The organism is Pseudomonas koreensis, from assembly GCF_036668835.1.
Classification (GTDB): Bacteria; Pseudomonadota; Gammaproteobacteria; order Pseudomonadales; family Pseudomonadaceae; genus Aquipseudomonas; species Aquipseudomonas koreensis_I.
This window is the reverse complement of the sequence record NZ_JAZEVW010000003.1, coordinates 740,638-796,021: the sequence shown is the minus strand read 5'-3', so window position 1 is coordinate 796,021 and position 55,384 is coordinate 740,638. Positions and strand designations below refer to the sequence as shown.

51 protein-coding genes (1 of these 51 cut by a window edge) are annotated in these 55,384 nt (G+C 59.6%); 26 read left to right on the top strand and 25 right to left on the bottom strand.

Features of this window, described 5'->3' with window-relative positions; genetic code table 11:
- Positions 1-252: 252 nt before the first annotated feature.
- Entirely contained in the window at positions 253-1,452 is a 1,200-nt protein-coding gene (tyrS, locus tag V6F91_RS12815; RefSeq protein ID WP_332764878.1) for a tyrosine--tRNA ligase, read from the bottom strand.
- Positions 1,453-1,664: 212 nt separating this feature from the next.
- Here tyrS and V6F91_RS12810 point away from each other — a divergent pair, with 212 nt between their 5' ends.
- A complete protein-coding gene (locus V6F91_RS12810; RefSeq protein ID WP_332764911.1) occupies positions 1,665-3,092 on the top strand; it encodes a peptidoglycan DD-metalloendopeptidase family protein in 1,428 nt (475 codons plus the stop codon).
- Between the two features lie 3 nt (positions 3,093-3,095).
- On the top strand, positions 3,096-4,187 hold the full coding sequence (locus V6F91_RS12805) for an anhydro-N-acetylmuramic acid kinase (RefSeq protein WP_332764877.1): 1,092 nt from the start codon (positions 3,096-3,098) through the stop codon (positions 4,185-4,187).
- Positions 4,188-4,274: 87 nt separating this feature from the next.
- Here the strand turns inward: V6F91_RS12805 and erpA are convergent, their stop codons facing one another.
- The gene (gene erpA, locus V6F91_RS12800; protein ID WP_003176443.1) at positions 4,275-4,625 is read right to left on the bottom strand and encodes an iron-sulfur cluster insertion protein ErpA; all 351 of its coding nucleotides are present in this window, start codon (positions 4,623-4,625) and stop codon (positions 4,275-4,277) included.
- Positions 4,626-4,771: 146 nt separating this feature from the next.
- Positions 4,772-5,806, bottom strand: a complete 1,035-nt coding sequence (argC, locus tag V6F91_RS12795; protein ID WP_090286789.1) for an N-acetyl-gamma-glutamyl-phosphate reductase — start codon at positions 5,804-5,806, stop codon at positions 4,772-4,774.
- Positions 5,807-5,940: 134 nt separating this feature from the next.
- Here argC and hemJ point away from each other — a divergent pair, with 134 nt between their 5' ends.
- The 6 genes from hemJ to coq7 all read left to right on the top strand — a co-directional run bounded on the left by hemJ (position 5,941) and on the right by coq7 (position 10,488).
- On the top strand, positions 5,941-6,369 hold the full coding sequence (gene hemJ / locus V6F91_RS12790) for a protoporphyrinogen oxidase HemJ (RefSeq protein WP_332764875.1): 429 nt from the start codon (positions 5,941-5,943) through the stop codon (positions 6,367-6,369).
- A 32-nt stretch (positions 6,370-6,401) separates the two neighbouring features.
- On the top strand, positions 6,402-7,370 hold the full coding sequence (locus tag V6F91_RS12785) for a nitronate monooxygenase family protein (RefSeq protein WP_332764873.1): 969 nt from the start codon (positions 6,402-6,404) through the stop codon (positions 7,368-7,370).
- Positions 7,371-7,449: 79 nt separating this feature from the next.
- Positions 7,450-8,400, top strand: a complete 951-nt coding sequence (locus tag V6F91_RS12780; RefSeq protein WP_332764871.1) for a DUF805 domain-containing protein — start codon at positions 7,450-7,452, stop codon at positions 8,398-8,400.
- A gap of 61 nt (positions 8,401-8,461) precedes the next feature.
- Positions 8,462-9,250 carry an SDR family oxidoreductase gene (locus V6F91_RS12775; protein ID WP_332764869.1) on the top strand — a complete coding sequence of 263 codons (789 nt, stop codon included), beginning with the start codon at positions 8,462-8,464 and terminating at the stop codon, positions 9,248-9,250.
- 56 nt (positions 9,251-9,306) lie between these two features.
- Positions 9,307-9,645, top strand: a complete 339-nt coding sequence (locus tag V6F91_RS12770; RefSeq protein WP_017128660.1) for a histidine triad nucleotide-binding protein — start codon at positions 9,307-9,309, stop codon at positions 9,643-9,645.
- A gap of 195 nt (positions 9,646-9,840) precedes the next feature.
- Entirely contained in the window at positions 9,841-10,488 is a 648-nt protein-coding gene (gene coq7, locus V6F91_RS12765) for a 2-polyprenyl-3-methyl-6-methoxy-1,4-benzoquinone monooxygenase (protein WP_206414599.1), read from the top strand.
- Between the two features lie 119 nt (positions 10,489-10,607).
- On the opposite strand, the gene speD is transcribed toward coq7, so the two are convergent.
- Both speD and V6F91_RS12755 read right to left on the bottom strand, forming a co-directional pair.
- Complete coding sequence (speD, locus tag V6F91_RS12760; RefSeq protein ID WP_090286802.1) at positions 10,608-11,402, bottom strand: adenosylmethionine decarboxylase; 795 nt, start codon at positions 11,400-11,402, stop codon at positions 10,608-10,610.
- Between the two features lie 237 nt (positions 11,403-11,639).
- Positions 11,640-12,062: an OsmC family protein gene (locus V6F91_RS12755; RefSeq protein ID WP_003228794.1), complete on the bottom strand. Its 423-nt coding sequence runs from the start codon at positions 12,060-12,062 to the stop codon at positions 11,640-11,642.
- 248 nt (positions 12,063-12,310) lie between these two features.
- On the opposite strand from V6F91_RS12755, the gene crp reads away from it, so the two are divergent.
- Complete coding sequence (crp, locus tag V6F91_RS12750) at positions 12,311-12,955, top strand: cAMP-activated global transcriptional regulator CRP (protein WP_332764864.1); 645 nt, start codon at positions 12,311-12,313, stop codon at positions 12,953-12,955.
- A 10-nt stretch (positions 12,956-12,965) separates the two neighbouring features.
- Here the strand turns inward: crp and V6F91_RS12745 are convergent, their stop codons facing one another.
- From V6F91_RS12745 to V6F91_RS12730, 4 genes are all read right to left on the bottom strand, one after another.
- Positions 12,966-13,667 carry a lipoate--protein ligase family protein gene (locus tag V6F91_RS12745; RefSeq protein WP_332764862.1) on the bottom strand — a complete coding sequence of 234 codons (702 nt, stop codon included), beginning with the start codon at positions 13,665-13,667 and terminating at the stop codon, positions 12,966-12,968.
- A 134-nt stretch (positions 13,668-13,801) separates the two neighbouring features.
- The gene (trpC, locus tag V6F91_RS12740) at positions 13,802-14,641 is read right to left on the bottom strand and encodes an indole-3-glycerol phosphate synthase TrpC (protein ID WP_332764860.1); all 840 of its coding nucleotides are present in this window, start codon (positions 14,639-14,641) and stop codon (positions 13,802-13,804) included.
- Positions 14,638-15,687 carry an anthranilate phosphoribosyltransferase gene (gene trpD, locus V6F91_RS12735; RefSeq protein ID WP_090286810.1) on the bottom strand — a complete coding sequence of 350 codons (1,050 nt, stop codon included), beginning with the start codon at positions 15,685-15,687 and terminating at the stop codon, positions 14,638-14,640. Before trpD ends, trpC begins: the two co-directional genes overlap by 4 nt.
- 9 nt (positions 15,688-15,696) lie before the next feature.
- On the bottom strand, positions 15,697-16,290 hold the full coding sequence (locus V6F91_RS12730; RefSeq protein WP_332764857.1) for an aminodeoxychorismate/anthranilate synthase component II: 594 nt from the start codon (positions 16,288-16,290) through the stop codon (positions 15,697-15,699).
- Positions 16,291-16,699: 409 nt separating this feature from the next.
- On the opposite strand from V6F91_RS12730, the gene estP reads away from it, so the two are divergent.
- Complete coding sequence (gene estP / locus V6F91_RS12725; RefSeq protein WP_332764855.1) at positions 16,700-18,607, top strand: esterase EstP; 1,908 nt, start codon at positions 16,700-16,702, stop codon at positions 18,605-18,607.
- A 92-nt stretch (positions 18,608-18,699) separates the two neighbouring features.
- Here estP and trpE read toward each other — a convergent pair whose 3' ends face one another.
- The 10 genes from trpE to V6F91_RS12675 all read right to left on the bottom strand — a co-directional run bounded on the left by trpE (position 18,700) and on the right by V6F91_RS12675 (position 31,221).
- On the bottom strand, positions 18,700-20,181 hold the full coding sequence (trpE, locus tag V6F91_RS12720; RefSeq protein ID WP_332764853.1) for an anthranilate synthase component I: 1,482 nt from the start codon (positions 20,179-20,181) through the stop codon (positions 18,700-18,702).
- Positions 20,182-20,251: 70 nt separating this feature from the next.
- Entirely contained in the window at positions 20,252-21,070 is an 819-nt protein-coding gene (locus V6F91_RS12715; RefSeq protein ID WP_332764849.1) for a phosphoglycolate phosphatase, read from the bottom strand.
- On the bottom strand, positions 21,067-21,741 hold the full coding sequence (rpe, locus tag V6F91_RS12710) for a ribulose-phosphate 3-epimerase (protein WP_007918813.1): 675 nt from the start codon (positions 21,739-21,741) through the stop codon (positions 21,067-21,069). Before rpe ends, V6F91_RS12715 begins: the two co-directional genes overlap by 4 nt.
- Before the next feature lie 114 nt (positions 21,742-21,855).
- Entirely contained in the window at positions 21,856-23,004 is a 1,149-nt protein-coding gene (locus tag V6F91_RS12705; RefSeq protein ID WP_332764846.1) for an iron-containing alcohol dehydrogenase, read from the bottom strand.
- A 283-nt stretch (positions 23,005-23,287) separates the two neighbouring features.
- Positions 23,288-24,112, bottom strand: a complete 825-nt coding sequence (locus V6F91_RS12700) for an ABC transporter permease (RefSeq protein WP_093097808.1) — start codon at positions 24,110-24,112, stop codon at positions 23,288-23,290.
- A gap of 12 nt (positions 24,113-24,124) precedes the next feature.
- Positions 24,125-25,372: an ABC transporter permease gene (locus V6F91_RS12695; protein ID WP_332764843.1), complete on the bottom strand. Its 1,248-nt coding sequence runs from the start codon at positions 25,370-25,372 to the stop codon at positions 24,125-24,127.
- Between the two features lie 181 nt (positions 25,373-25,553).
- Positions 25,554-26,597, bottom strand: a complete 1,044-nt coding sequence (locus V6F91_RS12690; RefSeq protein ID WP_090286825.1) for an ABC transporter substrate-binding protein — start codon at positions 26,595-26,597, stop codon at positions 25,554-25,556.
- 48 nt (positions 26,598-26,645) lie between these two features.
- A complete protein-coding gene (locus V6F91_RS12685) occupies positions 26,646-27,770 on the bottom strand; it encodes an ABC transporter ATP-binding protein (protein ID WP_090286827.1) in 1,125 nt (374 codons plus the stop codon).
- Positions 27,771-28,109: 339 nt separating this feature from the next.
- Complete coding sequence (locus tag V6F91_RS12680; RefSeq protein WP_090286829.1) at positions 28,110-28,739, bottom strand: response regulator; 630 nt, start codon at positions 28,737-28,739, stop codon at positions 28,110-28,112.
- Between the two features lie 85 nt (positions 28,740-28,824).
- Positions 28,825-31,221, bottom strand: a complete 2,397-nt coding sequence (locus tag V6F91_RS12675) for a PAS domain-containing sensor histidine kinase (RefSeq protein ID WP_332764839.1) — start codon at positions 31,219-31,221, stop codon at positions 28,825-28,827.
- A gap of 73 nt (positions 31,222-31,294) precedes the next feature.
- On the opposite strand from V6F91_RS12675, the gene V6F91_RS12670 reads away from it, so the two are divergent.
- The gene (locus V6F91_RS12670; RefSeq protein WP_332764837.1) at positions 31,295-32,284 is read left to right on the top strand and encodes an alpha/beta hydrolase family protein; all 990 of its coding nucleotides are present in this window, start codon (positions 31,295-31,297) and stop codon (positions 32,282-32,284) included.
- A gap of 136 nt (positions 32,285-32,420) precedes the next feature.
- On the opposite strand, the gene V6F91_RS12665 is transcribed toward V6F91_RS12670, so the two are convergent.
- The 3 genes from V6F91_RS12665 to V6F91_RS12655 are packed head-to-tail and all read right to left on the bottom strand — an operon-like array spanning position 32,421 to position 34,877.
- The gene (locus V6F91_RS12665) at positions 32,421-33,188 is read right to left on the bottom strand and encodes a TerB family tellurite resistance protein (protein WP_332764835.1); all 768 of its coding nucleotides are present in this window, start codon (positions 33,186-33,188) and stop codon (positions 32,421-32,423) included.
- Position 33,189: 1 nt separating this feature from the next.
- Positions 33,190-33,861, bottom strand: coding sequence for an N-acetylmuramate alpha-1-phosphate uridylyltransferase MurU (murU, locus tag V6F91_RS12660; protein ID WP_332764833.1), 672 nt, complete (start codon positions 33,859-33,861; stop codon positions 33,190-33,192).
- Positions 33,858-34,877, bottom strand: coding sequence for an aminoglycoside phosphotransferase family protein (locus V6F91_RS12655; protein WP_332764831.1), 1,020 nt, complete (start codon positions 34,875-34,877; stop codon positions 33,858-33,860). Before V6F91_RS12655 ends, murU begins: the two co-directional genes overlap by 4 nt.
- A gap of 130 nt (positions 34,878-35,007) precedes the next feature.
- Between V6F91_RS12655 and V6F91_RS12650 the strand changes: the two genes are divergently transcribed.
- The 11 genes from V6F91_RS12650 (at position 35,008) to V6F91_RS12600 (ending at position 49,104) form a co-directional block, all read left to right on the top strand.
- On the top strand, positions 35,008-37,809 hold the full coding sequence (locus tag V6F91_RS12650; protein ID WP_332764829.1) for an LPS-assembly protein LptD: 2,802 nt from the start codon (positions 35,008-35,010) through the stop codon (positions 37,807-37,809).
- Positions 37,784-39,106 (top strand): peptidylprolyl isomerase SurA, encoded by a 1,323-nt coding sequence (gene surA, locus V6F91_RS12645; protein WP_332764827.1) that lies wholly within the window; start codon positions 37,784-37,786, stop codon positions 39,104-39,106. The genes V6F91_RS12650 and surA overlap by 26 nt, the downstream gene beginning before the upstream one ends.
- Positions 39,103-40,092: a 4-hydroxythreonine-4-phosphate dehydrogenase PdxA gene (gene pdxA / locus V6F91_RS12640; RefSeq protein WP_332764825.1), complete on the top strand. Its 990-nt coding sequence runs from the start codon at positions 39,103-39,105 to the stop codon at positions 40,090-40,092. The genes surA and pdxA overlap by 4 nt, the downstream gene beginning before the upstream one ends.
- Entirely contained in the window at positions 40,089-40,907 is an 819-nt protein-coding gene (gene rsmA / locus V6F91_RS12635; RefSeq protein ID WP_332764823.1) for a 16S rRNA (adenine(1518)-N(6)/adenine(1519)-N(6))-dimethyltransferase RsmA, read from the top strand. Before pdxA ends, rsmA begins: the two co-directional genes overlap by 4 nt.
- Before the next feature lie 113 nt (positions 40,908-41,020).
- Positions 41,021-41,401, top strand: coding sequence for a Co2+/Mg2+ efflux protein ApaG (gene apaG, locus V6F91_RS12630; RefSeq protein ID WP_332764821.1), 381 nt, complete (start codon positions 41,021-41,023; stop codon positions 41,399-41,401).
- Complete coding sequence (locus V6F91_RS12625) at positions 41,401-42,282, top strand: symmetrical bis(5'-nucleosyl)-tetraphosphatase (RefSeq protein WP_332764819.1); 882 nt, start codon at positions 41,401-41,403, stop codon at positions 42,280-42,282. Before apaG ends, V6F91_RS12625 begins: the two co-directional genes overlap by 1 nt.
- Positions 42,283-42,316: 34 nt before the next feature.
- Positions 42,317-42,646, top strand: a complete 330-nt coding sequence (gene glpE, locus V6F91_RS12620; RefSeq protein WP_332764817.1) for a thiosulfate sulfurtransferase GlpE — start codon at positions 42,317-42,319, stop codon at positions 42,644-42,646.
- 295 nt (positions 42,647-42,941) lie between these two features.
- Positions 42,942-44,864 (top strand): PrkA family serine protein kinase, encoded by a 1,923-nt coding sequence (locus tag V6F91_RS12615; protein WP_332764815.1) that lies wholly within the window; start codon positions 42,942-42,944, stop codon positions 44,862-44,864.
- A gap of 116 nt (positions 44,865-44,980) precedes the next feature.
- Positions 44,981-46,252, top strand: a complete 1,272-nt coding sequence (locus tag V6F91_RS12610) for a YeaH/YhbH family protein (protein WP_332764813.1) — start codon at positions 44,981-44,983, stop codon at positions 46,250-46,252.
- Positions 46,249-47,811 carry a SpoVR family protein gene (locus tag V6F91_RS12605; protein WP_332764811.1) on the top strand — a complete coding sequence of 521 codons (1,563 nt, stop codon included), beginning with the start codon at positions 46,249-46,251 and terminating at the stop codon, positions 47,809-47,811. The genes V6F91_RS12610 and V6F91_RS12605 overlap by 4 nt, the downstream gene beginning before the upstream one ends.
- A gap of 63 nt (positions 47,812-47,874) precedes the next feature.
- Positions 47,875-49,104 carry a multifunctional CCA addition/repair protein gene (locus V6F91_RS12600; RefSeq protein WP_332764809.1) on the top strand — a complete coding sequence of 410 codons (1,230 nt, stop codon included), beginning with the start codon at positions 47,875-47,877 and terminating at the stop codon, positions 49,102-49,104.
- A 95-nt stretch (positions 49,105-49,199) separates the two neighbouring features.
- On the opposite strand, the gene folK is transcribed toward V6F91_RS12600, so the two are convergent.
- Both folK and folB read right to left on the bottom strand, forming a co-directional pair.
- A complete protein-coding gene (gene folK / locus V6F91_RS12595) occupies positions 49,200-49,718 on the bottom strand; it encodes a 2-amino-4-hydroxy-6-hydroxymethyldihydropteridine diphosphokinase (protein WP_332764807.1) in 519 nt (172 codons plus the stop codon).
- Positions 49,709-50,065, bottom strand: coding sequence for a dihydroneopterin aldolase (gene folB / locus V6F91_RS12590; protein ID WP_332764805.1), 357 nt, complete (start codon positions 50,063-50,065; stop codon positions 49,709-49,711). The genes folK and folB overlap by 10 nt, the downstream gene beginning before the upstream one ends.
- 74 nt (positions 50,066-50,139) lie before the next feature.
- Here folB and plsY point away from each other — a divergent pair, with 74 nt between their 5' ends.
- Entirely contained in the window at positions 50,140-50,709 is a 570-nt protein-coding gene (gene plsY, locus V6F91_RS12585; protein WP_332764803.1) for a glycerol-3-phosphate 1-O-acyltransferase PlsY, read from the top strand.
- Positions 50,710-50,729: 20 nt separating this feature from the next.
- Here the strand turns inward: plsY and tsaD are convergent, their stop codons facing one another.
- Positions 50,730-51,755, bottom strand: a complete 1,026-nt coding sequence (gene tsaD / locus V6F91_RS12580; protein ID WP_332764801.1) for a tRNA (adenosine(37)-N6)-threonylcarbamoyltransferase complex transferase subunit TsaD — start codon at positions 51,753-51,755, stop codon at positions 50,730-50,732.
- A 199-nt stretch (positions 51,756-51,954) separates the two neighbouring features.
- On the opposite strand from tsaD, the gene rpsU reads away from it, so the two are divergent.
- From rpsU to rpoD, 3 genes are all read left to right on the top strand, one after another.
- On the top strand, positions 51,955-52,170 hold the full coding sequence (rpsU, locus tag V6F91_RS12575) for a 30S ribosomal protein S21 (RefSeq protein ID WP_002551877.1): 216 nt from the start codon (positions 51,955-51,957) through the stop codon (positions 52,168-52,170).
- A gap of 486 nt (positions 52,171-52,656) precedes the next feature.
- Positions 52,657-54,615, top strand: a complete 1,959-nt coding sequence (gene dnaG, locus V6F91_RS12570; protein WP_332764799.1) for a DNA primase — start codon at positions 52,657-52,659, stop codon at positions 54,613-54,615.
- Positions 54,616-54,682: 67 nt separating this feature from the next.
- Positions 54,683-55,384: the start of an RNA polymerase sigma factor RpoD gene (gene rpoD / locus V6F91_RS12565; RefSeq protein ID WP_332764797.1), read on the top strand. 1,146 nt of this gene lie beyond the right edge of the window; only the first 702 of its 1,848 coding nucleotides appear in the window; its start codon is at positions 54,683-54,685; its stop codon lies off the right edge, out of view.

The window sequence follows — 55,384 nt, the reverse complement described above, 5'->3', positions numbered from 1 at the left end:
TTCGAAGATTTCTTCAACAACTTCAACCACTTGCGCTTCCGATCTCTCGTCAGCGGGAGGCGAATTCTACAGCGTTACACGCTGCTGTCAACACCTCTTTTTCAACTTCCTTTCGGCTTCGATGAACCGAAGCCGCTTGCTGTCGAAACCTACTTAACTCATTGAATCTCAAGGAGTTTTCCGTTTCGACTGCGCCGGAAGTGGGGCGAATTATAGACATCTGAAATTCGCCGTCAACACTTATTTAAAAGATCACTCGGATTTCAGTGTGATCCGGGCAAACGCCTTTTTTCCGGCCTGGCAAACGTGGGTCGCACCCAGTACATATATAAAGGAGCGATCAACCACTTCACCATCAACGCGAACACCGCCAGACGCCAGCAGGTCGCGCGCAGCCGCCGAGTTCTTCACCAGCCCCGCCTTGTTAAGGACAGCCGCAATCGGCATATCCTCAGATGATGCCAATTCGATCTCCGGCAGATCATCCGGCAGCTCGCCATCTTTCATTCGGTTGCCTGCAGCACGGTGAGCGTTGGCCGCAGCCTCTTCGCCATGGAAACGCGCGACGATTTCTTCCGCCAGCTTGATCTTGACGTCACGCGGATTGGCGCCCGCCTCGACATCGGCTCGCAATGCATTGATTTCATCCATCGAACGGAAGCTGAGCAGCTCGAAGTAGCGCCACATCAGCGCATCTGGAATCGAAACCAGCTTGCTGTACATGACACCCGGCGCTTCCTGGATACCGACATAGTTGCCCAACGACTTGGACATCTTCTTCACGCCATCCAGCCCCTCGAGCAACGGCATGGTCAGAATGCATTGAGCCTCCTGACCATAACCACGCTGCAGCTCGCGCCCCATCAGCAGATTGAATTTCTGATCGGTACCGCCCAACTCGACATCCGCACGCAGAGCCACCGAGTCGTACCCCTGTACCAGCGGATAAAGGAACTCGTGAATTGCGATGGGCTGATTGGTGGTGTAGCGCTTGTCGAAGTCGTCGCGCTCGAGCATGCGTGCGACCGTGTACTGCGAAGTCAGACGAATGAAGTCCGCCGGCCCCATCTGATCCATCCAGGTGGAGTTGAACGCGACTTCGGTTTTCGCCGGATCGAGAATCTTGAACACCTGAGTCTTGTAAGTTTCGGCGTTTTCCAGAACCTGCTCGCGAGTCAATGGCGGGCGCGTAGCGCTCTTGCCACTAGGATCACCGATCATCCCGGTGAAATCACCGATAAGGAAGATCACCTGATGCCCCAGCTCCTGGAACTGGCGCAGCTTGTTAATAAGCACGGTGTGACCCAGATGCAGATCAGGCGCGGTCGGATCGAAACCAGCCTTGATACGCAGAGGCTGGCCGCGCTTGAGCTTCTCGATCAGCTCGGACTCGACCAGTAGTTCTTCCGCACCACGTTTTATCAGCGCTAGCTGCTCTTCAACCGACTTCATAACAGACCCGCAAGGCTCAGATTCAAAGGGAACCAACCATACAAGAACGCGCACCAATTACAAGTTTTGCCCGGCGCACGGACACCAATCTACAGACTCACGGTCTGCAGACTTGCTTCAGAGATGATTTGGTTATATTTTATACAGTTATTTCATCTTCATCATGTCATTCATCTTTTCCAATTCATCATTTTTCAAAGTCAAAATTACCTATGACCACAGAACCGTCTAAAGCGCCCCCGCTTTACCCGAAGACCCACCTGCTTGCCGCAAGTGGAATCGCCGCCCTTCTCAGCCTGGCGCTCCTGGTATTCCCTTCCAGTGACGTTGAAGCCAAAAAGACCACCCTGAGCCTTGAACTGGAAAGTCCCGCTGAACAACTGACACAAGATCAAGACGCTGCTGATGCGGCTCAAGCCACAAATGAACCCGTCGCATCGCCGTTTGCGCAAATCGAAAATACTGACGAAAGCACCGCAGAAACCGCGGATGCCGCCCCTGCCCCTGCACCTACAGTTGAAGAAAAAGCAAAAGCCCCAGGCCATCGCGAAGTCGTGGTAGCCAAGGGTGATACGCTGTCTACGCTATTTGAAAAAGTCGGTTTGCCAGGCGCCTCTGTGCATGAAGTATTGGCCAGCGACAAACAAGCCAAACAATTCACCCAGCTCAAGCGCGGCCAGAAGCTTGAATTCGAATTGAGCCCGGAAGGCCAACTGACCGGCCTGCACAGCAAGGTCAGCGACGTCGAAACCATCACCCTGACCCGTAATGACAAGGGCTACGCGTTCAATCGCGTTACCGCGAAACCGACCGTTCGCACCGCTTATGTTCACGGCGTGATCAACAGCTCGCTGTCACAATCCGCTGCCCGTGCAGGCCTGTCGCACAGCCTGACCATGGATATGGCCAGCGTTTTCGGCTATGACGTCGACTTCGCCCAGGACATTCGTCAAGGCGACGAATTCGACGTGATCTACGAGCAGAAAGTGATCAATGGCAAGGCGGTCGGCAATGGACCGATCCTTTCAGCCCGCTTCACTAACCGCGGCAAGACTTACACCGCCGTGCGTTACACCAACAAGCAAGGCAACAGCAGTTATTACACTGCCGATGGCAACAGCATGCGCAAGGCGTTCATTCGCACTCCGGTGGACTTTGCCCGCATCAGCTCAAAGTTCTCGATGGGCCGCAAGCACCCGATCCTCAACAAGATCCGCGCCCACAAAGGCGTTGACTACGCTGCGCCACGTGGCACGCCAATCAAGGCTGCCGGTGACGGTAAAGTGCTCCTCGCCGGCCGCCGCGGCGGTTACGGCAATACCGTGATCATTCAGCACGGTAATACTTACCGCACGCTTTACGGCCACATGCAAGGCTTCGCCAAAGGCGTGAAGACTGGCGGCACCGTCAAACAAGGACAGGTGATTGGCTACATCGGCACCACAGGCCTGTCGACTGGTCCGCACTTGCACTATGAATTCCAGGTCAACGGCGTGCACGTCGATCCGCTGGGCCAGAAACTGCCAATGGCCGATCCGATCGCCAAGTCCGAACGCGCTCGTTTCCTCGCTCAAAGTCAGCCTTTGATGGCACGCATGGACCAAGAAAAGGCCACCATGCTGGCTTCGAGCAAGCGTTAACTCATGGCCTTGTATATCGGGGTAATGTCCGGAACCAGTCTCGACGGGCTGGACATTGCCCTGATCGAGCAAACCTCGGCGATCAGACTGGTCGCCACCCATTACATCCCCATGCCAGATTCCCTGCGCGCCGAGCTGCTTGGCTTGTGCGCCAGCGGCCCTGACGAAATTGCCCGCTCGGCCATCGCTCAGCAACACTGGGTGAAGCTCGCCGCGCAGGGTGTACACGCGCTACTGAGCAACCAGCACCTCAAACCTGAAGCCATTCGTGCGATCGGCAGTCACGGCCAGACCATTCGCCATGAACCGGCGCGCGGTTTTACGGTGCAGATCGGCAACCCGGCCCTGTTCACCGAACTGACCGGCATCACGGTCGTCAGTGACTTCCGTAGTCGCGACGTCGCGGCCGGCGGCCAGGGTGCGCCGCTGGTACCCGCCTTTCATGAGGCTTTGTTCGAAGAGCGTACCGGTAATCAGGCAGTCTTGAATGTCGGCGGTTTCAGCAATTTGAGTCTGATCGAGCCGACCAGGCCTGTAGCCGGTTTCGACTGCGGCCCGGGGAATGTTCTGATGGACGCCTGGATTCAGCAGCAACGCGGCGAAAACTACGACCGCAATGGCGATTGGGCGAAGACAGGCACTGTTGAACCTGAATTGCTCGAAGCCCTGCTCAGCGACCCGTTCTTTATCACCCAAGGCCCCAAGAGTACCGGGCGCGAAGTGTTCAACCTGCCCTGGCTTGAACAACACCTTTCACGCTTTCCAACGCTTGCCGCGGAGAATGTGCAGGCGACACTGCTTGAGCTGACCGCACTGACCATCGTCACCGCGCTGCAAAGCGCTCAAACCGATACCCAGGAACTGCTGGTCTGCGGCGGCGGAGCGCACAACTCGACGCTGATGGCGCGACTGGCCGCGCTGCTGCCCGGCACTACGGTCGCCAGCACTGCCACCCATGGCGTCGACCCGGACTGGGTCGAAGCGATGGCCTTCGCCTGGCTGGCTCATTGCTGTCTCGAAGGCATCGCCGCCAACCGCCCGAGCGTCACCGGCGCGCGCGGTCTTCGCGTGCTCGGCGCCATCTATCCGGCCTGAGTCAATCGCAGACAACAAAACGCCGCAGAACCGTGAGGTCTGCGGCGTTTCAGCACGTGAAGCTAAAGCTCTGTAAAGACGCTGCTATCAGATCGAGAACGACGACCCGCAACCACACGTCGTGGTGGCGTTCGGGTTCTTGATCACGAAACGCGAACCTTCCAGACCTTCCTGATAATCCACTTCAGCACCGGCCAGGTACTGGAAGCTCATCGGATCGACCACCAGACTCACACCTTCGCGCTCGACGATGGTGTCGTCATCGGCCACATCTTCATCGAAGGTGAAACCGTATTGAAAACCTGAACAACCGCCGCCCGTAACGAATACGCGCAGCTTCAAGCGATCATTCCCCTCTTCATCGACCAGGCTCTTCACCTTGTGCGCAGCACCGTGGGTGAATTGCAAAGCCGTGGGGGTGAAGGATTCGACGCTCATGCTGACTATCTCCCGGCGTTACGCCGCCATAATGCGTGATGACGCGCATTATCCGCTTGTCCTAGAAAATTGGTCAACTATTAGAAACCAGCGGCAAGCTTCAAGCGGTGAGCTTCAAGCTTGCGGTTTATAGCTCGCTGCTGCTCTTAAGGCAGCATGCCGGCGTGGGAAAGACCGAAGCGTTCGTCCAGGCCGAACAGGATGTTCATGTTCTGCACTGCCTGCCCTGACGCGCCTTTGACCAGGTTGTCGATCACCGACAGTACCACCACCAGATCGCCATCCTGTGGACGGTGTACCGCGATGCGGCAGACGTTGGCGCCACGCACGCTACGGGTTTCGGGATGGCTGCCGGCCGGCATCACATCGACGAACGGTTCGTTGGCGTAACGTTTTTCGAACAGTGCTTGCAGATCCACGGAACGATCGACCACCGTCGCGTAAAGCGTGGAGTGGATGCCACGAATCATCGGGGTCAGGTGCGGGACGAATGTCAGGCCGACATCCTTGCCCGCCGCACGACGCAGGCCCTGGCGGATTTCCGGCAGGTGGCGGTGACCTTTCACCGCATACGCTTTCATGCTTTCCGACGTCTCGGAATACAGCGAACCCACCGCTGCACCGCGACCTGCGCCGCTGACACCGGACTTGCAGTCGGCGATCAGGCGGGAAGCGTCAGCCAGACCGGCTTCCAGCAATGGCAGGAAACCCAGTTGCGTCGCGGTTGGATAGCAACCCGGCACCGCAATCAGGCGTGCTTTTTTGATCTGCTCGCGGTTGACTTCCGGCAGGCCGTAGACCGCTTCATCCAGCAGTTCAGGTGCGCCGTGAGGCTGGCCGTACCACTTGGCCCATTCTTCGGCGTCCTGCAGGCGGAAGTCTGCCGACAGGTCGATCACCTTGGTACCCGCCGCCAGCAACTCACCTGCCAACGCGTGCGCAACGCCGTGCGGGGTAGCGAAGAACACCACATCGCAAGCACCGAGGGTTTTCACGTCCGGCACGCTGAATGCCAGGCCATCGTAGTGGCCGCGCAGGTTCGGGTACATGTCAGCCACGGCCAGACCGGCCTCGGATCGGGAAGTGATGACCACCACTTCTGCCTGCGGATGCTGTGCCAACAGACGCAGCAGTTCGACACCGGTGTAACCCGTGCCGCCGACGATACCGACCTTGACCATAAACCTGCCCTCAACGAAACCACTGGAAAGCCGTCGATGATAGGGGCCGCACGCCCCTGCGACAACCGTCAAGGTGACGTGCGGACGCTCAAGCCTCTACTATCTGGCTTACCGTGAATGAGGGAATAACCAAAATGCTCTATCTGTGGATCAAAGCGTTGCATATCGTCAGTGTCGTCTGCTGGTTCGCCGGGCTGTTCTACCTGCCGCGATTGTTCGTTTATCACGCGCAAAGCGAAGACACGGTCAGCAAGGAGCGCTTCAGCGTCATGGAGCGCAAGTTGTATCGCGGCATCATGGGCCCGGCGATGATCGCCACCCTGATTTTTGGCGGCTGGCTGATTTACCTCAACCCGACGATCTTCAGCCAGGGCGGCTGGATCCACGCCAAGCTGACCCTGGTCGTGCTGCTGATCGGTTACCACCACATGTGTGGCGCGCAGGTAAAACGCTTCGCACGTGGCGAAAACACCCGCAGCCATGTCTTTTATCGCTGGTTCAATGAAGTGCCGGTTCTGCTATTGCTGGCTATCGTAATTCTGGTCGTGGTCCGGCCGTTCTAGTTTCGATAACTATGCCATTTCGGGGTACTCCAATGTCGCTGCCCGCTTTGCTCGAACAACGTCTGCGTCTGCCCGTAGTGGCTGCGCCGATGTTCCTGATATCCAACCCGCAACTGGTACTCGCCTGCTGCCGCAACGGCGTTGTGGGTAGTTTTCCCGCGTTGAACCAGCGCGAAAGCAGTGGTTTCAAGGCTTGGCTGGAAGAGATCGAGGCGGGACTCGCCGCATTGGAAAACCCGGCGCCGTATGCGGTGAACCTGATCGTGCACAACAGCAACCCACGCTTGCAGGCTGACCTGAATATCTGCGTCGAGCACAAGGTGCCAATCGTGATCACCAGCCTCGGTGCGGTGAAGGAGCTGGTCGATGCAGTGCACAGCTATGGCGGCCTGGTGTTCCACGATGTAACGACGCGGCGGCATGCCGAGAAAGCCGCCGAAGCCGGGGTCGATGGCTTGATTGCGGTCGCGGCCGGCGCCGGCGGGCATGCCGGCACCTGGAGCCCGTTTGCGCTGATCGCCGAAATCCGCCAGTTCTTCGACAAGACGCTTTTGCTTGCAGGATGTTTGAACCATGGCCATGAGATTCTCGCAGCACAATTGCTCGGCGCGGATTTGGCCTACTTCGGTACGCGATTTATCGGCACCAGCGAAAGTCATGCGCCTGACGCTTACAAGCAGATGCTGCTGACAGCCAGGGCCGCGGACATCATCCATACTCCAGTGGTGTCGGGAGTTCCAGCCAGTTTCATGCGCCAGAGCCTGGAAGCGGCCGGTTTCGATATGGCCGCCCTGCAAGGGAAAGGCGAGGTGAATTTCGGCGACAAGCTCAAGCCGATCAGCGACGAAGCCAAAGCCTGGAAAACCGTGTGGTCGGCGGGTCAGGGTGTGGGGCAAATCGATGACTTGCCGACAGTCGATCAATTGATTGCACGACTGGACGCCGAGTACCGCCAGGCGCAAATTCGCGCGGCAAAGTTACCGAGCCGCTGGCCACGCTGAGAAAAAACCAGGCCAGCGCTGATGGACTGGCCTTACACTGCTGATCTTTCAAACAATTCGCGACAAGGATGCCTCGACCATGAGCGAACCCCGTTACAAGATCGTCTTCGACGGCGCTCTGCAGCCCGGTATCGATCTCACCACCGCCAAACTCAATCTGGCGGATCTGTTCAAAAGCGATGTTGCCGCCATCGAGCGCCTGTTCAATGGCCGCACCGTCGCCCTCAAGCGTGACCTGTCGCACAGCGATGCGCAGACCTACCTGCAGGCGCTGAACAAGACCGGCATCGATGCACGGGTCGAAACCGAAACCGCCATCGAACTTAATCTGTCCGACGTCCACGAGCAATCCGCGGCCGTGGCGGAACCTGACTCCCCTTACGCACCGCCGCGCGCCAGTGTCGGTGAGAGTCTGCCGGCGTTCGCCACGCTCAAGCCGTTCAGCGTCGAAGGGCGAATCGGCCGCTTGCGTTTTCTGGCGTGGACAATGGTCCTGAGCCTGGTAACGCTGCCGATCGTCGGCGTGTTCGCCCTGCTGGGGCTGGGGCTGGTCGCGGGAGACTCCACCACCGGCCTGATCATTGGCGGGATCCTCGCTTTCTTTCTGTTCATCGCATTCCTGATCGTCAGCATCCTGTTCAGTGTCCAGCGCCTGCATGACATCGGCTGGTCGGGCTGGCTCTGGCTGCTGAACCTGGTGCCGTTCGTGGGCAGCTTCTTTCCGCTGGTGATCATGGTCGTGCCAGGCAACGCCGGTGCCAACCGTTACGGACCACCGCCGCCGCCCAACAGCACCGCCGTCAAAGTCCTGTGTTCGCTGTGGATCGTGTTCTTCGCACTGATTTTCGTCGGCGGGATGCTCGGTGGCATCTCGGCCATTCAACAGGAATACGAAAGCAGCGTCGAAAGCAGCTATGACAGTGGTTCGGTGACCACCGACGAGATCGACGTGGAAGTCGAACCGCCCGTGATTTCCAGCGACGATGCAGCCGAAGCGGCGCAGCCCCCTGTAGACTCTGCGCAAGAATGAACAGCGCTCCCCGCCGTGACACCCGCGTCGCCGGCGCGGAGCTGTTGCGATGGAGAATTGCATGACCCGTTACGCTCTGATCACTGGCGCGTCCAGCGGCATCGGCCTGGCCATGGCCGAAGCGCTGGCCCGCCGCGGCCGCAGCCTGATTCTGGTGGCTCGACAGCGTGATCAGCTGGAAAGTATTGCTCTGGAGTTGACTCAACGCTTTGGCGTAGAAGTGCTGTTCCGCGCCTGCGACTTGGGCGAACCGCTGCGCCTGTCCGGCTTCCTGCTGGAACTGGAGGAAGGCGACCGGCAGATCGATTTGCTTGTCAATTGCGCCGGCATCGGCACCTGCGGTCCGTTTCTCGCGCAAGACTGGATGACCGAGCAGGATCTGATCGAGGTGAACATCCTCGCCCTCACCCGCCTCTGCCACGCGATCGGCAACAGCATGGCGCTGCAGGGTGGCGGGCAGATCCTCAATGTCGCCTCGGTAGCGGCTTTCAGTCCCGGACCGTGGATGAGCACTTATTACGCGAGCAAGGCGTATGTGTTGAATTTCTCCGAAGCCTTGCGGGTTGAACTCAAACAAAGTGCGGTAAAGGTTTCAGTGCTCTGCCCTGGCCCGACACGCACGGCCTTTTTCCGGACGGCACAGCTCAACAGCAAAAAACTCGATGAGAAAGCAAAACTGATGAGCCCCGAGGAAGTCGCGCTCTACACCGTGCGCGCGCTCGACAAGAACCGCGCCATCATCATTCCGGGACGACGTAACCGCTGGCTGACCTTTTTGCCGCGGTTCGGCTCGCGCTGGCTCAACCGGACCATCGTCGGCATGATCAACAAAGCTTACTGCCCGCGCTGAAAATTCCGAATTCAACACGGTACACTCGACTCAGCCCCTATAACGGAGAAACAGCAGTGGATACTCTGTTCACCAAGATCATCAACCGGGAGATTCCGGCGAAGATCATTTACGAGGACGACCAGGTTCTGGCGTTCCACGACATCGCCCCGCAGGCACCGGTGCATTTCCTGGTGATCCCGAAGAAACCGGTGCGCACCCTCAACGACCTGACCGAAGACGACAAGGCACTGGCCGGGCATATCCTGTTCACCGCGCAACGCCTGGCGCTGGAGCTGGGCTGCGAGGAAGGCTTCCGCGTGGTGATGAACTGCAACGAACTCGGTGGGCAGACTGTCTATCACATTCATATGCACGTACTCGGTCAGCGCCAGATGAATTGGCCGCCGGGCTGATTCACGGCAAAACCTGTGGGAGCGAACCTACTCGCGAAGACGTCGGCATGCTCTACAGATCAGCGCCTGACACCACGACTTCGCGAGCAGGCTCGCTCCCACAACAAGCAACACCCGCATGGCCAATGACCCAACGCAAACCTTCGCCGCCTGATTCGGTTAAACTGGCCGTCGAGATTTTTCCCGGAGGTCAGCATGACTACCCAACGTCACTACTCGCCGATTGACCGTCTCCTGCTGCAAGCCGATGCCGCGATGCGGACTTTGCTGCCCTTCAGCGGTCAGCCATACCGTCCGTCACCGGCCATCCTGCAGCCGGACACGCCAATGAGCGACGAGGACACCCGCCACGTCGCCGGCCTGATGCGCATCAACCATACCGGCGAGGTCTGCGCCCAGGCGCTGTACCAGGGGCAGGCGCTCACCGCCAAACTGCCGCAAGTGCGCGAGGCCATGGAGCATGCGGCCGAAGAAGAGATCGATCATCTGGTCTGGTGCGAACAGCGCATTCACCAATTGGGCAGCCATACCAGCGTACTGAATCCGTTGTTTTATGGCATGTCGTTCGGGATCGGTGCGGTTGCCGGGCTGATCAGCGACAAGGTCAGCCTCGGTTTTGTTGCGGCGACCGAACATCAGGTGTGCAAGCATCTGAACGAACACCTTGAGCAACTGCCGGCCGAAGACGAGAAGTCCCGGGCGATTCTAGAACAGATGCGCATCGACGAAGAACATCATGCGGAGAGTGCCCTGGATGCGGGTGGTTTTCGCTTTCCGGCGCCGGTGAAATTCGGGATGAGTATTTTGGCCAAGGTGATGACCAAGAGTACCTATCGAATTTGAGATAGGTGTTGCGGCCAATGGCCCCTTCGCGGGCAGGCTCGCTCCTACAGGGGGCTGTGCTTCGAACATGAAAAAAGGCGACTGCCGTGAGGGAGTCGCCTTTTTTGTGCCAGGGAATCTTACGCAGGCATGTTGCGAGCGTAGAAGATTTCGAGCATTTCGTGTTTTACCCGGTCCGTCACTTGAGCACGCTGCTCAGGCGACAGGTTGCTGGTGGCGTCGCCGAACAGGTAGTTGTCCAGTTCGAAGTTCTTCAACAGCATCTTGGTGTGGAACAGGTTTTCCTGATACACGTTCACGTCGGTCATCTGGTACGCGTCGCGAGTGTCTTCGGACAAGTAGTTCTGGATCGAGTTGATTTCGTGATCGATGAAGTGCTTGTTGCCTTCAACGTCACGGGTGAAGCCGCGCACACGGTAATCCACGGTCACGATGTCCGAATCGAACTGGTGAATGAGGAAGTTGAGCGCTTTAAGCGGTGAAATGACCCCACAGGTCGACACGTCGATGTCCACACGGAAGGTTGCAATACCATCGTCCGGATGAATCTCCGGGTAGGTGTGCACCGTGATGTGACTCTTGTCGAGGTGGGCCAGGATAATTTCGGGCAACGGGCCCGGCGATTCTTCGATCTGACTGTCGGTCGGGGTCACCGGCTCTTCAGAGATCAGAATCGTGACGCTGGCGCCCTGAGGTTCGTAGTCCTGACTGGCAATGTTCAGGATGTTGGCACCAATGATCTCGACAACTTCTGTGAGAATCTGCGTCAGGCGTTTCGCGTTGTACTCTTGATTGATGTACTCGACGTAAGCCTGCTGGTCTTGCGGGGTTTCCGCGTAGCAGATGTCATAGATGTTGAAGCTCAAGGTCTTTGTCAGGTTATTGAACCCGTGGAGCTTGAGTTTGCTTTTCACCGTTAAAAACTCTCTATGTATGCGGCCCGGCCGCGTGATCAAGCATGCCCGTCAAGTGCGAACGACGCACCTGCGTAGGACGGTTAACACCTCTTCGCGATGGCGATTTTGGTTGTCTGTTCAGGCGGATGACCCGTCGGCTGACCGATCACTGCCCTGAAAAAAGTGGCGCATTATGCAGACGTCAGCGGGGGATCGCCAGAGTCTGCACTGCTTTTATGATAGTTGAATGTCGGTTCAACCGAGTTCGACGATTTCGTAATCGTGGGTAATCGCCACGCCAGCCGCACCGAGCATGATCGAGGCCGAGCAATACTTCTCGGCGGACAGCTCGATGGCACGCTTGACCTGAGCTTCCTTCAGGCCACGACCCTTGACGACGAAATGCATGTGGATCTTGGTGAAAACCTTGGGATCTTCGGTGGCGCGCTCGGCTTCCAGGAACGCTTCGCAGCTTTCAACAGCCTGACGGGACTTCTTGAGGATGCTGACCACGTCGAAGTTGCTGCAACCGCCGACGCCCAGCAGGAGCATTTCCATCGGCCGTACACCCAGATTACGGCCACCGGCGTCCGGCGGACCGTCCATCACTACAACATGACCGCTGCCGGATTCACCGAGGAACATGGCTTCGCCAGCCCATTGGATGCGTGCCTTCATCGCCCAGACTCCACTGTAAAAAAAGGGTCGCCAGCTTAGCACAGCGATTTGCCCCGACAGGAATGACGTCCTGGGACGCACACCCTGAGGCTGTAGGTAATTTCTCGAATTTGCGACGAAGTGTCTGTTAAGCTGGCGCCAATTCGCTGGCGCCCGTGTTAGCCCGTGTCGTCAGCTGTTGCAGCGACCCTCTTCAGCGCCTCATAAAAAAACCAAACATCTCCGTGCAGTCTTTTCGGGATACAACCATGGTTGCTATTACCCCAACACCCAGAATCAAGAATCTCGACAAGTTGCTGATGCATTGTCAGCGTCGTCGCCACGCAGCCAAGAGCAACATCATCTGTGCGGGCGACCGCTCGGACACGCTGTATTTCATCATCAAGGGTTCGGTGACGATTCTGATCGAGGACGACGATGGTCGCGAGATGATCATCGCTTACCTCAATGCCGGGGATTTCTTTGGTGAGCTGGGCCTGTTCGAGCAGGCCGGTCAGGAGCAGGAGCGCAGCGCCTGGGTACGGGCCAAGGTTGAATGCGAAACCGCAGAAATCAGCTACGCCAAGTTTCGCGAATTGTCGCAGCAGGACCCGGACATTCTTTACGTACTCAGCGGACAAATCGCACAACGCCTGCGCAATACCACGCGCAAGGTCGGCGACCTGGCCTTCTTCGACGTCACCGGTCGTGTGGCCCGCTGCCTGCTCGAGCTGTGCAAGCAACCGGACGCCATGACCCACCCGGACGGCATGCAGATCAAGGTGACGCGTCAGGAAATCGGGCGGATCGTGGGTTGTTCGCGGGAGATGGTCGGTCGCGTGCTCAAGGATCTGGAAGAACGCAACCTGGTTGATGTGAAAGGCAAGACCATGGTGGTCTTCGGTACACGCTGAATCCTGAAAATCAGGCGCCGTAGATCTGCGCCAGCATCAGACGAAACAATTCATCGAGACGCGCCAAAGCCTGTGGCGCGTTGAATTTCTCATGCAGGGCGATGTGGCTTTGCGCTCGCACCCGTTGCTCCAGGCCGCAGGCCTCGTTGAAGCGATTGACCGCTGCAACCATCGATTCACGCTCGTCATCCATCAGCATCGCACCGTGCACCAGCCCGACCGAACGCTGGCCGCCCTGACTCTGGCGCCAGCGCTGCGCGGTGCCGACCATTTTGCGTCCGTCCAGATTGACGTTGAAGCGTCCGTCGCAGAACGCTCCTTCGATCTCGCCCAGCGAGGACGTGCCGCCCAACTCATCCAGCAACTGACAGATCGGATCGCACAAACGTCGGTAGCCGGTTTCGATACGATTGAGATCGCCCTCGCTGCGCGGCGGCGCGTAAACCAGCGCAATGTTGATCGTCGCCGCGGATTGCGGGACCGGCTCACCGCCGGTTTCACGCAACAGCACCGGCCAACCGGCCGCAGCGGAGACTTCGCAAGCGTGGTCGAAACCCGGTAACCGGTTGAGGCGGCGTGGCATGACCAGCGCGCGATCGCTGGGTTGCCAGAACAGCAGACCGAATTCGGCGTTGCCGGCGCAGACCGAAGCCAACAGATCTTGCTCGGCTTGCAGGCCGGCTTCGATGGTCAGGGGGGTTGGCAGCGACATGGAGGGCTCCGGCAGATCTGGAATCTTGAGAGAATTCTAAGGCCCCTTCGCGAGCAGGCTCGCTCCCACATTGGAATGCATTGTCCTGTGGGAGCGAGCCTGCTCGCGAAAAGATCAACTCGGTCTGAAAGATATCAGTCGAGGGTCGAACCGCTGACTACCGGACCGCCACGCTCCGGGAAGAACAGACGCTGCAGCTCGGTGCCCGGGCTTTCCGCACGCATGAACGCTTCGCCAACCAGAAACGCGTACACGTCGCTGATTTCCATCAGCTCGACATCGGCACGGTTGAGGATGCCGCTCTCGGTGATCACCAGGCGATCACGGGGAATGCGCGGGAGCAGGTCCAGCGTGGTTTCCAGACTGACCTCAAAAGTGTGCAGATTGCGGTTGTTGACGCCTATCAGCGGTGTATCGAGGGTCTTCAATGCGCGTTCCAGCTCATCGCCGTCGTGCACTTCCACCAGCACATCGAGGCCGACGCTTTTAGCCACTGCGGCCAGTTCGGCCATTTTCACATCATCCAGCGCGGAGACGATCAGCAGCACGCAGTCCGCGCCCAGTGCGCGGGCTTCGACGATCTGATACGGGTCGATCATGAAATCCTTGCGGATCACCGGCAGTTTGCACGCGGCACGGGCCTGCTGCAGATAGGCGTCGGCGCCCTGGAAATAGTCGATATCGGTCAGCACCGACAGACAGGTCGCGCCGCCCTTCTCGTAGCTTTTGGCAATGTCGGCAGGAACGAAATCTTCGCGGATCACGCCTTTGCTCGGCGAGGCCTTTTTAATCTCGGCAATCACCGCTGGCTGTTTTTTCTTCGCTTGCGCCAGCAACGCCTGGGCGAAACCACGGGATGCATCGGCCGCCTTGGCCAGAGTCTCCAGTTGGCCGAGGCTGACACGGGCGCTACGCTCGGCCACTTCCTCGACTTTGCGGGCGAGAATCTTTTCCAGAACCGTCGGTACACTCATCCTTCATTCTCCACTTTGAATACCGCGGTAAAGGCACCCAGCTCCTCGAGTTTCTCCCGAGCGAGGCCGGTGTGCAAAGCGTCGTGCGCAAGCTCCACGCCCTGTTTCAAACTGCTGGCCAAGTCGGCGGCATACAACGCAGCACCGGCATTGAGCACGATCATCTCGGCAGCTTTCTGGCCGTTTTCGGTCTTGCGCTTGCCAAGGGCATCACGGATCAGCGCCAGCGACGCTTCCGGGCCTTCAACTGAGAGGCCGTGCAGGCTCTGGCTCTTCATGCCGAGATCTTCCGGCTCGACCCAGTATTCAGTGATTTCGTTGTTCTTCAGTTCGGCGACAAAGGTCGGCGCGGCGAGACTGAACTCATCCAGCCCATCCTTCGAGTGCACCACCAGCACATGCTTGCTGCCCAGACGTTGCAAGACTTCAGCCAACGGCCGGCACAGTGCCTGCGTGAACACGCCCACCACCTGATGCTTCACACCGGCCGGATTCGTAAGCGGGCCAAGCATGTTGAACAGCGTCCGCAGGCCGAGATCGCGGCGCGGGCCGGCGGCGTATTTCATGGCTTTGTGGTGGGTCTGGGCAAACATGAAACCGATGCCGACATTGTCGATGCAGCGCGCGACCTGTACCGGTGTCAGGTTCAGATAAATGCCGGCGGCTTCGAGCAGGTCGGCGCTGCCGCTTTTGCCCGAGACGGCGCGGTTGCCGTGCTTGGCCACGGTGCAACCGGCTGCTGCGACAACAAAAGAAGAAGCGGTCGACACGTTGAAGATATTCGCGCCGTCACCGCCGGTGCCGACCACATCGACCACGCCGTCAAGGGTCTTGAGCTCAACCTGATCGGCCAGTTCACGCATGACCGACACGGCGCCGACGATCTCGTCGATGCTCTCGCTTTTCATGCGCATGGCCATCATGAACGCGCCGATCTGCGCGTCGCTGCATTGGCCGGTCATGATTTCGCGCATCACGTCGCGCATTTCATCGGTGCTGAGGTCAAGGTGATCGACGATACGGCTCAGGGCTGTCTTGATATTCATGCAAAGTCCTTAGCGCGTGCCGCCGGTTTGTTTGAGGAAGTTGGCAAACAGTTCATGGCCCTGTTCGGTGAGGATCGACTCGGGGTGGAACTGTACGCCTTCGATGTTCAGGGTCTTGTGCCGCAGTCCCATGATTTCGTCGACCGAACCGTCATCGTGTTGTGTCCACGCGGTCAGCTCCAGGCAATCCGGCAGGCTCTCGTGCTTGACGATCAGCGAATGGTAGCGGGTGACGGTCAGCGGATGGTTGAGACCGTTGAATACGCCCTTGTCCTCGTGGAATACCGGGCTAGTCTTACCGTGCATCACTTGCCGCGCCCGCACCACGTCGCCGCCGAAGGCCTGACCGATGGACTGGTGGCCAAGGCAGACACCGAGAATCGGCAGCTTGCCGGCGAAGTGCTTGATCGCATCGATGGAAATGCCGGCTTCGGTCGGCGTGCATGGGCCGGGGGACACCACGATGCGCTCGGGGTTGAGCGCTTCGATTTCGGCGATGGTCAGTTCGTCGTTGCGCACCACTTTGACCTCGGCACCCAGCTCGCCGAGGTATTGCACAACGTTGTAAGTAAAGGAGTCGTAATTGTCGATCATCAGCAACATGGCGTGTCGAACCTCTTGAATTCTGATTTGAAAACAGCCTTCAGAACACTTGCCCGCAGGGCGCTGCACGATGTCGGACGCAATCAGGTGCGTCGGCACAGCGGCATTTCAGACAGGCAAGGAAGGCAAAGCGATACAGATCCGGCGGGGCCGGCAGAAAAGATTCAGGCGCGCCAACGCCAGCGGGCGTGTGCCTTGATGACTTGATCCAGGAGTTTGCTGGTGATCAACACGGGAAAGGTCTCGTTCATGCGTTCCGGCACAGTAACTTAGCTGGACGGAGCGTGCAATATGGCCGGGGCACGGGGGGATAAATCCTACGCAGAGATTCGCGACCGATGGCAAAACGCCGGGAGTTTTTGGTACTGTCGTTTCGTTCACCTACAACAATAAATAAACGGACTTGCTCATGATCAGACAGACGTTGTTTGTACCGCTGGCCGGATGCCTGCTCGCATTGGCCTGTGCTCAGGCCAATGCAGCGCCAAACCCTTATTCCAGCTTCATCGTGTTTGGCGACAGCCTCAACGATGCTGGCACGTTCGCCGACACTGGCGGCCCGGCAGGCTCGACCGAGCGTTATACCAACCGCACCGGGCCGGTCTATCAGGACGGCAGCGGTGAAGTGTATTCATTGAATTCCACGCAATTGCTTGGCGGACGTCTGGGCTTTAGCGCAGATCAGACAGCGTCGTCCAGCTCCGCCGTGCGCGCCGAGAACGGTCAGCCCGACGGCAACAACTGGGCGGTGGGCGGTTATCGTACCGACCAGATTCTCGATTCGATCACCAGCCAGTCGGCCACCGGCGAACGCACGCGCCCCGGTTACCTGCCATCGAACGGCTTTCGCGCCGACCCGAATGCGCTCTATTACATCTCCGGGGGCGGTAACGATTTCCTGCAGGGGCGTATTCTCAGCCTGCCCCAGGCCAATGCCGCGGCCGATCGGCTGGCCGACAGTGTGCAAACGCTGCAAACCGCCGGCGCCAAGTACGTGATGGTCTGGCTGCTGCCCGACGTTGGTCTGACTCCGGCACTCAACGGTACGCCGCTGCAGACGTTCAGCAGCACCCTCGCCAATCAATTCAACAGCCAGTTGGTGACACGGCTGCAAGGCATCAACGCCGAAGTCATTCCGCTGAACATTCCGGTGCTGCTCTCGGAAGTCTTCGCCGATCCGGGGCGCTTCGGTCTGGCAACTGACCAGAACCTGACCGCAACGTGCTTCAGCGGCAGCGGTTGCCCGGAAAACGCCCGCTACGGGATCAACAGCGCTACGCCAGATCCGACCAAACTGATTTACAACGACGGCGTACACCCGACCGAATCCGGGCAAAAACTGATTGCCGACTACGCCTATTCGCTGCTCGCGGCGCCGTGGGAGCTGACCCTGCTGCCGGAAATGGCCCACTCCACCGTGCGCGCGCATCAGGACGAACTGCGCAGCCAATGGCAGGCCGATTGGGAAAACTGGCAAGCGGTCGGCCAATGGCGCGCGATCGTCTCGGCGGGCGGTCAGCATCTGGATGTCGACAGCCAAAGCAGCGGCGCCAGCGCCGACGGCAGTGGTTATAACCTCAACGTCGGTGGCAGCTATCGTCTGAATGACGCTTGGCGCGTGGGTGTGGCGGCAGGTTTGTACCGGCAGAATCTGGAAGCCGGGCATAACGACTCGGACTACAAACTCAACAGTTACATGGCCACCGCATTTGCCCAATTCCAGCAAAACCGCTGGTGGGCCGACGCGGCATTGACCGGCGGCAAACTCGACTACGACAACCTCAAGCGCAAGTTTGATCTGGGTGCCAGTGAAGGTGCCGAGAAAGGTGATACCGACGGCAGCCTGTGGGCATTCAGCACCCGCGTCGGTTACGACATTGCCCAGCCGGGCAGCGAGTGGCACTTGTCGCCCTTCGTCAGCGCCGACTACGCCAGCGTCGATGTCGACGGCTACTCAGAGAACAGCAACCGCGCCACGGCGCTGACTTTCGACGATCAGAGCCGCGATTCGAAACGCCTCGGTCTTGGCTTGCAGGGCAAGTACAACTTCACCGCGCAGACTCAGGTATTCGGCGAATACGCCCACGAGCGCGAATACGAAGATGACGTGCAGAAGGTCAATATCGCGCTCAACACCCTGCCGGCGAATGACTTCACCCTGGAAGGCTACACACCGGCCAGCCACTTGAACCGTCTGAGCCTTGGCGTCAGCCACAAGCTCACTGCGGATCTGGCGCTGCGCGGCGGTTATACCTTCCGCAAGGATGATGATTTCAAGCAGCAGGGTTTGAATGTCGGAGTTGTGCTGGATTTCTGATTTGCAGGTGTAAAAAAAGCGGCGCCTTCACAGGCGCCGCTTTTTTATGCTTCGACACAAAACCCCATGTGGGAGCAGGGAAATTGCGTGTCTCAGGCGTCCGGGGTTTGTTCGGCCAGCGCCACGGCGCGGAACATCGCGCGGCGTTTGTTCAGGGTTTCTTCCCATTCCAGTGCCGGCACCGAGTCGGCGACGATGCCGCCACCGGCCTGTACGTGCAGTTCGCCGTTCTTGATCACCGCGGTGCGGATGGCGATCGCGGTGTCCATGTTGCCGTTCCAGGCGAAGTAACCGACTGCACCGCCGTACACGCCACGTTTGACCGGCTCGAGTTCGTCGATGATTTCCATCGCGCGGATCTTCGGCGCGCCCGACAAGGTGCCCGCCGGCAGAATCGCCCGCAGTGCGTCCATCGCGGTCAGCCCGGCTTTCAACTGGCCGGTGACGTTGGAGACGATGTGCATCACGTTGGAATACCGCTCGATGACCATTTTTTCGGTGAGCTTCACCGAGCCGATTTCCGAAACACGCCCGGTATCGTTGCGGCCAAGATCGATCAGCATCAAGTGCTCGGCGATTTCCTTGTCGTCGGAAAGCAGATCCTGCTCCAGCGCCACATCGGCTTCTTCCGTGGCGCCGCGAGGTCGGGTGCCGGCGATCGGGCGTACGGTGATCAGATTATCTTCAACGCGCACCAGCACTTCCGGCGAACTGCCGACGACATGGAAGTCGCCGAAGTTGAAGAAGTACATGTACGGCGTCGGGTTGAAGCAACGCAGGGCGCGGTACAGATCGATTGGCGCCGCCTTGAAGTCGATCGACATACGCTGCGACGGCACCACTTGCATGCAGTCGCCGGCGAGGATGTATTCCTTGATGGTGTCGACAGCTTTTTCGTAATCGTTCTGGGTGAAGCTTGAGCGGAACACTGGATCAGCCGACTGCTGCTTGCTGAAGTCCAGCCCACGACGCGGGGTGATTGGTTGGCGTAGCTGCTCGAGCAACTCCTGCAAACGCGCCTGACCCTGTTCAAAGGCATCGGCCTGCGTCGGGTCGGCCAGCACAATCGCATGCATCTTGCCGGCGAGGTTGTCGAACACCACGACAGCGTCAGAGACCATCAGCAAGATATCCGGTACGCCCAGCGGATCAGGATTCGGGCATTTGCCCAGACGCTTTTCGACATAACGCACGCAGTCGTAACCGAAGTAACCGACCAGACCACCGTTGAAACGCGGCAGGCCCGCGATGGTCGGCACGTTGTAGCGCGCCTTGAAGGTTTCGACGAAAGCCAGTGGGTCTTCAACGTCGTGGCTTTCGGTCTCGATGCCATCAACGGTGATGCTGACGTGATGGTCATGCACGCGCAGTACAGTGCGGCACGGCAGACCGATGATCGAGTAACGCCCCCATTTCTCGCCGCCCTGCACCGATTCGAGCAGATAGGAGTTGGGCTGGTCGGCCAGTTTCAGGTAGATCGACAGCGGTGTGTCGAAGTCGGCCAGGGTTTCGCAGGCCAGCGGGATGCGGTTGTAGCCGTCAGCGGCCAAGCGCAGGAATTCTTCGCGGATCATGAGGTGCCTCGTGGTGTGAGGGGCAATCGGTCAGGTATGCAAACGCGCCGGCAGGCCGGCCAGGAACAAGTCAGGCGCGCCAACGCCAGCGGGCCAGGGCCTTGATGACTTTCATCCAGAGTTTGCGAGTGACCACCACGATGGCGTTTCCAGAATGGGATTGAGCAGCGTCGGGCAACGTTATCTCAGCGGCTGAACCGAGGCAACCGGGAATTAGCTCGCGCAGATTGTCAATCACCAGCGCCGGCGACTCTTCGGCGATCGGCCGGCCATGGTTGTAGCCGTAACTCAGCGCCACGCACTTGACTCCCGCCGCTTTCGCCGCCAGCACATCGCTGCGCGAGTCGCCGACGAACAACGATTGCGAGGCCGGAATGTTGGCCATTTTCATCACAAAGAACAGCGCTGCCGGATCGGGCTTCTGCTGCGGCAAGGTATCGCCGCCGATGATCCATTTGAAGTAGCGACCGATCTTCATCTGATCGAGCAGCGGCGCGACGAAGCGCTCCGGCTTGTTGGTAATCAGCGCCATGGCCACGCCTTGCTTGTGCAGCCACTTCAAGGTGTCGCGCACGCCGGGATAGACCACGGTCAACTCATGGCTGGCGCCGTAGGCCTGCATGAAAATTTCCAGCGCGCGTTCGGCCTCGGCGTTATCCACCGCCGAATGATCGATACCCCCGGCCAACGCGCGACGCACCAGCACCGGCGCGCCGTTGCCGACCCACTGGCGTACCGCGTCGATGCCCGCGGGCGGGCGACCGAGGGTGAGCAGCATGTTGTCCACCGCCGCTGCCAGGTCCGGAACCGAATCGATCAGCGTGCCATCCAGATCGAACATCACCAGCCGTGGCAGTTTCCCCGGGAACAGCTGCTCGAACCCGCTCATGGGCGGGCCAGCGCCAGTTCGGAGCGCATCTTGTCGATGACTTCCTGATAGTTCGGTGCGTTGAAGATCGCCGAGCCGGCAACGAAGGTGTCGGCGCCAGCGGCGGCGATTTCGCGGATGTTGTTGACGTTGACGCCACCGTCGATTTCCAGACGGATATCACGCCCCGAGGCATCGATGATCGCCCGCGCTTCGCGCAGCTTGTCGAGGGTGCCGGGAATGAACTTCTGCCCGCCGAAACCTGGGTTGACGCTCATCAGCAAGACCATGTCGACCTTGTCGATCACGTACTTGAGCACGTCCAGCGGGGTCGCCGGGTTGAACACCAGACCGGATTTGCAGCCGCCTTCGCGGATCAGTTGCAGCGAACGATCAACGTGCAGCGTGGCTTCCGGGTGGAAAGTGATGTAGGTGGCGCCGGCCTCGATAAAGTCGCCAACGATGCGATCCACCGGGCTGACCATCAAGTGTGCGTCGATTGGCGCGGTGACGCCGTACTTGCGCAACGCCGCGCAGACCATCGGGCCGATGGTCAGGTTCGGCACGTAGTGGTTGTCCATGACGTCGAAGTGGACGAAGTCGGCGCCAGCGGCGAGAACGTTGTCCACTTCCTCGCCGAGGCGGGCGAAGTCGGCGGAGAGGATCGACGGAGCAATTACGAAGGGCTGCATGACGCACCTGTGCTGAGCTAAATCACGATGGCGCGCATTGTATACCTCAAGTTTGTGCGCACGCACCGTGACCGCGATGATTGGGTTGTGCCATGACACGGGTTCGGCAGCGGCTCAGTAGGCCGCGCGGTAGATCTTCTCGATGTCCGCGGCGCTGAGCTTGCGCGGGTTATTGCGCATCAGCCGCTCGATGCCGGCCGCCTCCACGGCCATCGCCGGTATCGCCGCTTCTGGCACGCCGAAACTGCGCAATCCGGCCGGAATTTCCACCGCCGAGCACAAGTCGGCCATCGCCTGCACGGCTTTGTCCGCCGCTTCGGCGGCACTCAGATGCGCCGTTTTCAAGCCCATGGCTTCGGCAATATCCTGCATCCGTTCGACGCAGGCCATCTTGTTCCAGGTCATCACATGGGGCAGCAGCAAAGCGTTGCTCACGCCGTGGGCGATGTTGAAGCGCCCGCCCAGTGGATAGGCCAGCGCATGCACCGCGCCGACCCCGGCATTGCCGAACGCCATGCCCGCCATGAGGCTGGCGGTGGCCATGTCTTCGCGGGCTTGCAGATTGGCGCCGTTGGCGTAGGCCTTGGGCAAAGCGCTGGCGATCAGTTTGATTGCACCGATAGCGAGGGAATCGGTGATCGGCGAGGCGTGCACCGACAGATAGGATTCGATGGCGTGCACCAGCGCATCGACACCGCTGGCGGCGGTGACGCTGCGTGGACAGGTCAGAGTCATCTGCGGGCTGACCAGCGCTACGTCCGGCAGCAGATAGTCGCTGACAATGCCTTTTTTCAGTTGCGCGACCTTGTCCGAAAGGATCGCCACGTTGGTCACTTCGGAACCGGTACCGGCGGTGGTCGGGATGGCGATCAACGGCGGGCCTTTGCGCGGCACCTGATCGACACCGAACAGATCTTCCAGCGCACCGTGGTAACCGGCATAGGCGGCAACACTCTTGGCGATGTCGATAGCACTGCCGCCACCCAGCCCGATCAAGCCGTCATGCCCGCCCTCGCGGTAGGCGCGCATGCAGTCTTGGACGATGGCGATTTCCGGGTCGGGCAATACACGGTCGAAGATTTCATAGTCACGCCCGCCGAGTTGCGCCAGCGCCAGCTCGACGGTGCCGGATTTGACCAGCGCGGCGTCGGTGACGATCAGCGGGTTATCGACATCGAGGCGGCTGAGTTCGGCGGCCAGTTGTTCGATGGCTGCGGCACCGGTGATCAGTTTGTGAGCGATTTTGAACTGGGACAGATTCATTGGGCGCAGCCTCTTATGGACAGGGGAGCTAGGCACAAGATTAGCTGGGTTTTGGGGTTGTCTGTGATTCAGGTGGTGAATGCTGGATAAGGGCAAGATCAAGAGCCCCTCACCCTAACCCTCTCCCGGAGGGAGAGGGGACTGATCAGGGTGACTGTCAGAGGTACACCGACTTGAGATACCGAGTCGAACTCGGGTTTTGAAACGCACAACTATCTGCTCCCTTTCCCCCTCGCCCCCTTGGGGAGAGGGCTGGGGTGAGGGGTGGCTTTTGACCTTGATCTTAAACCTGCGCAGTGCGCAGTTTTTCGCTACGTCCGCGCAGCCATTCCAGGGTCAGCAACAAGATGACCGAGAAGGCAATCAGCAACGTCGCCGCCGCCGCAATCGTCGGGCTCAGGTTCTCACGAATCCCGCTGAACATCTGCCGCGGCAATGTCGCCTGCTCGGGACCTGCGAGAAACAGCGTCACCACCACCTCATCAAACGAAGTTGCAAAAGCAAACAGCGCCCCGGAAATCACCCCCGGCGCAATCAGCGGCAAGGTCACGCGGCGAAACGCGGTCAGTGGCGAAGCACCGAGGCTCGCGGCGGCGCGCACCAGATTGTGATTGAAACCCTGTAACGTCGCTGACACCGTGATGATTACGAACGGCACACCAAGCACCGCGTGCACGACGATCAGCGAAAAGAAGCTGTTGCCCAACCCCAACGGCGCGAAGAACAGGTAACTCGCGACACCGATGATCACCACCGGCACCACCATCGGCGAAATCACCAAGGCCATCACCAGCGACTTGCCGGGAAAGTCGCCACGGGTCAGGCCGATCGCTGCCAGCGTACCGAAGATCATCGCCAGCACCGTCGCGGCCGGGGCGACGATGATGCTGTTCTTCAAAGCGCGCATCCATTCCGCCGAAGCGAAAAAGTCGTGGTACCACTGCAATGAAAAACCTTGCAGCGGGTAGACCAGGAAGCTGCCCGAGTTGAACGACAGCGGCACGATCACCAGCACCGGCAGGATCAGGAACAGCAGGATCAGACCGCAGAGAATCCGCAGGCTGTAGAACCACACCCGTTCGATGGGCGACATGTAAGGACTGAGCATTTCAAATTCCCCTTAGCTCAAGCGCAGGCGACTGGCGCCGACCAGCCAGCTGTAGATCAGATAAAGCACCACGGTCGCCAGCAAGAGCAGCCCGCCGAGCGCGGTGGCCATGCCCCAGTTGATGCTGGTGTTGGTGTAGAAAGCGACGAAGTAGCTGACCATTTGATCGTTCGGGCTGCCGAGCAGCGCCGGGGTGATGTAGTAGCCGATGGCGAGGATGAACACCAACAGGCATCCAGCGCCGACACCCGCGTAGGTCTGCGGGAAGTACACCCGCCAGAAACTGGCGAACGGGTGGCAGCCAAGGGAGATCGCTGCACGCATGTAGGTCGGCGAGATGCCTTTCATCACGCTGTAGATCGGCAGGATCATGAACGGCAGCAGAATGTGCACCATCGAGATGTACACGCCGGTGCGGTTGAACACCAGTTCCAGCGGCTTGTCGATGATGCCCATCGCCAGCAATGCGCTGTTGATCAAGCCGCCCGATTGCAGAAGCACTATCCACGCCGCGACCCGCACCAGAATCGAGGTCCAGAACGGCAGCAGCACCAGAATCATCAGCAGGTTGCTCTGCCGTGAAGGCAGATTCGCCAGCAGGTAAGCCAATGGATAAGCGAGCAGCAGGCAGATCACCGTGATGACCAGGCCCATCCAGAAAGTGCGGGCGAAGATGTCGAGATAAATCGCCTGGTCCGGAGTTGCCGGGGCCAGTTCGCCGAGGTCGTCGATACGATGGTCGACCGCCGCCAGCAGGTAATACGGGGTGATGCTGCTGGTGTTGCGTTTGACCGCTTGCCAGTAGGCCGGGTCGCCCCAACGTTCATCGAGGCCTTCAAGGGCTTCTTTATAAGAGGCCGGTTCGCTGGCGAATGGCAGCGCCCGGGCGGTTTTGGTCAGCAGGCTGCGATAGCCAGCCAACTCCATGTTCAAGCGCTTGGACAGATCGCCCAGCGTCTGGTTTTTGCGCGCCTCGGCGAGGTCTTCGCTGGCGGCTTTGTACACCGGTTCGGCGGGCAGGCCGCGGCCGTCCCAGGCAGCGATGGCGCTCACGGTGCGCGGCATGCCGCCAACCACTTCGGGGTTGCCGACGCTTTTGTAGAGCAGCGCCACGATCGGCACCAGAAACACCAGTAACAGAAACAACACCAGCGGCGCGATCAGCGCCTGGGCTTTCCAGCGGTTGACCCGCTCGGCGCGCTTGAGCTTCTGCTTCAGGGTGGGGCTGGCGCCCTCGTTCAGGGGAACGGCGATGGCCATGACGTACTCCGCAAATCTTTGATCGTTACAGAGGTGGCGAGCCACCTCGATCGATTGATGCACACAGATCCAAATGTGGGAGCGAGCTTGCTCGCGAAGGCGGCGCATCAGTCGACATCAATGTTGAATGTACTGGCGCTTTCGCGAGCAAGCTCGCTCCCACAGGAGAGCGAACCCTCGGTTATTTCGCCGCCCAGGAATTGAAGCGCTGCTCCAGCTGCTCGCCGTTGTCCGCCCAGAAGCTGACGTCGATCTGCACCTGGTTGGCGATGTTTTCCGGGGTGGTCGGCATGTCTTTCAGGACGTCTTTAGCCAGCAGCGGTACGGCTTGAGTATTGGCCGGGCCGTAGGCGATGTTTTCCGAGTAGGTCTTCTGCTGCTGCGGCTGCACCGAGTAGGCGATGAATTTCTTCGCCGCTTCGGCACGCTTGGCGTCCAGGCCTTTCGGGATGGCCCACGCGTCGAAGTCATAGATGCCGCCGTTCCACACCACTTTCAGGTTGGATTCTTTCTGCACCGCAGCGATGCGACCGTTGTAGGCCGAGCTCATCACCACATCACCGGACGCAAGGTACTGCGGCGGTTGCGCGCCAGCTTCCCACCACTGAATGCTTGGTTTCAGCTCATCAAGCTTTTTGAAGGCGCGATCCTGACCGCCCTTGCTCGCCAGCTCTTTGTAGACGTCTTTCGGTGCCACGCCGTCGGCCATCAAGGCGAATTCGAGGGTGTACTTGGCGCCTTTGCGCAGGCCACGCTTGCCGGGGAATTTCTTCGTGTCCCAGAAATCCGCCCAGCTGGTTGGTGCGGTTTTCAGCTTGTCGGCGTTGTAAGCCAGGACGGTCGACCAGACGAAGAAGCCCACGCCACACGGCTGAATCGCGCCTTTGACGTAGTCTTCGGTCTTGCCGAACAGCGCCGGGTCGAGCTGCTCAAACATGTCTTCGTCGCAGCCACGGGACAGCTCTGGCGACTCCACTTCGACCAGATCCCACGACACGCTCTTGGTGTCGACCATGGCTTTGACCTTGGCCATTTCGCCGTTGTACTCACCGGCGACGATCTTGCCGTTGCCCGCCGCTTCCCACGGCGCATAGAAGGCTTTGACTTGCGCAGCCTTGTTCGCCCCGCCAAACGACACCACGGTCAAATCCGGGCCGGCGGCCATTGCGCCGGTCGCACCCATCAGGCCCAGGGTCAGGGCGGTGAACTTCAGGGATCTCAACATTTATTGTTCTCTCCACGTGCAGGGTTGGTGTTGGTATTGCCGGGGCGCTTAATGCGCCTCTGAAAGAGGATCGAGTGCGCGTACGTGCTCGACCTGCCAGCCAAGCGGAACCACGTCGCCGACGCTGAGCGCTGGATCGAGCTCGGCAATCGGTTGTTTAACGAAGAAGTCGGTCTTGCCGCAGACTTCCAGGCGCACCCGGACGTGGTCGCCCAGATAGATGAATTCCGCCACCCTCCCTGAGAAGCGGTTGACGCATTGATCGCTGGAACCGTTGAGGCTGACGCGCTCCGGACGGATCGACAGGGTCACCGGCTCGCCGGTCTGGCCGACGTTGACCGCCAGCGCCTCGACCTTTTCGCCACGGCCCAGCTCGACCACGCAGCGTTCGCCGCTCTGGCTGAGCAGCCGACCGTTGAGGCGGTTGTTCTCGCCGATGAAGTTAGCAACGAAGGTGTTTTTCGGCTCTTCATAAAGTGTGCGCGGTGGGGCGATCTGCTGGATTTCACCCTGATGGAACACGGCGACACGGTCAGACATGGTCAGCGCTTCACCCTGATCGTGGGTCACGTAGACCACGGTCACGCCGAGGCGCTGGTGCAGGTGTTTGATTTCCATCTGCATGTGTTCGCGCAGTTGTTTGTCGAGTGCGCCCAACGGCTCGTCCATCAGCACCAGTTGCGGTTCGAACACCAAGGCGCGGGCCAGTGCCACGCGCTGTTGCTGACCACCGGACAGCTGTGCCGGATAGCGCGAAGCGAACGCGTCGAGCTGGACCATACTGAGGACTTTCTTCACCCGTTCGCCGACGTCGCTTTTGTTCAAGCCACGCACGGTCAGCGGGAAGGCGAGGTTTTCCGCGACGGTCATGTGCGGGAACAGCGCGTAGTTCTGAAACACCATGCCGATGTCGCGCTTGTGCGGCGGCACGTTGTTGATCGAGCGTCCGGCCAGCAGAATCTCGCCGGCGGTCGGCGTTTCGAATCCGGCGAGCATCATCAGGCTGGTGGTCTTGCCGGAACCGGACGGCCCGAGCAGGGTGAGAAATTCGCCTTTGCGAATGTCCAGGTTGAGGTCTTTGACGATCAGGTTCTCGCCGTCGTAGCTCTTCTGCACACCACGAAAGCTGACCAGCACATCACTGGCCCCTGCGTTTGAATCGACCTGGCTCATACCCGCACCTTTGTTGTTGATGACTGCTTGTTGGGGTAAGCCTAGTGGCTGCTGACAGCCGCGCAAATCGGGGCGCAGGAGAGAATGGCTTAAGCCGGATGGAAAGTTCGGGGTAGGGATTGCCCTACAAGGATGGCGCGTTTTGGCAAACGCAGCGGCAAGGGGCAAGCTGCAAGCGGCAAGAACAGGCAAAAGCGTTTGTCGCTAACAGATATGCCTGCACGCATATCCATTGTAGGAGCGAGCCTGCTCGCGATAGCGGTGCATCAGTCGCTGAATTGTTTTCAGAGAAGACGCTATCGCGAGCAGGCTCACTCCTACAGTTGATCGCGGTGATGGTCAGAGGAGTTTGTGTTCCATCGCGTATTTGACCAGTTCGGCCAGCGAGGTGATGTTGAGCTTCTGCATCAAACGCGCCTTGTGTGTGCTGATGGTCTTGCTGCTCAGGGCGAGTTGCTGAGCAATGTCGTTAACGTTGGCGCCTTGGGCCAGGCGCTCGAATACTGAGAACTCGCGCTCGGACAGCAGCGAATGCAGCGGCCGCGCATCGGTCAGGCCGACTTCGAACACCATGCGATCAGCCAGCTCGGGGTCGATGTAACGCCCGCCCGCGGCAACTTTGCGAATCGCCGTGAGCAGCAGCGCCGGATCACTGTCCTTGGTTGCATAACCGGCCGCGCCGACTTTCAATGCGCGGGCGGCCATCTGCGCTTCGTCGTGCATCGACAACACCAGAATCGCCGGCGGATTGTTCAACGCGCGGATGCGCGGAATCGCCTCCAGGCCATTGACCCCGGGCATGGAGATGTCCAGCAGCACCACTTCACAGGGCACATGGCGCAGGGTTTCCAGCAATTGCTCACCATTGCTCGCCTCGCCGACCACTTGCAGGTCCTTGGCCAGGCCAATCAACTGTTTGATGCCCTCACGGACGATGGTGTGGTCTTCGGCTACCAGTACACGGATCACATCTTTTCTCCAGATTTCAGGTACACACCAACCCCTGTGGGAGCGAGCCTGCTCGCGATGGCGTCAGCCCAAACACCGCCAATTCTCAAACCTCACCTACCGGCACCCGCACCACCAGACTGGTGCCCTCCCCCGGCTCACTCTCAAGCAGCAAATGCCCGCCCATGATCAGCACCCGTTCACGCATGCCGACCAGGCCAAACGAAGTCGGCCGACCAGTAGCGGCGACGAAACCTACGCCATCATCGCTCACGGTCAGACACAATTCATCGCCTTCCAGCGCCAGCGTCAGTTCCACCGTGTGCGCCTGGGCATGGCGCATCACGTTGGTCAGGGCCTCCTGCAAAATCCGGAACAGCCCCACCGCTTTGGCATCGCTGAGCGCCGGCAGATTGTCCGGCACCCGCACCAGACACGGAATCTGCGTACGCGCCTCGAACCGCCGCGCCTGCCATTCGATCGCCGAGGCAATCCCGGCATCAAGAATCGGTGGCCGCAGCGCCGTCGCCACATCCCGCACCAGCTGAAACAACTGGGCGATCAGGCGCTTCATGCTGTTGAGCCGCTCATGCAGACCGGGATCGAGTTGCGCATAAGCCAGCTCGCACATCGACGTTTCCAGTTTCAGCACGGTCAGCATCTGCCCCAGCTCATCATGGACTTCGCGGGCGATCCGCGCCTTCTCTTCTTCACGCACGCTTTCAAGGTGCGCGGACAATTCACGCAGCTGTTCGCGCGAAGCGGCCAGTTCCAGCTCGATGCGCTTGCTTTCGCTGATGTCCCAGACGATGCCGTCCCAGACATACGCGCCGTCCTCCAGTCGCCGGGTGATCGCCTTGATCTCGGCCCAGCGCTGCTCGCCCTGACGCGTGAGGATGCGCCCCTGCCATGACCAGTCGCTGTCACTGTCGAGGGCCTGATCCTGAGTGCGGTGATAACTGGCCTTGTCGTCCGGGTGGACCAGACCGCGCAGGCCCATGTCGCGATGGGCGATGGCGGCCGGGGCGTAACCGACCAGATTTTCACTGCCTTCGCTGATGTAGGCGAAATCGATCTGCCCGGTGACCGGCGCCCGCTCCAGACGGAACACCAGCCCCGGCACGTTGGCGGCGATGCCCTGCAGGCGCGCTTCACTTTCCTGCAACGCCGCCAGGGCGCGGCGCCGTTCAGTCACGTCGGTGAGGTAGACCACCAGGTATTCACTGTCGCGAAAACGCAGAAAACTCAGCGACACGTCCGCCGGCAGAACACTGCCATCAGCGCGCACGCAACTGGTTTCGAAACTCAGCGGGCCCTCTTCACTGGTCCGCGCGCGTTTCCACAGGTTGAGCCAGCGATCCATGTGCAGGCCCGGCTCAAAGTCGATCAGCGGGCGTTCGATCAAGCCACCGGCGGGATAACCGAGCATGTTTTCCGCCGCGCGGTTGGCGTAGCGTACATGGCTGTCCCAGTTGACCCACAGGATGCCGACGGTGCTTTGATCGATGGAAAACTGCGTCAGACGCAAGGCCTCTTCGCTCGCCGCACGCTGGGCGATGTCTTCACGCGCGACGAGCAGCCGTTGTTCCAGGCTGTGCTGCTGACGCCGCTGCCAGAACACGATAGCGACACAACTGAGCAGCATCACCGCAAACAACAGGCTGAGGTTCTGCCAGAACCCCGGCGATTCCGACAACCGTGGATATTTCGGTTGCAGCCACTGGTTGTGCAGCTGTTCCAGGTCCTTGGCCGGGATCGCGCGCAAAACACTCTGGACGATGCCGGCCAGTTCCGGCCAATCGCGGCGTGACGCCACTCGCAGCAGTTGCGGCAGGCCGATGTCACCGACTACCACCAGCTCGGCGAACTCCGGTTCGACCGACAGCCGCCCCAGCTGGGCTTCATCGACGACGGCGTAGGCGGCTTGTTGGCTCAACAGCAACTGCAACGCCTGGCGCTCGAGCGGCACGCCTTGCAGGTTCAGATGCGGGTAATTGCTGCGCAGATAGTCGGCGGTGCTGCTCGGCATGCGCACGGCGACGCGGGTCTGGCTGTCGAGTTTTTCCAGATCGACCACGCCGGCGCCCTTCTGGTCGCCAACCACCAGTTGCGGCACGCGCATGTACGGGTCGGAGAATTGCCAAAGGCGCAGCGCGCTGGGGGTCTGGCTGAGACCTGGAGCGATATCGATTTCACCTTCGCGCAAGGCGTTTTCCAACTGACCGAGGTCCTGAAAGTTACGCCAGCTCAATTCGATGTTCAGCGTTTTCGCCAACAGCTTCATCAACTCGACATTGGCCCCCGACAGTCGCTGTAAACGCCGATCGTACGTTGCGTACGGCGCCTGCAAGACCAGTCCGACCCGCAGCTCATTGTGCTGCGCCAGCCATTGCTGCTGGCTCGCCGACAATGGCGCAAGGTGCGCAGGCGGCGCAGGCGCGGCCCAGCCCATCAAGGGAAACCACAAACAGCCGATAACCCACAGGCAGCAAAATCGCTTCATTGAAGTCTCATACACTGACAAATTCTGACCAACCCATTAGGCTGCCGGGATACTTTCTGGCCTGGAATAACCGATGCCCTTTGTTAATCGCCTGGCAATGCCAGCATTGTGCCTGTCGCTGATCCTGCCTTGTGCGTTTTCCGTCGAAGCCGCCGATCCGGCGCCTGCCGCCACCGCAGAAAAACCGGCCGAAGAGAAACCGGTCGAACGTCAGCCCTTGCTTGAGCGTAGTCAGGAAGAAGCCGCTGCACTGGAACGTCTCCTGCCGGCGCAAGAGCAACAACAACTGCAGGCCGGCAGCGAAACTTTCCTGGCACTGTGGAAACCGGCCAACACGGCCGAACCCAAGGGCGCGGTGATCATCATTCCCGGCACCGGCGAAACCGCAGACTGGCCGCAGGCAATCGGCCCGTTGCGGCGCAAACTGCCGGATGCGCAGTGGAGCAGCCTGAGTATCACCCTGCCCGATCTGCAAAGCGATGCCATTGCACCCCGTGTCGTCGAGCCCGCCGCTGCAGCGAAAGCACCTGAAACCGGCAGCAAGGATTCAACCACCGCGCAGCCGATCGAGCAGGCCGCTGGCGGTGAGGCCGAGGTGGCGGATCAGGTCGTCGCCGAAACCACCGAGGAACAATCCCGGGCTGATGCCGAACGCATCTTCGCGCGCATCGACGCGGCGATTGCCTATGCCGAACAGCAGAGCGCGCGCAGCATCGTCGTGCTCGGCCATGGCACCGGCGCTTACTGGGCGGGGCGCTATCTGAGCGAGAAACAAACGGCGCAGGTAGAGAAATTCGTCATGGTTGACGCGCAGGCACCGGCCAAGGCGCTGCCGCCATTGGCCGAGCTGACGCCGACGCTGAAGCTGCCGACGGCGGATATTTTCTACATGGACAAGCCGCTGGATCGCAACGCGGCGCTGGAGCGCATGCAGGCGAGCAAACGCCTGAAGACCTCGGCGTTCAGCCAGGTGGCGCTCAAGGCGTTGCCGGACAAGAACGCTGAGGCGGAACAACTGTTACGCCGGGTGCGTGGCTGGTTGAATCCGCAAAATCCGGACTGACCGTCAAACCGAGTTGGCCTCATTCGCGAGCAGGCTCGCTCCCACATTCGATCGCATTTCGTCTGTTGAAATGCAATCCCCTGTGGGCGCGAGCCTGCTTGCGAAGGGGCCAGCTCAGACAACACCCATCTAACGGCTAGCGAAAATCGCGCCGCTCGCGAATCAACGTATAGGCACTGTGCAATTCGCGCGTACGCTCGGTCGCCTCGCGCACCTGCGCCGCTGACGCCCCGCTGCCGGCTATCTTGTCCGGATGATGGCGACTGAGCAGGCGCCGATAAGCGCGCTTGATCTGCGCCGGCTCGCTGCTCGCCGAGACGCCGAGCAACTTCATCGCTTCCTGATAACTCACCGCCGCGCTGACGATCGGCCGCTTGCCCGGTTCGTAATCACTGGCCAGCGCCTGTACCTGCTGCGGCGTCCAGCCCAGCCACTTGCCCCACTGCGCCAGCAGTTCACGCTCACTGACGCCAGCGCGACCATCGGCCCAGACCATCCGCCAGCAGGCGCGCAACACACCTTCAGCAGCATGCGGCTGCGCGCTCAGACGGCGCAAATAACCGCGCAGATGGTCGTTGCCCGACTTGCCACGGTTGAACGCAGCGATGGCCCGACGGGTAGCCGGCTGGCTCATTTCCAGCGCGCGCATTTCATTACGCGCCTGCTGGATATGCCCGTCCGTCACTCGACCGTCGCTCTTGGCCAGCCGCCCGAGCAGCACAAACAACAGCTCGTCGTTGCGCAACATCGGCCGGCCGCCGAGCTTTTCACGCAAATGCCCCCAGCTTTGCAGATTCAGGCGCCGATCCAGCGCCTGTCCCAACAATGCCCCAAGCATGGCCCCCGGAATGCTGGCAATCGCAAAACCCGCTCCGGCTCCAATCAGAGTCCCTGGCCACAACATATCAGCGACTCGCTTTTATCAAGGTTTCAGCTTCGGCCAGCCGCTCATGCGTGCCGACATCCACCCAGTGCCCTTTCATTCGCTCGCCGCTGACCTCGCCGGCCGCCATGGCTTTGCGCAGCAGTGGCGCAAGTTTGAAAGCGCCGTCGCTGCAGCCGTCGAACAATTGCGGATGAAGCACGGCGATGCCGCTGTAAGTCAGGGTCTGTGCATTCGGCTGGCCGTCCTGCACCTTGCCGTCGACCAGAGAGAAATCGCCGTTGGGGTGATGCGCCGGATTGTCCGCCAGTACCAGATGCGCCAACCCGCTGATCGGTTGATGCAGGACGCTGAAATCGTAATCGGTCCAGATGTCGCCGTTGACCACCAGAAACGCATCGTCACCCAGCAGCGGCAAAGCACGGAAAATCCCGCCGCCGGTTTCCAGTGGCTCACCTTCCGGCGAGTACTGGATGCTCAGGCCGAACTGCGCCCCGTCACCCAAATGGTCTTCGATCTGCTGTCCGAGCCAGGCGTGGTTGATCACGATCTCGTTGAAGCCAGCCGCCGCGAGGGCGCGCAGGTGATATTCGATCAACGGCACGCCGCCGGCACGCACCAGCGGTTTAGGGGTGGTCAGGGTCAGCGGGCGCATGCGCTCGCCTTTGCCTGCCGCCAGAATCATTGCCTTCATGCCGTCGCTCCAGCACGCAAGCTGCTGAACAGCGCTTGCAGTTCCGCCAGTTCGGGACGACGGGCAATCACCGCTTCTATATAAGAGAAGAAGCGCGGCACGTCGGCCAGATAACGTGGCTTGCCGTCGCGGTGGCAGATGCGCGCGAAAATACCGATGACTTTCAGATGACGCTGCACGCCCATCAGGTCGCTGGCACGCAGGAAATCGTCAAAATCAGCCTGCACCGGAATATTCAGGGCCAAGGCTTGCTGCCAGTATTTTTCCAGCCAGCCGCGCACGCGCTCTTCAGGCCAACTGAGGAAGGCATCCTTGAACAGGCAAGTGACGTCATAGGTCACCGGGCCATAGACCGCATCCTGGAAATCCAGCACACCGGGATTGGGCTCGCTGAGCATCAGATTGCGCGGCATGTAGTCGCGGTGCACCAGCACTTTCGGCTGGGCCAGCGCGCTGTCGATCAGCAGATCGCTGATGTGCTGCCATTGCTGTTGTTGAGCCGCATCGAACTCAATGCCCAGCTCATGTTTCACGTACCACTGCGGGAACAGTTCCAGTTCACGGCGCAGCAAGGCAACGTCGTAGCTGGGCAGTGGCGCAACCATCGGCAATTGCTGAAACGCCAGCAAGGCTTGCAGCGCATCGTCGAACAAAGCGTCGGCATTTTCGCCATCGATCACGTCGAGATAAGTCTGGTTACCCAGGTCATTGAGCAAAAGAAAGCCGCGCTCGAGGTCTTCGGCATAAATTTTCGGCACGTTGATTGCGGATTTCGCCAGCAAAAAGGCGATATCCACGAACGGTTTGCAGTTTTCCTGCGGCGGCGGCGCGTCCATCACGACGAAGCTGCGACCCTCGCCTTCCCAGCGGAAGTAACGGCGGAAACTCGCGTCGCTGCTGGCCGCGGTCAACGTGGCCGGGGGCACGGTGCCCCAGCCTTGTTGTGCAAACAGATTTGCCAACTGCTCATCGAGCCAAACTTTCAGGTGTTGCAAGCGTACATCTTGGTCAGGCATTGCAAGGGTCTCCGACGGCGCTAGCCGTCAAGCGGGTCATGCTTTATTATCCAGCATCTTTTTCAGACCATCGAGAGGCGTGCGGCCCACACCGCGGGCAGATGGCACGCAGGAAGCCCGGACTAATAAGATGGCATTGAAATCCCCCGCGTTTCGTAAAAAATTTCCGTTGTTGGTAACCGGCAGTCTGCTGGCTATGCAACCTCTGGCCAGTCAATTCGTTGTTGCCGCCGAGCAGTATGACTGCTCTGTCTCGGCTACGGGTGGTTGGGACTGTGCGCCCAAATCACCGGCCGCTGCGTTGCCGCCGCGCCCGGTGCATGACGGCAGTGCCGTCAGCGCCACCGGCGATGCGCCGAGCGAGAACGGTTCGACGGCCGACACCGGCCCGAAAACCGCACTCGTCACCGAAGCCAAGGGCCGCGGTCTGAAATCCCGTAGCGAAGACTACAGTCACCTCGACTGGGTTCCGCGCGAGAAGCTCACGGCCGCCCAACTGGCCGAGACCGGGCCTTACTGCTCCGGCGCCTACATCGAGCCGACTCGTCCTGGCATGAACGACAAGACGAGCAAAAGCGACGCTCCGACCTTTATCGGCGCAAAAGCCTCGCGCTATAACACCGATGATCAAGTCGGTACGCTGGCCGGTGATGTCGTCCTGCGTCAGGGCAGCATGCAGGTCGAGTCCGACGAGGCCAGCCTCTACCAGGCCGAGAGCCGCGCCGAACTCAATGGCGACGTACGCATCCGCGACAACGGCGCGCTGATTGTTGGCGATCACGCCGATGTGCAGCTCGACACCGGCGAAGCCAAGGTCGACAACGCCGAATACGTGATGCACAAATCGCGCATCCGCGGTAACGCGCTGTACGCCAAGCGTGCCGAAAACGCGATCATCCGCTTGAAGGACGGCACGTACACTACGTGCGAACCGAACAGCAACGCGTGGCAGCTCAAGGGCAACAACATCACCCTGAACCCGGCCACCGGTTTCGGTACTGCGACCAACGTGACGTTGCGCGTCAAAGACATCCCGATCCTGTACACGCCGTACATCTACTTCCCGATCGACGACCGTCGTCAGTCGGGCTTCCTGCCGCCGACCATCGGCAGTGGCAGCGATACCGGCTTCATGCTGGTCACGCCGTACTACTTCAACCTGGCGCCAAACTATGACGCCACGTTGTATCCGCGCTACATGAGCAAGCGCGGCATGCTGGTCGAAGGCGAGTTCCGTTACCTGACCAAGTCGAGTGAAGGTCAGTTCGGTGCGTCGTACCTCAACGACGAGAACGACGATCGCAAGCGCCAGTCCGATTACAACGAGACGCGCTATATGTACAACTGGCAGCACAAGGGCGGTCTCGACTCCCGCGTGCTCACCCAGGTTGATTACACCAAGATCAGCGATCCGTATTATTTCCAGGATCTGCAGACCGATCAGATCGGTGTCAAAAGCGACGACTACGTCAATCAGCAGGGTTCCGTCACCTATCGTGGTGACAGCTACACTGCGCGCCTGAATGCCCAGCAATACCAACTGGCGACTGTCTCGAACATCACGCCATACGGTCGTTTGCCGCAGATCACCTTCAACGGTCAACTGCCGTACCACCCGGAAGGCTTGAACTTCGATTACGAAACCGAGCTGGTTCGTTTCGATCGTGACTTGCGCAGCGGCACGTTTGTTCAGGAAGACGGCATCACCACCGAGTCGCGCCTGGACAACAACATTACCGGCCTGGCCCGTGCCAACGGCGACCGTCTGAATCTGAAGCCGGGCGTCAGTCTGCCGATGAACTGGACGTATGGCTTCCTCAAGCCGTCGCTTAAGTATCAGTACACTCAGTACCAGCTTGATCTGGACAATACCGGCAAGTCGCAGATCAATGCACTGTCGCCGGAAAACCAGAAACTTTACGGCAAGTTCGACAGCAACCAGAACCGTGGCGTACCGATTGCCAGCATCGATGGCGGCTTGTACTTCGATCGTGATACTTCCTACTTCGGCAAGAATTATCGCCAGACCCTCGAACCACGTCTGTTCTATCTTTATGTTCCAGAGGAAGATCAGTCCGATATTCCGGTATTCGATACCAGCGAATACACCTTCAACTATTCGTCGCTGTTCCGTGACAACCGTTTCTCCGGCGCAGACCGCGTCGGCGACGAGAACAAACTGTCGTTGGGCGTGACCAGCCGCTGGATCGAAGAGAACGGCTTTGAACGTCAGCGCATCAGCGTGGGCCAGGCCTACTACTTCAAGAATCGCGAAGTGCAGTTGCCTGGCATTGATGCGAAAACCCGTGAAGACTCCAAATCCAGCGTTTCACCTTACGCGCTTGAATACGAATACCGCTGGAACCGCGACTGGCGCGCCACTGCCGACTACAACTGGGATCCGGACAGCCGCAGCCCGCGTTCCGGCAGTGCAATGTTCCACTACCAGCCTGCCGATAATCCGAACAAGGTTATCAACGCCGGTTATCGCTATCGCAACGACCAGGTCCGCTACGATCAGAACACCGGTCAGTGGTCGGTGGGTGGCGGCGACTACGGCACCCCGGGGCAGCCTGGCTACGTGAAGGACTACTACAAGATCCAGCAGCATGACTTCTCGGTCATCTGGCCGATCGTTCCGCAGTGGAACGCCATCAGCCGCTGGCAGTACGACTACAACCGCAACCGTACGCTGGAAGCCTTCGGCGGTTTCGAGTACGACAACTGCTGCTGGAAACTGCGTCTGATCAACCGTTACTGGGTTTCTTACGACGAGTTCAGTCAGGAAGCTCCGCAAAACGAAAAAGGCGACCATGGCGTCTTCCTCCAAATTGTTCTGAAGGGACTCGGCGGCCTCACCGGCGCCAAAGTAGAGAGCTTCCTCGACAAAGGCATTCAAGGTTATCGTGAACGTGAAGACCAAGCTTTCTGATTGTCTGCGCCCGCTGATGCTGGGCGCGCTGTTCCTGGGTACGGCGGCCAACGCCGCCGTACAGTCCATCGACAAAGTGGTCGCGATCGTCGACAACGACGTGGTCATGCAGAGCCAACTGGACCAGCGTGTCCACGAAGTGCAGCAGACTATCGCCAAGCGTGGCGGCGGCTTGCCGCCTCCGGGCGTGCTGGATCAACAGGTGCTCGAGCGTCTGATCGTCGAAAACCTGCAGTTGCAGATCGGCGAACGCTCCGGCATCCGCATCACCGACGAAGAGCTGAACCAGGCGGTCGGCACCATTGCCCAGCGCAACAACATGAGCATTGATCAGTTCCGTGCTGCGCTGGCTCGCGACGGCCTGTCTTACGACGATGCCCGCGACCAGATCAAACGCGAGATGATCATCAGCCGCGTGCGTCAGCGTCGTGTGGCAGAGCGCATTCAGGTCTCCGAGCAGGAAGTGAAGAACTTCCTCGCCTCCGATCTGGGCAAGATGCAACTGTCTGAAGAATTGCACCTGGCCAACATCCTGATTCCGACCCCGGAAAGCGCCAACTCTGAAGCGATTCAGAACGCCGCGCGTCAGGCCATGGAGGTTTACCAGCAGCTCAAGCAAGGCGCCGACTTCGGTCAGATGGCCGTGGCGAAATCGGGCAGCGACAACGCACTGGAAGGCGGCGACATGGGCTGGCGTAAAGCCGCGCAATTGCCACCGCCGTTCGATCGCGAGCTGAGTAGCATGGCCGTTGGCGACATCACTCAACCTGCCCGCACGCCGGGCGGTTTCATCATCCTGAAACTGCTGGGCAAACGTGGCGGCGAAGCGCAGATGCGCGACGAAGTGCATGTTCGTCATATTCTGGTCAAACCGAGTCCGATTCGCGACGAAGCCAAGACCGAGGCGCTGGTGAAGTCGCTGTATGAGCGCATCACCGCCGGGGAAGATTTCGCCACCCTGGCGAAAAATTACTCCGAAGACCCGGGTTCGGCGCTCAACGGCGGCGACCTGAACTGGATCGACCCGAACGTACTGGTGCCGGAATTCCGCGAAGTGATGGCCAAGACCCCGCAAGGTCAACTGTCCAAGCCATTCCAGACCCAATACGGCTGGCATGTTCTGGAAGTCCTCGGCCGTCGCGCCACCGACAGCACCGAACAGGCCCGCGAGCAGCAAGCCATGACCGTCCTGCGTAACCGCAAGTACGACGAGGAGCTGCAAACCTGGCTGCGTCAGATCCGTGACGAAGCGTACGTAGAGATCAAACTTCCTGGTGCAGACCAGGCAGCGCAGTGAAACCCAAGCGTTTCGCGCTGACACCCGGCGAACCAGCCGGCATCGGTCCCGACCTGTGCCTGCTGCTCGCCTCGCAAGCCCAGCCACATCCCCTGATTGCTGTCACCAGCCGCGACCTGCTCCTCGAGCGGGCCGCGCAGCTGGGGCTGGCTGTCGATCTGCTGGATGTCGGCCCTGATTACTGGCCGGACGCCCCGGCGCCTGCCAACAGCCTGTATGTCTGGGATACGCCGCTCAGCACCCCTGTGGTGGCCGGGCAATTGGACAAGGCCAACGCGGCGTTCGTCCTCGACACCCTGAGCCGCGCCGGCAACGGCTGCCTGAACGGCGACTTCGCCGGGATGATTACCGCGCCCGTGCACAAGGGCGTGATCAACGAGTCAGGCATCGCGTTCTCCGGGCACACCGAATTTCTCGCTGACCTGACTCACACCGCGCAAGTGGTGATGATGCTCGCCACACGCGGTTTGCGCGTGGCACTGGTCACCACTCACCTGCCCCTGCGCGAGATTGCCGATGCAATAACGCCAGAGCGGCTGGAGCGGGTCACGCGTATCCTGCATGCCGACCTGCAAAACAAATTCGGCATCGCCCAGCCACGGATTCTGGTGTGCGGACTCAACCCGCACGCCGGTGAAGGTGGTCATCTGGGCCGTGAAGAAATCGACATCATCGAACCGACATTGGAACGCCTGCGCGGCGAGGGCATGGACCTCCGTGGCCCGCTGCCTGCCGACACTCTGTTTACCCCCAAGTATCTGGAGCACTGCGACGCAGTGCTGGCGATGTACCACGACCAGGGCCTGCCCGTGCTGAAGTACAAAGGCTTCGGCGCTGCGGTCAACGTGACGCTGGGCCTGCCGATCATCCGCACTTCGGTCGATCACGGCACCGCGCTTGATCTGGCCGGCAGCGGCAAGATCGACACCGGCAGCCTGCAAGTCGCCCTGGAAACCGCCTACCAGATGGCCGAGACCCGTTTATGAACGAGCAATACCAACACAAGGCGCGCAAACGCTTTGGCCAGAACTTCCTGCACGATGCCGGCGTTATCGACCGCATTCTGCGTTCCATCCATGCCAAGGCCGATGATCGCCTGCTGGAAATCGGCCCGGGCCAGGGCGCACTGACCGCCGGCCTGCTGTCCTCCGGCGCACAGCTCGACGTGGTGGAACTGGACAAGGACCTGATCCCGATCCTCAACCAGCAGTTTGCCGGCAAGAGCAATTTCAACCTGCACCAAGGCGATGCGCTGAAGTTCGACTTCAACACGCTCAACGCCGCGCCGAACAGCCTGCGCGTGGTCGGCAACCTGCCGTACAACATTTCCACACCGCTGATTTTTCACCTGCTGAACAACGCTGGCATCATTCGCGACATGCACTTCATGCTGCAAAAAGAGGTGGTCGAGCGTCTGGCCGCGGGTCCTGGCGGTGGCGACTGGGGTCGTCTGTCGATCATGGTTCAGTACCACTGCCGCGTCGAACACCTGTTCAACGTCGGCCCGGGCGCGTTCAATCCGCCGCCGAAGGTCGATTCGGCGATCGTTCGTCTGGTGCCGCATGCAGTACTGCCGCACCCGGCCAAGGATCATCGCCTGCTCGAACGCGTGGTGCGTGAAGCGTTCAATCAGCGCCGCAAGACCTTGCGCAACACGCTCAAGCAACTGCTCAGCAATGCCGAAATCGAAGCCGCCGGCGTCGACGGCAGCCTGCGTCCCGAGCAACTGGATCTGGCCGCGTTCGTGCGCCTGGCCGATCAACTCGCCGTACAAGTCCCGGCCGCCCCCGTCGCCGACTGACCGGCGATGAACGCTATCGGGCAGCACACCACTCTGGTTTACTGCCCGATACTTGCCTAGACTGATTCCCCATCAGCTACGCCCCGCGTTCCGCTTCGTTTAAGGCCCCTTGCATGTCCGATTCCCGTTACCAGGTCGATGTCAGTGTCGTTACCCGCTATCTGGCAGACCAATCGCAACCCGAGCACGACCGCTTCGCCTTCGCCTATACCATCACCGTGCAGAACAATGGCGAGCAGCCCGCGCGCCTGATGTCGCGACATTGGGTGATCACCGATGGTGACGGACATGTCGAAGAAGTCCGCGGTGAAGGCGTTGTCGGCCTGCAGCCACTGATCGCCGCGGGTGAAAGCCACAAGTACACGAGCGGTACGGTGATGACCACCAAGGTCGGGACTATGCAGGGCACCTATGAAATGGTCGCCGATGACGGCAAACATTTCGACGCGATCATCAAGCCGTTCCGCCTCGCCGTGCCCGGAGCCCTGCACTGATGACGACGTATGCCGTCGGCGACCTGCAAGGCTGCCTCGAACCGCTCAAATGCCTGCTCAAGCAAGTGGCGTTCGATCCGGTGCTGGATCGACTCTGGCTGGTGGGTGATCTGGTCAACCGTGGCCCACAATCGCTGCAAACCCTGCGTTTTCTGTACAGCATGCGCGAGTCGCTGGTTTGCGTACTCGGTAACCACGATCTGCATCTGCTCGCCGCCGCAAAAAACATCGAACGCCTGAAAAAATCCGACACGCTGCGAGAAATCATCGAAGCGCCAGACTGCGCCGTACTGCTTGAATGGGTGCGTCAGCAAAAGCTAATGCACTACGACGAGCAACGCGATGTCGCCATGGTCCACGCCGGCATTCCACCGCAATGGTCACTGCGCCGCGCCTTGAAGTGCGCCGCTGAAGTCGAGACGGCGTTACGCGATGACAATATGCTGCCGGCCTTTCTCGATGGCATGTACGGCAACGATCCAGCGAAATGGGACAGCGACCTCAAAGGTGTCGAGCGCTTGCGCGTCATCACCAACTATTTCACGCGCATGCGCTTCTGCACCGCCGAAGGCAAGCTCGACCTCAAAAGCAAGGAAGGTCTCGACGCTGCTCCGCCCGGCTATAAACCGTGGTTCCAGCACAAGGAACGCAAGACTCGCGGCCTGCGCATCATTTTCGGTCACTGGGCGGCGCTGGAAGGCAATATCCACGAGCCGGGTATCTCGGCGCTGGACACCGGCTGTGTCTGGGGTGGCAGCCTGACCCTGATGAACGTCGACAGCGGTGAACGCCTGTCGTGCAAATGCGATGAACGTGGAGGACTCGCACCTTCAGTCGCGCCATCCATTCCCGAAACTTCTCCAGTCGGCGCACCGCGTTAGACTGCGTTATCAGTTGAGCAACAGGAACACAGCCATGACCGAATTCAAACGAATCCCCCCGGAGCAGGCCCAGGCACTGCGTGAAAAAGGCGCCGTCGTGGTCGATGTCCGCGACCCTGCGACTTATGCCGCTTCGCACATCGCCGGCTCAAAGCATCTGGACAACCATTCTCTGCACGCTTTCATTCAGGGCGCCGATCTCGATGCACCGACCGTCGTAGTCTGCTATCACGGCAATTCCAGCCAGGGCGCAGCCGCCTATCTGGTGGGCCAGGGCTTCTCCGACGTCTACAGCATGGACGGTGGCTTTGAGCTGTGGCGTACGACTTATCCTTCGGAAACTGCGCAAGGCAGCGAGGAATAATTTTTTTGTCACGCGCAGCCCCCGGCTTCCGCGGGCCTGCGCGAGGCAGACAAACGGTCTGCCACAACTAATTACGTATCTCGCCTTTACCTCTCGAATTCCCAACTATCCTTAAGCGCAGGCCATCCAAAACAGGGGAGAGCCGGTACACCGGCGCACGGGTCATCGGGAGTAGCTTCCGCAGTTGTCCACTGCGGGAGAGTTCTGGGGGGTAAACAACGGCTGCCACTGTGGCTGTTGCCAGCATCGACTGAGTGATCCGGCGTCGGCTCCACGTATCGAGCGAGGTGACGTCATGAGTATCTTTAGCCACTTCCAACAACGCTTCGAATCCACACGCCAGGAAGAATTCTCCCTGCAGGAGTACCTGGAACTGTGCAAAAAGGATCGTAGCGCCTATGTATCCGCCGCCGAGCGCCTGCTGCTGGCGATTGGCGAACCGGAACTGCTCGACACTTCGACCAACTCGAGGCTGTCGCGCATCTTCTCCAACAAGGTGATCCGCCGCTATCCGGCCTTTGAAGACTTCCACGGGATGGAAGAATGCATCGACCAGATCGTTTCGTATTTCCGCCACGCCGCTCAGGGCCTGGAAGAGAAGAAACAGATCCTTTATCTGCTTGGTCCCGTTGGTGGCGGTAAATCGTCCCTGGCCGAGAAGCTGAAACAGCTGATTGAGAAAGTGCCCTTCTACGCGATCAAGGGCTCACCGGTATTCGAATCGCCTCTGGGTCTGTTCAACGCCACCGAAGATGGCGCGATTCTCGAAGAAGACTTCGGTATTCCGCGGCGCTACCTCAATACCATCATGTCGCCATGGGCGACCAAGCGCCTGGCTGAATTCGGCGGCGACATCAGCCAGTTCCGCGTGGTCAAACTGTACCCGTCGATTCTCAATCAGATCGCGGTGGCCAAGACCGAACCTGGCGATGAGAACAACCAGGACATTTCCGCACTGGTCGGTAAAGTCGACATCCGCAAACTCGAGGAATACCCACAGAACGACGCCGACGCCTACAGCTATTCCGGTGCACTGTGCCGGGCCAACCAGGGCCTGATGGAATTCGTCGAAATGTTCAAGGCACCGATCAAGGTGCTGCACCCACTCCTGACAGCGACTCAGGAAGGCAACTACAACAGTACCGAAGGTCTCGGCGCGATTCCGTTCACCGGGATTCTGCTCGCGCACTCCAACGAATCGGAGTGGCATACCTTCCGCAACAACAAGAACAACGAAGCCTTCATCGACCGGATCTACATCGTCAAAGTACCGTACTGCCTGCGCGTCAGTGACGAAGTGAAGATCTACGACAAACTGCTGTTCAACAGTTCACTGGCCAAGGCGCACTGCGCGCCGGACACGTTGAAGATGCTGGCGCAGTTCACTGTGCTTTCGCGTCTCAAGGAGCCGGACAACTCCAATATCTATTCGAAAATGCGCGTCTATGACGGTGAAAACCTCAAGGACACCGATCCGAAGGCCAAGTCGATTCAGGAATATCGCGACTCGGCGGGTGTTGACGAGGGCATGAACGGCCTGTCGACCCGCTTCGCCTTCAAGATACTGTCGAAAGTGTTCAACTTCGACCCGCATGAAATCGCCGCCAACCCGGTCCACCTGCTTTATGTACTGGAACAGCAGATCGAACAGGAACAGTTCCAGGCGGAGACCCGCGAGCGCTATCTGCGCTATCTGAAGGAATACCTCGCGCCGCGCTACATCGAGTTCATCGGCAAGGAAATCCAGACCGCTTACCTCGAGTCTTACAGCGAATACGGTCAGAACATCTTCGACCGCTACGTGCTCTACGCGGACTTCTGGATTCAGGATCAGGAATACCGCGACCCCGAAACCGGCGAGATCCTCAACCGCGTCGCGCTCAACGAAGAACTGGAGAAAATCGAAAAACCGGCCGGTATCAGCAATCCGAAGGATTTCCGCAACGAGATCGTCAACTTCGTCTTGCGCGCCCGGGCCAACAACAACGGCAAGAACCCAACCTGGCTCAGCTACGAAAAACTGCGGGTGGTCATCGAGAAGAAAATGTTTTCCAACACCGAAGATCTGCTGCCGGTTATCAGCTTCAACGCCAAGGCCAGCAAAGAGGACCAGCAAAAACACAACGACTTCGTTACACGCATGGTTGAACGTGGCTACACCGATAAACAGGTACGACTGCTGTCCGAATGGTACCTGCGGGTCCGCAAGTCGCAGTGAGGCAGCTGCAAGCTACAGGCCACAAGCTGCAAGAAGAGCGCGTAACCCCCGAATAAGGGCCATTCGCTTGTACTTGCAGCTTGCAGCTCAAAACTTGAAGCTCCCCGGAGGGGCCTATGAGCTATGTGATCGACCGACGCCTCAATGGCAAGAACAAGAGCACGGTGAACCGTCAGCGTTTCCTGCGGCGTTACCGTGACCACATCAAGAAGGCCGTCGAAGAGGCGGTCAGCCGGCGCTCCATCACCGATATGGAACACGGCGAACAGATCAGCATTCCCGGTCGCGACATCGACGAACCGGTGCTTCACCATGGTCGCGGCGGCAAGCAGACTGTGGTTCATCCCGGCAACAAGGAATTCACCGCAGGCGAACACATCGCCCGTCCGCCGGGCGGCGGTGGCGGACGCGGCCCGGGCAAGGCCGGCAACTCCGGCGAGGGCATGGACGAGTTCGTCTTCCAGATCACCCAGGAAGAGTTCCTCGAGTTCATGTTCGAAGACCTCGAACTGCCGAACCTGATCAAGCGCAACCTCAGTGGCACCGACACCTTCAAAACCGTGCGCGCCGGGATCAGCAACGAAGGCAACCCGTCACGGATCAACATCATCCGCACCCTGCGTTCGGCACATGCACGGCGTATCGCCCTGTCCGGCAGCAGTCGGGCGAAGTTGCGCGAGGTCAAGGCAGAGCTGGAGCGTCTGCGGCGCGAAGAACCGGACAACTTCGGCGATATTCAGGAACTGGAGGCGGAAATCGAAAAACTCAGCGCGCGCATCCATCGCGTGCCATTCCTTGATACCTTCGATTTGAAATACAACCTGCTGATCAAACAGCCGAACCCCAGTTCGAAAGCCGTGATGTTCTGCCTGATGGACGTTTCCGGTTCGATGACCCAAGCGACCAAGGACATCGCCAAGCGCTTCTTCATCCTCTTGTACCTGTTCCTCAAGCGCAATTACGACAAGATCGATGTGGTGTTCATCCGCCATCACACCAGTGCGCGGGAAGTCGACGAGGAGGAGTTTTTCTATTCGCGGGAAACCGGCGGCACCATCGTTTCGAGTGCCTTGAAACTGATGCAGGAGATCATGGCCGAGCGTTATCCGAGCAACGAATGGAATATTTACGCGGCCCAGGCATCCGACGGCGACAACTGGAACGATGACTCGCCGATCTGCCGCGATATTCTGATCAACCAGATCATGCCGTTTGTGCAGTACTACACTTATGTGGAGATTACCCCGCGCGAACATCAGGCCTTGTGGTACGAATACGAACGCATCGCCGAAGCCTTTTCTGACACGTTTGCCCAGCAGCAACTGGTCTCGGCCGGAGATATCTATCCGGTCTTCCGTGAACTCTTCCAGCGCAGGTTAGTGACATGACCGCCAAAGAGCAGAAGCGCCAACCCATTTCCACCGGCTCGGAATGGACGTTCGAGCTGATCCAGACCTACGACCGCGAAATCGCTCGTATTGCGGCCCGCTATGCACTGGATACGTATCCCAACCAGATCGAAGTGATTACCGCCGAACAAATGATGGACGCCTATGCATCGGTGGGCATGCCGCTGGGTTACCACCACTGGTCTTACGGCAAGCACTTCCTCAGCACCGAGAAATCCTACAGCCGCGGGCAAATGGGCCTGGCCTACGAGATTGTGATCAACTCCGATCCATGCATTGCCTATCTGATGGAAGAGAACACCATCTGCATGCAGGCACTGGTAGTGGCGCACGCTTGTTATGGTCACAACAGTTTCTTCAAGGGCAACTATCTGTTCCGCACCTGGACCGATGCCAGTTCGATCATTGACTACCTGGTGTTCGCCAAGCAGTACATCATGCAATGCGAGGAGCGGCACGGCATCGATGCAGTGGAAGACCTGCTCGACTCCTGCCATGCACTGATGAACTACGGTGTCGACCGATACAAGCGTCCCTATCCGATCTCTGCCGAAGAAGAGCGGCGCCGGCAGAAGGATCGCGAAGAGCATATGCAGAAACAGATCAACGATCTGTGGCGCACCATTCCCAAAGGTGCGGACAAGTACAGCGACAAGGACAACGCACGCTTTCCGGCCGAGCCGCAAGAAAACATCCTCTACTTCATCGAAAAGCATGCGCCGCTGCTGGAGCCGTGGCAGCGCGAGATCGTGCGGATCGTGCGCAAGATTGCCCAGTATTTTTATCCACAGCGCCAGACCCAGGTGATGAACGAAGGCTGGGCAACGTTCTGGCATTACACGTTGATGAACGACCTGTACGACGAAGGGCTGGTCACCGACGGTTTCATGATGGAATTCCTCACTTCACACACCAGCGTTGTGTTCCAGCCGGGTTTTGACAGCCCCTATTACAGCGGCATCAACCCGTACGCACTGGGCTTTGCCATGTATCGCGACATTCGGCGCATGTGTGAAGAGCCTACCGAGGAGGATCGCCGCTGGTTTCCGGAAATCGCCGGTACCGATTGGCTGTCGACCATCAAGTTCGCCATGAGCAGCTTCAAGGATGAGAGCTTCATCCTGCAGTACCTGTCGCCGAAAGTGATTCGCGACCTGAAACTGTTCAGCATTCTCGACGATGACCAGAAAGACGACCTGCTGGTGCCTGCCATTCACGACGAAGGCGGCTATCGGATCATCCGTGAGACTCTGGCGGCACAATACAACCTCGGTAATCGTGAACCGAACGTGCAGATCTATAGCATTGATCGACGCGGCGACCGTTCGCTGACCCTGCGCCATCAACAGCACGATCGCAAACCGTTGGGCGATTCAACTGACGAGGTACTCAAACACCTTCATCGACTCTGGGGCTTCGACATTCACCTGGAAACCCTGCAGGGCGACCAGATCATGAAAACCCACCACGTTCCGCCTCGCAGTGAACACAGCGAAGGGGATTACGGTCGACTCGATCTGGCCGTGATACATCTTTGAGCCGGTTTTGGCCTCCGAAAGTCTGGCGCAAGGGTTATCCTGTCGGGCTAACGGAGGTTTTTTATGCAGGTTTACAAGGTTGGCGGCGCGGTACGTGATCGCCTGTTGGGGTTGCCGGTCACCGATATCGACCGGGTCGTCGTCGGCGCAACGACCGAAGAAATGCTCGCTCAGGGCTTCCGCCCGGTTGGCGCGGATTTTCCGGTGTTTTTACACCCGCGAACCGGCGAGGAATATGCCCTCGCCCGTACGGAGCGCAAGAGTGGTCGCGGTTATGGCGGCTTCACGTTTTACGCCAGCCCCGAAGTTACCCTCGAAGAAGACCTGGTCCGCCGGGACCTGACCATCAACGCCATGGCCGAAGACGATCAGCAGAATCTGACCGATCCGTACCATGGCCAGCGCGATCTTGAAGCGCGAATCCTGCGCCACGTTTCCCCGGCATTCGCCGAAGATCCTTTGCGTGTGCTGCGCGTCGCCCGCTTCGCCGCGCGTTATGCAGGCCTGGGCTTTACGGTTGCACCAGAAACTCTGCAGTTGATGCGCCAGCTCAGCGAATCCGGTGAACTGCAGGCATTGACCGCTGAGCGCAGCTGGAAGGAAATTTCCCGAGCCTTGATGGAAAATCAGCCGCAGGTGTTCATTCAGGTGCTGCGTGACTGCGGAGCGCTGAAAGTGCTGATGCCGGAAGTCGACGCGCTGTTCGGCGTGCCGCAACCAGAAACACACCACCCGGAAATCGACACCGGGCTGCACACCCTAAGCGTGCTGCAACAGGCGGCGCTGCATAAACAGCCAATGACTGTGCGCTGGGCCTGCCTGTTGCACGATCTCGGCAAAGGGCTGACGCCACACGAAGATTGGCCACGGCACATTGCCCACGAGCACACCGGATTGAAGCTGATCAAGGCGGTCAACGAGCGCTTCAAGGCACCGAAGGATTGCCAGGAATTGGCATTATTGGTCGGCCAGTACCACACCCATGGCCACCGGGCGCTGGAATTGAAGGCTTCGACACTGCTGGAATTGCTGCAAAGCTTCGATGTATACCGTCGCCCGCAGCGTTTTGAAGAGTTTATTGCTGCCTGCGAAATGGACGCCCGTGGACGCAAAGGCCTGGAGCAGCGGAGTTATCCACAGGCGGATTACTTGCGTGGTGCTGCAACCACAGCGCGTGGTGTGGCGGTGCAGCCGTTGCTGGAAAAGGGATTCAAGGGACCGGCGCTGGGCGAAGCACTGAAGCGCGAACGGCTTTCAGCATTGAAGGCTTACAAAGACGCGGCGTCTGCTTAAAGCTTCGTCGGATCGCCGCCCGGACCCGGCTCCCTCCTACAGGGGAACGCATCCCAAATGTAGGAGTGAGCCTGCTCGCGATCGCGCCCTTGAACTCAGTGTAAATCCGGAGGCGTAAGCTGCTGCCCTCGCCACTCGAATGCCACCGGCGCCAACACCTGATCAATCTGCGCCTCGGCCCACAGCGTCGCGAAGCTTTTTCCCACACCCGGATGCACCCGATCCGGAGCAATCAGCGACAGCGGCCACAGCACAAACGCATTTTTCAGAATTTCTGCCCGCGGCAGCACCAAACCATCGAAATTGCCGGCCAGATCGCCGTACAACAGCACGTCGATATCCAGCGGCAAGCCTTTGCGATCAGGGGCGTAGCGGCCATTGTCCGCCTCGATGAATTTCAGTCGCCGATCCAGCTCCATCAGCGGGAGATCGGTTTGCGCTGACACCACGAAATTGAAAAAAGGACCGCTCTTGATACCCACCGGCTGACTTTCGAACACCGCCGAACAGCGGACATCCACCAGAAACGTCGCCAAAGCATCGAGCCCGGCGCGCAAATGAGTTTCTCGGTCGATATTGCTACCGAGCCCGAGGTAGACCTGAGTCAGCGACATCCGCGCTCGATCTCCACACCCACGCCGCCCCTGGCCGCCGGCACCGCGCCGGGCTTGGTGAGTTTCAGACGAACCCAAGTGATGTTGAATTCGTTCATGAGCACTTCGACCAGACGCTCGGCGAAGGTCTCGACCAACTGAAACTGCGCCTGCTCGGCAAAGGCCTGAATGCGCGTGGAAACGCTGGCGTAGTCAAGCGCCAGGGTCAGGTCGTCACCGGCGGCGGCCGGGCGATTGTCCCAGGCGAAGCTCAGATCAAGTCGCAGGCACTGGCGGATGCCTCGCTCCCAGTCATAGGCACCGATGACGGTGTCGACTTCCAGGCCCTCGATAAACACTCTGTCCAAGCACTTCTCTCCGCTGCACGACAAGGGCGCAATGCGCCGTTAGAATCAGGGCGTCCTCGCCCGGAATAGTTAGCATGTTTTGGTTACTGGCGATTCTCGCCTACCTGCTCGGCTCGCTGTCCTTCGCCATTTTGCTCAGCCGCCTGACCGGAAATCCGGACCCGCGAATGAGTGGCTCGGGCAATGCCGGCGCCACCAACATGCTGCGCCTGGCCGGTCGCAAACTGGCGATCCTGACCCTGCTGGGTGATCTGTGCAAAGGCCTGCTGCCGGTACTGATCGCAGCGGCTGCGGGCCTGTCGGTGCAGGATCAGGCGTGGATCGGCGTGTGCGCCGTAATCGGTCACCTGTTCCCGCTGTATTTCCGTTTCCGTGGCGGCAAAGGCGTCGCTACCGCTGCCGGCATGCTGCTGGGCCTGTATCCGCCCGCCGCGTTGCTGGCCGTTTGCGCCTGGTTGCTGACCTTCTATCTGACCCGTACCAGCTCGTTGGCGGCGCTGATTGCCACGCCACTGACCCTGCCGCTGCTGGCCTGGCAGGAACCGGCGGCACTGCTGCCGATGAGCGCGCTGACGCTGCTGATCGTCTGGCGCCACCGCGGCAATCTACGCGACCTGTTTGCCGGGCGCGAACGGCATTTTTGAATACCGCTGCCGAGCGCCCATTACAACGGCGACAACTGCTCCATCGGCCAGCGCGCCTGCACGCTGATCGCCAAGGATTCCTGCTGACCGGCCTTCAGGCGCTGACAGCCGGCAAAGGCGATCATTGCACCATTGTCGGTGCAGAACTCGGGACGGGCATAAAACACCTCGCCTTGCATGTCGCCGAGCATTTTCTCCAGGGAGACCCGCAAAGCCTTGTTGGCACTGACACCGCCCGCGATCACCAGACGCTTCATGGCCGCCTGTTTCAGCGCGCGCTTGCACTTGATGGTCAAAGTCTCCACCACGGCCTGCTGGAACGCCAGCGCAATGTCGCTGCGGGCTTGCTCGCCGTCGTCCCCGGCGCTGACGCACTGTTGCCAGGCGTTGAGAGCAGAGGTTTTCAGACCACTGAAACTGAATTGCAGACCCGGGCGATCACACATCGGACGCGGGAAAGTGAAACGTCCTGCAATGCCCTTCTCTGCCAGCTTGGCGATTTCCGGACCGCCGGGATAATTAAGGCCCATCATTTTCGCGGTCTTGTCGAACGCTTCGCCGGCGGCATCGTCGAGTGTCTCGCCGAGCAGGCTGTATTGGCCGATGCCATCGACCTGAACCAACTGCGTATGCCCGCCGGACACCAACAAAGCGACGAACGGGAATTGCGGCGGTTTCGGCTCCAGCATCGGCGCCAGCAGATGGCCTTCCATGTGGTGCACACCGAGCGCCGGAATGCCCCAGGCAAATGCCAGCGCCTGGGCACAGGAAGCACCGACCAGAAGCGCGCCAACCAGGCCGGGACCTGCGGTATAGGCGATCGCATCGATCTCGGTGGGTACGCAGTCGGCCTCGGCCAACACCTGACGGATCAAGGGCAGCATGCGTTTGACGTGGTCACGCGAGGCCAGTTCGGGCACTACTCCGCCGTAAGCGCGGTGCAGGTCGATCTGGCTGAACAGCGCGTCGGCCAGCAGACCGCGTTCACTGTCATATAATGCGACGCCGGTTTCGTCGCAGGAGGTTTCTAATCCCAGTACTAGCATGGGTTTGCGCCTTGTTTAGGCTGAATTCGAAGGCGCGCATAATAGTCGCCGCGTGATGCCCCGACCAGCGGTTTTCGATCAGAGGCTTTGCATTCCGAGCGATGAGGGGTTAACATCCGCAACCCTTAAAAACCGACGTCTTCAAGTGCTCTTTTGCCGCGAGGATGTTGACCCCGGTAATGAATGAAGGTAGCTCTGGATGCCAGCCGTCAAAGTAAAAGAGAACGAACCCTTCGACGTAGCTCTGCGTCGTTTCAAGCGCTCCTGCGAAAAAGCCGGTGTACTGGCTGAAGTTCGTAGCCGCGAATTTTACGAGAAGCCAACTTCTGAGCGTAAGCGCAAGGCAGCAGCTGCTGTCAAGCGTCACGCCAAGAAAGTTCAGCGCGAACAGCGCCGCGCCGTTCGTCTGTACTAATACACAGACGTTCGTAGCAAGCTTCTTGCCTAAGCCCGGCTCACTGCCGGGCTAATGGCATTTGCGTAAAACGCTTGATGCTTCACCGTCGACGCCGCAGATGCGACCGAGACAAATCCGCTTCACCGCGTCAGGCCTGGCTTTTTTTGCCAGCGGTGCACGTCTTTTCTGACGAGCCTTTCAAGGCTACTGACGAGCACACCCACTGATTCCTCTTACGACGATCAGCCCAAGGCACCTCATGTGTGCCCGCTTTATTGAGCTATCCGAGGCCTTTTACCGGCCGTCAGCGGACTCAGCGCAACACTTTCAAATAGTCGAAGACTGATAGGTACTAACGTCAGTGGATTTTCGGCAGATACACTTCCCGACAGCGATCATGCAGACGACACCGGTCGAGCCGCACATTTTGTGTGCTTCCAACAAAGACCCGCGTCCGACAGCCTGTCGCAACGGACTTTTTACAGCGCAGACGACGAGAACGCCATGGCCGGGCTGATACCCCAGAGCTTCATTGACGACCTGCTGAACCGCACCGACATCGTCGACGTGGTCAGCTCGCGCGTGCAACTGAAGAAGGCCGGCAAGAACTACACCGCCTGTTGCCCGTTCCACAAAGAGAAAACCCCGTCTTTCAGCGTCAGCCCTGACAAGCAGTTCTACTATTGCTTCGGCTGCGGCGCCGGCGGCAATGCTCTCGGCTTTCTGATGGATCACGACAACCTGGACTTCCCCCAGGCCGTCGAAGATCTGGCCAAAGCCGCCGGCATGGAAATCCCCCGCGAAGAAAGCGGTCGCGAGCGCAAACCCCGGCAACCGACCGATTCGCCGTTGTATCCACTGCTGACCGCTGCCGCCGATTTTTATCGGCAGGCGCTCAAGAGCCATCCCGCGCGTAAAGCCGCGGTTGATTACCTCAAGGGACGCGGACTGACCGGCGAGATCGCCAGGGACTTCGGCCTCGGCTTTGCGCCGCCGGGCTGGGACAACCTGTTCAAGCATTTGAGCAGCGATACCCTGCAACAGAAGGCCATGATCGACGCCGGCCTGCTGATCGAGAATGCCGAAACCGGCAAACGCTATGACCGCTTCCGCGATCGCGTGATGTTCCCGATCCGCGACACCCGTGGCCGGATCATCGCGTTCGGCGGCCGCGTGCTGGGTGACGACAAGCCCAAGTACCTGAATTCACCGGAGACTCCGGTGTTCCATAAGGGCCAGGAACTCTATGGTCTTTATGAAGCTCGCAAGAATAATCGCAACCTCGACGAAATCATCGTCGTCGAGGGTTACATGGACGTCATCGCCCTCGCCCAGCAAGGCTTGCGCAATGCCGTCGCCACGCTGGGTACCGCCACCAGCGAAGAACATTTGAAGCGGCTTTTTCGCGTCGTGCCGAACGTGCTGTTCTGCTTCGACGGTGATCAGGCTGGTCGCAACGCCGCATGGCGAGCACTCGAAGCTACCCTGCCCTGCCTGCAGGACGGGCGGCGTGCGCGGTTCCTGTTTCTGCCCGAAGGGGAAGACCCGGACACCCTGGTCCGCGCCGAGGGCACCGATGCTTTCAAAGCGCGGATCAATCAGCATGCGCAGCCGCTCGCCGACTACTTCTTCCAGCAACTGACCGAAGAAGCCGACCCGCGCTCGCTCGAAGGCAAGGCGCACATGGCTACACTCGCCGCGCCGCTGATCGATAAGGTACCGGGCGCCAACCTGCGAATTCTGATGCGTCAGCGCCTGAGCGAAATCACCGGCCTGAGCAGCGAAACCGTCAGCCAGCTCGCGCAGAGCGCGCCACAAGAGGCGCCGCCGGCTTACGATCCCGGTATCGATTACGACGCCATGCCGGACTACGGCGACTACCATCAGGCGCAGGACATGTATGTGCCGCAGCAGGAATGGACGTCAAAAAAACCCGGCGCCGGCGGCAAGAAGTGGGACAAGAAGCCTTGGGACAAGAACGGCAAGCGTGGCGGCGATCGCGATCAGCAACGCCCGCGCACGCCGATCGGTGTCGAGTCGCCGACCCTGACCGCCCTGCGCACACTGCTTCATCACCCGCAATTGGCCAGGCGCGTCGAAGATGCCGGTCATATTGCCGACGAAAATCAGACCAATGCCCAGTTACTTGTGGCACTGCTTGAAGCCGTACAGAAGAATCCCCAGCTAAACTCATTTCAGTTGATCGCGCGATGGCACGGCACTGAACAGGGACGCTTGCTCAAGGCACTGGCGGAAAAGGAATGGCTGATTGACGGAGAAAACCTTGAACAACAGTTTTTCGACACCATTACTAGCTTGTCAGCCCGCCAACGCGAGCGAAATCTCGAACAGTTACTCAGGAAAGCGCGGCAAAGCGAACTGAGCGTCGAAGAGAAAAATCAACTGCGCGACCTTTTAAGTCGCAATGTTTGCGCATCAAACCCGACCTCAACTGGCGCGTGAGGTCATAGCTCAGGTATAATCCTCGGCTTGTTTTTTGCCCGCCAAGACCTTCAGTGGATAGGGTGTTATGTCCGGAAAAGCGCAACAGCAGTCTCGTATTATTGAGTTGATCAAACTGGGTCGTGAGCAGAAGTATCTGACTTACGCCGAGGTCAACGACCACCTGCCCGAGGATATTTCAGATCCGGAGCAGGTGGAAGACATCATCCGCATGATCAACGACATGGGGATCCCCGTACACGAGAGTGCTCCGGATGCGGACGCCCTTATGTTGGCCGACGCCGATACCGACGAGGCCGCTGCGGAAGAAGCAGCCGCTGCGTTGGCAGCGGTGGAGACCGATATCGGTCGCACCACTGACCCTGTGCGCATGTATATGCGTGAAATGGGTACGGTAGAGCTTCTGACTCGTGAAGGCGAAATCGAAATCGCCAAGCGGATCGAAGAAGGCATTCGTGAAGTGATGAGCGCTATCGCGCACTTCCCTGGCACGGTTGACCACATTCTCTCCGAGTACACGCGTGTCACCACCGAAGGTGGTCGCCTGTCCGACGTTCTGAGCGGTTATATCGACCCGGACGACGGCATTGCGCCGCCGGCGGCAGAAGTGCCGCCGCCGGTTGACCCGAAAGCCGTCAAGGCAGACGACGATACCGACGACGATGAAGCCGACGCTTCCGATGATGAAGAAGAAGCCGAAAGCGGTCCGGATCCGGTCATCGCTGCGCAGCGCTTTGGCGCCGTCGCCGACCAGATGGAAGTCACTCGC

Excerpts from the sequence above, each read along its gene's own strand:
- tyrS (WP_332764878.1), bottom strand. The coding sequence starts at position 1,452 with ATGAAGTCGGTTGAAGAGCAGCTAGCGCTGATAAAACGTGGTGCGGAA.
- V6F91_RS12615 (WP_332764815.1), top strand. The coding sequence starts at position 42,942 with ATGAGTATCTTTAGCCACTTCCAACAACGCTTCGAATCCACACGCCAG.
- coq7 (WP_206414599.1), top strand. The coding sequence starts at position 9,841 with ATGACTACCCAACGTCACTACTCGCCGATTGACCGTCTCCTGCTGCAA.
- apaG (WP_332764821.1), top strand. The coding sequence starts at position 41,021 with ATGTCCGATTCCCGTTACCAGGTCGATGTCAGTGTCGTTACCCGCTAT.
- trpE (WP_332764853.1), bottom strand. The coding sequence starts at position 20,181 with ATGATCCGCGAAGAATTCCTGCGCTTGGCCGCTGACGGCTACAACCGC.
- V6F91_RS12745 (WP_332764862.1), bottom strand. The coding sequence starts at position 13,667 with ATGTCGCTGCCAACCCCCCTGACCATCGAAGCCGGCCTGCAAGCCGAG.
- trpC (WP_332764860.1), bottom strand. The coding sequence starts at position 14,641 with ATGAGTGTACCGACGGTTCTGGAAAAGATTCTCGCCCGCAAAGTCGAG.
- V6F91_RS12690 (WP_090286825.1), bottom strand. The coding sequence starts at position 26,597 with ATGTTGAGATCCCTGAAGTTCACCGCCCTGACCCTGGGCCTGATGGGT.
- V6F91_RS12805 (WP_332764877.1), top strand. The coding sequence starts at position 3,096 with ATGGCCTTGTATATCGGGGTAATGTCCGGAACCAGTCTCGACGGGCTG.
- V6F91_RS12675 (WP_332764839.1), bottom strand. The coding sequence starts at position 31,221 with ATGAAGCGATTTTGCTGCCTGTGGGTTATCGGCTGTTTGTGGTTTCCC.
- V6F91_RS12670 (WP_332764837.1), top strand. The coding sequence starts at position 31,295 with ATGCCCTTTGTTAATCGCCTGGCAATGCCAGCATTGTGCCTGTCGCTG.
- glpE (WP_332764817.1), top strand. The coding sequence starts at position 42,317 with ATGACCGAATTCAAACGAATCCCCCCGGAGCAGGCCCAGGCACTGCGT.
- V6F91_RS12700 (WP_093097808.1), bottom strand. The coding sequence starts at position 24,112 with ATGCTCAGTCCTTACATGTCGCCCATCGAACGGGTGTGGTTCTACAGC.
- V6F91_RS12810 (WP_332764911.1), top strand. The coding sequence starts at position 1,665 with ATGACCACAGAACCGTCTAAAGCGCCCCCGCTTTACCCGAAGACCCAC.
- murU (WP_332764833.1), bottom strand. The coding sequence starts at position 33,861 with ATGAAGGCAATGATTCTGGCGGCAGGCAAAGGCGAGCGCATGCGCCCG.
- V6F91_RS12715 (WP_332764849.1), bottom strand. The coding sequence starts at position 21,070 with ATGAGCGGGTTCGAGCAGCTGTTCCCGGGGAAACTGCCACGGCTGGTG.
- dnaG (WP_332764799.1), top strand. The coding sequence starts at position 52,657 with ATGGCCGGGCTGATACCCCAGAGCTTCATTGACGACCTGCTGAACCGC.
- tsaD (WP_332764801.1), bottom strand. The coding sequence starts at position 51,755 with ATGCTAGTACTGGGATTAGAAACCTCCTGCGACGAAACCGGCGTCGCA.
- V6F91_RS12665 (WP_332764835.1), bottom strand. The coding sequence starts at position 33,188 with ATGTTGTGGCCAGGGACTCTGATTGGAGCCGGAGCGGGTTTTGCGATT.
- V6F91_RS12600 (WP_332764809.1), top strand. The coding sequence starts at position 47,875 with ATGCAGGTTTACAAGGTTGGCGGCGCGGTACGTGATCGCCTGTTGGGG.
- estP (WP_332764855.1), top strand. The coding sequence starts at position 16,700 with ATGATCAGACAGACGTTGTTTGTACCGCTGGCCGGATGCCTGCTCGCA.
- V6F91_RS12705 (WP_332764846.1), bottom strand. The coding sequence starts at position 23,004 with ATGAATCTGTCCCAGTTCAAAATCGCTCACAAACTGATCACCGGTGCC.
- V6F91_RS12755 (WP_003228794.1), bottom strand. The coding sequence starts at position 12,062 with ATGAAGGCACGCATCCAATGGGCTGGCGAAGCCATGTTCCTCGGTGAA.
- trpD (WP_090286810.1), bottom strand. The coding sequence starts at position 15,687 with ATGAATATCAAGACAGCCCTGAGCCGTATCGTCGATCACCTTGACCTC.
- V6F91_RS12655 (WP_332764831.1), bottom strand. The coding sequence starts at position 34,877 with ATGCCTGACCAAGATGTACGCTTGCAACACCTGAAAGTTTGGCTCGAT.
- crp (WP_332764864.1), top strand. The coding sequence starts at position 12,311 with ATGGTTGCTATTACCCCAACACCCAGAATCAAGAATCTCGACAAGTTG.
- V6F91_RS12625 (WP_332764819.1), top strand. The coding sequence starts at position 41,401 with ATGACGACGTATGCCGTCGGCGACCTGCAAGGCTGCCTCGAACCGCTC.
- folK (WP_332764807.1), bottom strand. The coding sequence starts at position 49,718 with ATGTCGCTGACTCAGGTCTACCTCGGGCTCGGTAGCAATATCGACCGA.
- erpA (WP_003176443.1), bottom strand. The coding sequence starts at position 4,625 with ATGAGCGTCGAATCCTTCACCCCCACGGCTTTGCAATTCACCCACGGT.
- rpsU (WP_002551877.1), top strand. The coding sequence starts at position 51,955 with ATGCCAGCCGTCAAAGTAAAAGAGAACGAACCCTTCGACGTAGCTCTG.
- V6F91_RS12785 (WP_332764873.1), top strand. The coding sequence starts at position 6,402 with ATGTCGCTGCCCGCTTTGCTCGAACAACGTCTGCGTCTGCCCGTAGTG.
- V6F91_RS12650 (WP_332764829.1), top strand. The coding sequence starts at position 35,008 with ATGGCATTGAAATCCCCCGCGTTTCGTAAAAAATTTCCGTTGTTGGTA.
- V6F91_RS12605 (WP_332764811.1), top strand. The coding sequence starts at position 46,249 with ATGACCGCCAAAGAGCAGAAGCGCCAACCCATTTCCACCGGCTCGGAA.
- V6F91_RS12775 (WP_332764869.1), top strand. The coding sequence starts at position 8,462 with ATGACCCGTTACGCTCTGATCACTGGCGCGTCCAGCGGCATCGGCCTG.
- V6F91_RS12730 (WP_332764857.1), bottom strand. The coding sequence starts at position 16,290 with ATGTTGCTGATGATCGACAATTACGACTCCTTTACTTACAACGTTGTG.
- V6F91_RS12610 (WP_332764813.1), top strand. The coding sequence starts at position 44,981 with ATGAGCTATGTGATCGACCGACGCCTCAATGGCAAGAACAAGAGCACG.
- rpe (WP_007918813.1), bottom strand. The coding sequence starts at position 21,741 with ATGCAGCCCTTCGTAATTGCTCCGTCGATCCTCTCCGCCGACTTCGCC.
- V6F91_RS12685 (WP_090286827.1), bottom strand. The coding sequence starts at position 27,770 with ATGAGCCAGGTCGATTCAAACGCAGGGGCCAGTGATGTGCTGGTCAGC.
- V6F91_RS12695 (WP_332764843.1), bottom strand. The coding sequence starts at position 25,372 with ATGGCCATCGCCGTTCCCCTGAACGAGGGCGCCAGCCCCACCCTGAAG.
- V6F91_RS12780 (WP_332764871.1), top strand. The coding sequence starts at position 7,450 with ATGAGCGAACCCCGTTACAAGATCGTCTTCGACGGCGCTCTGCAGCCC.
- rsmA (WP_332764823.1), top strand. The coding sequence starts at position 40,089 with ATGAACGAGCAATACCAACACAAGGCGCGCAAACGCTTTGGCCAGAAC.
- hemJ (WP_332764875.1), top strand. The coding sequence starts at position 5,941 with ATGCTCTATCTGTGGATCAAAGCGTTGCATATCGTCAGTGTCGTCTGC.
- argC (WP_090286789.1), bottom strand. The coding sequence starts at position 5,806 with ATGGTCAAGGTCGGTATCGTCGGCGGCACGGGTTACACCGGTGTCGAA.
- plsY (WP_332764803.1), top strand. The coding sequence starts at position 50,140 with ATGTTTTGGTTACTGGCGATTCTCGCCTACCTGCTCGGCTCGCTGTCC.